The organism is Microbacterium sp. ZW CA_36 (assembly GCF_044987475.1).
Classification (GTDB): Bacteria; Actinomycetota; Actinomycetes; order Actinomycetales; family Microbacteriaceae; genus Microbacterium.
On record NZ_JBJDRL010000007.1, the window covers coordinates 55103 to 100923 of the forward strand.

At 69.8% G+C, this 45821-nt stretch carries 50 protein-coding genes, 1 tRNA gene and 1 pseudogene (1 of these 52 cut by a window edge); 19 read left to right on the top strand and 33 right to left on the bottom strand.

Features of this window, described 5'->3' with window-relative positions; all coding sequences use genetic code 11:
* The 3 genes in view from ACI3KX_RS05440 to ACI3KX_RS05450 are tightly spaced (each overlapping or abutting the next) and all read left to right on the top strand, a layout consistent with a single transcriptional unit that may run on beyond the window.
* Positions 1-193, top strand: partial view of a sulfite oxidase-like oxidoreductase gene (locus ACI3KX_RS05440; RefSeq protein ID WP_404908433.1) — the 3' end only. 401 nt of this gene lie to the left of the window's left edge; 193 of the gene's 594 nt are visible here — the last part of the coding sequence; its start codon lies beyond the left edge, outside the window; its stop codon occupies positions 191-193.
* Positions 190-915: a ferredoxin reductase gene (locus ACI3KX_RS05445; protein ID WP_404908435.1), complete on the top strand. Its 726-nt coding sequence runs from the start codon at positions 190-192 to the stop codon at positions 913-915. Before ACI3KX_RS05440 ends, ACI3KX_RS05445 begins: the two co-directional genes overlap by 4 nt.
* Positions 915-1184, top strand: a complete 270-nt coding sequence (locus ACI3KX_RS05450; RefSeq protein ID WP_349427605.1) for a DUF6510 family protein — start codon at positions 915-917, stop codon at positions 1182-1184. Before ACI3KX_RS05445 ends, ACI3KX_RS05450 begins: the two co-directional genes overlap by 1 nt.
* 40 nt (positions 1185-1224) lie before the next feature.
* On the opposite strand, the gene ACI3KX_RS05455 is transcribed toward ACI3KX_RS05450, so the two are convergent.
* Positions 1225-2145 (bottom strand): AEC family transporter, encoded by a 921-nt coding sequence (locus tag ACI3KX_RS05455; protein ID WP_404908438.1) that lies wholly within the window; start codon positions 2143-2145, stop codon positions 1225-1227.
* Between the two features lie 88 nt (positions 2146-2233).
* Here ACI3KX_RS05455 and ACI3KX_RS05460 point away from each other — a divergent pair, with 88 nt between their 5' ends.
* Entirely contained in the window at positions 2234-2683 is a 450-nt protein-coding gene (locus ACI3KX_RS05460; RefSeq protein WP_404908441.1) for a pyridoxamine 5'-phosphate oxidase family protein, read from the top strand.
* Between the two features lie 46 nt (positions 2684-2729).
* Here ACI3KX_RS05460 and ACI3KX_RS05465 read toward each other — a convergent pair whose 3' ends face one another.
* Together ACI3KX_RS05465 and ACI3KX_RS05470 are read right to left on the bottom strand one after the other, a co-directional pair.
* Positions 2730-3503, bottom strand: coding sequence for a DUF899 family protein (locus ACI3KX_RS05465; protein ID WP_404908444.1), 774 nt, complete (start codon positions 3501-3503; stop codon positions 2730-2732).
* Between the two features lie 407 nt (positions 3504-3910).
* A complete protein-coding gene (locus ACI3KX_RS05470; protein ID WP_404908446.1) occupies positions 3911-4732 on the bottom strand; it encodes a helix-turn-helix domain-containing protein in 822 nt (273 codons plus the stop codon).
* A gap of 133 nt (positions 4733-4865) precedes the next feature.
* On the opposite strand from ACI3KX_RS05470, the gene ACI3KX_RS05475 reads away from it, so the two are divergent.
* On the top strand, positions 4866-5219 hold the full coding sequence (locus ACI3KX_RS05475) for a nuclear transport factor 2 family protein (protein ID WP_404908449.1): 354 nt from the start codon (positions 4866-4868) through the stop codon (positions 5217-5219).
* 49 nt (positions 5220-5268) lie between these two features.
* Here the strand turns inward: ACI3KX_RS05475 and ACI3KX_RS05480 are convergent, their stop codons facing one another.
* Together ACI3KX_RS05480 and ACI3KX_RS05485 are read right to left on the bottom strand one after the other, a co-directional pair.
* On the bottom strand, positions 5269-5898 hold the full coding sequence (locus ACI3KX_RS05480) for an HAD family hydrolase (RefSeq protein ID WP_404908451.1): 630 nt from the start codon (positions 5896-5898) through the stop codon (positions 5269-5271).
* A 144-nt stretch (positions 5899-6042) separates the two neighbouring features.
* Positions 6043-6468 (bottom strand): MarR family winged helix-turn-helix transcriptional regulator, encoded by a 426-nt coding sequence (locus tag ACI3KX_RS05485; protein WP_404908454.1) that lies wholly within the window; start codon positions 6466-6468, stop codon positions 6043-6045.
* A gap of 74 nt (positions 6469-6542) precedes the next feature.
* Here ACI3KX_RS05485 and ACI3KX_RS05490 point away from each other — a divergent pair, with 74 nt between their 5' ends.
* Positions 6543-6950 carry a helix-turn-helix domain-containing protein gene (locus tag ACI3KX_RS05490; RefSeq protein ID WP_404908457.1) on the top strand — a complete coding sequence of 136 codons (408 nt, stop codon included), beginning with the start codon at positions 6543-6545 and terminating at the stop codon, positions 6948-6950.
* A 106-nt stretch (positions 6951-7056) separates the two neighbouring features.
* The gene (locus ACI3KX_RS05495; protein ID WP_404908460.1) at positions 7057-7764 is read left to right on the top strand and encodes a GNAT family N-acetyltransferase; all 708 of its coding nucleotides are present in this window, start codon (positions 7057-7059) and stop codon (positions 7762-7764) included.
* A 39-nt stretch (positions 7765-7803) separates the two neighbouring features.
* Here the strand turns inward: ACI3KX_RS05495 and ACI3KX_RS05500 are convergent, their stop codons facing one another.
* Positions 7804-8067 (bottom strand): DUF6458 family protein, encoded by a 264-nt coding sequence (locus ACI3KX_RS05500; protein ID WP_363357423.1) that lies wholly within the window; start codon positions 8065-8067, stop codon positions 7804-7806.
* 207 nt (positions 8068-8274) lie between these two features.
* Here ACI3KX_RS05500 and ACI3KX_RS05505 point away from each other — a divergent pair, with 207 nt between their 5' ends.
* The 3 genes from ACI3KX_RS05505 (at position 8275) to ACI3KX_RS05515 (ending at position 11469) form a co-directional block, all read left to right on the top strand.
* Positions 8275-9612 (top strand): nitrate/nitrite transporter, encoded by a 1338-nt coding sequence (locus tag ACI3KX_RS05505; protein WP_404908463.1) that lies wholly within the window; start codon positions 8275-8277, stop codon positions 9610-9612.
* 100 nt (positions 9613-9712) lie between these two features.
* Entirely contained in the window at positions 9713-10636 is a 924-nt protein-coding gene (locus ACI3KX_RS05510) for a pseudouridine-5'-phosphate glycosidase (protein WP_404908466.1), read from the top strand.
* The gene (locus tag ACI3KX_RS05515; RefSeq protein ID WP_363357420.1) at positions 10633-11469 is read left to right on the top strand and encodes a PfkB family carbohydrate kinase; all 837 of its coding nucleotides are present in this window, start codon (positions 10633-10635) and stop codon (positions 11467-11469) included. The genes ACI3KX_RS05510 and ACI3KX_RS05515 overlap by 4 nt, the downstream gene beginning before the upstream one ends.
* A gap of 16 nt (positions 11470-11485) precedes the next feature.
* Here ACI3KX_RS05515 and ACI3KX_RS05520 read toward each other — a convergent pair whose 3' ends face one another.
* Both ACI3KX_RS05520 and ACI3KX_RS05525 read right to left on the bottom strand, forming a co-directional pair.
* Positions 11486-11932: an SRPBCC domain-containing protein gene (locus tag ACI3KX_RS05520; RefSeq protein ID WP_349427593.1), complete on the bottom strand. Its 447-nt coding sequence runs from the start codon at positions 11930-11932 to the stop codon at positions 11486-11488.
* Positions 11925-12314 (bottom strand): metalloregulator ArsR/SmtB family transcription factor, encoded by a 390-nt coding sequence (locus ACI3KX_RS05525; RefSeq protein ID WP_363357419.1) that lies wholly within the window; start codon positions 12312-12314, stop codon positions 11925-11927. Before ACI3KX_RS05525 ends, ACI3KX_RS05520 begins: the two co-directional genes overlap by 8 nt.
* A gap of 88 nt (positions 12315-12402) precedes the next feature.
* Here ACI3KX_RS05525 and ACI3KX_RS05530 point away from each other — a divergent pair, with 88 nt between their 5' ends.
* The gene (locus ACI3KX_RS05530) at positions 12403-12972 is read left to right on the top strand and encodes a dihydrofolate reductase family protein (RefSeq protein ID WP_404908471.1); all 570 of its coding nucleotides are present in this window, start codon (positions 12403-12405) and stop codon (positions 12970-12972) included.
* A 49-nt stretch (positions 12973-13021) separates the two neighbouring features.
* On the opposite strand, the gene ACI3KX_RS05535 is transcribed toward ACI3KX_RS05530, so the two are convergent.
* The 3 genes from ACI3KX_RS05535 to ACI3KX_RS05545 are packed head-to-tail and all read right to left on the bottom strand — an operon-like array spanning position 13022 to position 16258.
* Positions 13022-13786: an SGNH/GDSL hydrolase family protein gene (locus ACI3KX_RS05535; protein WP_363357417.1), complete on the bottom strand. Its 765-nt coding sequence runs from the start codon at positions 13784-13786 to the stop codon at positions 13022-13024.
* 42 nt (positions 13787-13828) lie between these two features.
* Positions 13829-15178 (bottom strand): MFS transporter, encoded by a 1350-nt coding sequence (locus tag ACI3KX_RS05540; protein ID WP_363357416.1) that lies wholly within the window; start codon positions 15176-15178, stop codon positions 13829-13831.
* A 36-nt stretch (positions 15179-15214) separates the two neighbouring features.
* On the bottom strand, positions 15215-16258 hold the full coding sequence (locus ACI3KX_RS05545) for an LLM class flavin-dependent oxidoreductase (RefSeq protein WP_404908474.1): 1044 nt from the start codon (positions 16256-16258) through the stop codon (positions 15215-15217).
* Between the two features lie 91 nt (positions 16259-16349).
* On the opposite strand from ACI3KX_RS05545, the gene ACI3KX_RS05550 reads away from it, so the two are divergent.
* A complete protein-coding gene (locus ACI3KX_RS05550) occupies positions 16350-16982 on the top strand; it encodes a phosphoribosyltransferase (RefSeq protein ID WP_404908477.1) in 633 nt (210 codons plus the stop codon).
* A 119-nt stretch (positions 16983-17101) separates the two neighbouring features.
* Here ACI3KX_RS05550 and ACI3KX_RS05555 read toward each other — a convergent pair whose 3' ends face one another.
* Complete coding sequence (locus ACI3KX_RS05555) at positions 17102-18775, bottom strand: DUF885 domain-containing protein (protein ID WP_404908479.1); 1674 nt, start codon at positions 18773-18775, stop codon at positions 17102-17104.
* 79 nt (positions 18776-18854) lie between these two features.
* Positions 18855-21512: a DNA polymerase I gene (gene polA, locus ACI3KX_RS05560; RefSeq protein ID WP_404908481.1), complete on the bottom strand. Its 2658-nt coding sequence runs from the start codon at positions 21510-21512 to the stop codon at positions 18855-18857.
* 80 nt (positions 21513-21592) lie between these two features.
* Between polA and ACI3KX_RS05565 the strand changes: the two genes are divergently transcribed.
* Positions 21593-22027, top strand: coding sequence for a hotdog fold thioesterase (locus tag ACI3KX_RS05565; protein WP_349427585.1), 435 nt, complete (start codon positions 21593-21595; stop codon positions 22025-22027).
* 50 nt (positions 22028-22077) lie between these two features.
* On the opposite strand, the gene ACI3KX_RS05570 is transcribed toward ACI3KX_RS05565, so the two are convergent.
* Positions 22078-22701, bottom strand: a complete 624-nt coding sequence (locus tag ACI3KX_RS05570) for an ANTAR domain-containing response regulator (RefSeq protein ID WP_109209425.1) — start codon at positions 22699-22701, stop codon at positions 22078-22080.
* A 47-nt stretch (positions 22702-22748) separates the two neighbouring features.
* On the opposite strand from ACI3KX_RS05570, the gene ACI3KX_RS05575 reads away from it, so the two are divergent.
* The 5 genes from ACI3KX_RS05575 (at position 22749) to ACI3KX_RS05595 (ending at position 25305) form a co-directional block, all read left to right on the top strand.
* Positions 22749-22831: transfer RNA gene (locus tag ACI3KX_RS05575), tRNA-Leu, on the top strand.
* 161 nt (positions 22832-22992) lie between these two features.
* Positions 22993-23355 (top strand): PadR family transcriptional regulator, encoded by a 363-nt coding sequence (locus tag ACI3KX_RS05580; protein ID WP_349427583.1) that lies wholly within the window; start codon positions 22993-22995, stop codon positions 23353-23355.
* A gap of 2 nt (positions 23356-23357) precedes the next feature.
* Positions 23358-23726, top strand: a complete 369-nt coding sequence (locus tag ACI3KX_RS05585; RefSeq protein ID WP_349427582.1) for a DUF1048 domain-containing protein — start codon at positions 23358-23360, stop codon at positions 23724-23726.
* Complete coding sequence (locus ACI3KX_RS05590) at positions 23723-24538, top strand: ABC transporter ATP-binding protein (protein ID WP_404908485.1); 816 nt, start codon at positions 23723-23725, stop codon at positions 24536-24538. Before ACI3KX_RS05585 ends, ACI3KX_RS05590 begins: the two co-directional genes overlap by 4 nt.
* Positions 24535-25305 (top strand): ABC transporter permease, encoded by a 771-nt coding sequence (locus ACI3KX_RS05595; RefSeq protein WP_349427580.1) that lies wholly within the window; start codon positions 24535-24537, stop codon positions 25303-25305. Before ACI3KX_RS05590 ends, ACI3KX_RS05595 begins: the two co-directional genes overlap by 4 nt.
* A gap of 72 nt (positions 25306-25377) precedes the next feature.
* Here ACI3KX_RS05595 and ACI3KX_RS05600 read toward each other — a convergent pair whose 3' ends face one another.
* From ACI3KX_RS05600 to rpe, 16 genes are all read right to left on the bottom strand, one after another.
* Positions 25378-25767, bottom strand: a complete 390-nt coding sequence (locus ACI3KX_RS05600) for an SHOCT domain-containing protein (protein WP_349427579.1) — start codon at positions 25765-25767, stop codon at positions 25378-25380.
* A 78-nt stretch (positions 25768-25845) separates the two neighbouring features.
* Entirely contained in the window at positions 25846-27294 is a 1449-nt protein-coding gene (gene pyk / locus ACI3KX_RS05605) for a pyruvate kinase (protein WP_308867311.1), read from the bottom strand.
* 47 nt (positions 27295-27341) lie between these two features.
* Positions 27342-28808 (bottom strand): glutamate synthase subunit beta, encoded by a 1467-nt coding sequence (locus ACI3KX_RS05610; RefSeq protein ID WP_363357409.1) that lies wholly within the window; start codon positions 28806-28808, stop codon positions 27342-27344.
* The gene (gene gltB, locus ACI3KX_RS05615; RefSeq protein ID WP_404908488.1) at positions 28801-33408 is read right to left on the bottom strand and encodes a glutamate synthase large subunit; all 4608 of its coding nucleotides are present in this window, start codon (positions 33406-33408) and stop codon (positions 28801-28803) included. Before gltB ends, ACI3KX_RS05610 begins: the two co-directional genes overlap by 8 nt.
* Positions 33409-33485: 77 nt before the next feature.
* On the bottom strand, positions 33486-34457 hold the full coding sequence (gene lgt, locus ACI3KX_RS05620; RefSeq protein WP_404908490.1) for a prolipoprotein diacylglyceryl transferase: 972 nt from the start codon (positions 34455-34457) through the stop codon (positions 33486-33488).
* A gap of 64 nt (positions 34458-34521) precedes the next feature.
* The gene (gene trpA, locus ACI3KX_RS05625; RefSeq protein ID WP_363357407.1) at positions 34522-35316 is read right to left on the bottom strand and encodes a tryptophan synthase subunit alpha; all 795 of its coding nucleotides are present in this window, start codon (positions 35314-35316) and stop codon (positions 34522-34524) included.
* A complete protein-coding gene (gene trpB, locus ACI3KX_RS05630) occupies positions 35313-36587 on the bottom strand; it encodes a tryptophan synthase subunit beta (RefSeq protein WP_404908494.1) in 1275 nt (424 codons plus the stop codon). The genes trpA and trpB overlap by 4 nt, the downstream gene beginning before the upstream one ends.
* The gene (gene trpC, locus ACI3KX_RS05635) at positions 36584-37393 is read right to left on the bottom strand and encodes an indole-3-glycerol phosphate synthase TrpC (protein WP_363357405.1); all 810 of its coding nucleotides are present in this window, start codon (positions 37391-37393) and stop codon (positions 36584-36586) included. The genes trpB and trpC overlap by 4 nt, the downstream gene beginning before the upstream one ends.
* 2 nt (positions 37394-37395) lie before the next feature.
* The gene (locus ACI3KX_RS05640; protein ID WP_349427573.1) at positions 37396-37626 is read right to left on the bottom strand and encodes a DUF6704 family protein; all 231 of its coding nucleotides are present in this window, start codon (positions 37624-37626) and stop codon (positions 37396-37398) included.
* Between the two features lie 51 nt (positions 37627-37677).
* Positions 37678-38310 carry a Trp biosynthesis-associated membrane protein gene (locus ACI3KX_RS05645; RefSeq protein ID WP_404908508.1) on the bottom strand — a complete coding sequence of 211 codons (633 nt, stop codon included), beginning with the start codon at positions 38308-38310 and terminating at the stop codon, positions 37678-37680.
* The gene (gene hisI / locus ACI3KX_RS05650) at positions 38310-38675 is read right to left on the bottom strand and encodes a phosphoribosyl-AMP cyclohydrolase (protein ID WP_404908498.1); all 366 of its coding nucleotides are present in this window, start codon (positions 38673-38675) and stop codon (positions 38310-38312) included. The genes ACI3KX_RS05645 and hisI overlap by 1 nt, the downstream gene beginning before the upstream one ends.
* Positions 38672-39460 (bottom strand): imidazole glycerol phosphate synthase subunit HisF, encoded by a 789-nt coding sequence (gene hisF / locus ACI3KX_RS05655; RefSeq protein WP_349427570.1) that lies wholly within the window; start codon positions 39458-39460, stop codon positions 38672-38674. The genes hisI and hisF overlap by 4 nt, the downstream gene beginning before the upstream one ends.
* A 34-nt stretch (positions 39461-39494) precedes the next feature.
* Entirely contained in the window at positions 39495-40337 is an 843-nt protein-coding gene (gene hisG / locus ACI3KX_RS05660) for an ATP phosphoribosyltransferase (protein ID WP_349427569.1), read from the bottom strand.
* Positions 40338-40380: 43 nt separating this feature from the next.
* Positions 40381-40644, bottom strand: coding sequence for a phosphoribosyl-ATP diphosphatase (locus tag ACI3KX_RS05665; protein WP_045302883.1), 264 nt, complete (start codon positions 40642-40644; stop codon positions 40381-40383).
* Positions 40645-40756: 112 nt separating this feature from the next.
* Positions 40757-41284 (bottom strand): hypothetical protein, encoded by a 528-nt coding sequence (locus ACI3KX_RS05670; RefSeq protein ID WP_349427568.1) that lies wholly within the window; start codon positions 41282-41284, stop codon positions 40757-40759.
* Positions 41285-41322: 38 nt separating this feature from the next.
* The gene (gene rpe / locus ACI3KX_RS05675; RefSeq protein WP_363357402.1) at positions 41323-42015 is read right to left on the bottom strand and encodes a ribulose-phosphate 3-epimerase; all 693 of its coding nucleotides are present in this window, start codon (positions 42013-42015) and stop codon (positions 41323-41325) included.
* A 20-nt stretch (positions 42016-42035) separates the two neighbouring features.
* On the opposite strand from rpe, the gene glsA reads away from it, so the two are divergent.
* Entirely contained in the window at positions 42036-43208 is a 1173-nt protein-coding gene (gene glsA, locus ACI3KX_RS05680; protein WP_349427567.1) for a glutaminase A, read from the top strand.
* Positions 43209-43227: 19 nt separating this feature from the next.
* Here the strand turns inward: glsA and ACI3KX_RS05685 are convergent, their stop codons facing one another.
* The 3 genes and pseudogenes from ACI3KX_RS05685 to ACI3KX_RS05695 all read right to left on the bottom strand — a co-directional run.
* The gene (locus tag ACI3KX_RS05685) at positions 43228-44598 is read right to left on the bottom strand and encodes a transcription antitermination factor NusB (protein WP_363357401.1); all 1371 of its coding nucleotides are present in this window, start codon (positions 44596-44598) and stop codon (positions 43228-43230) included.
* Complete coding sequence (fmt, locus tag ACI3KX_RS05690; RefSeq protein ID WP_404908503.1) at positions 44595-45518, bottom strand: methionyl-tRNA formyltransferase; 924 nt, start codon at positions 45516-45518, stop codon at positions 44595-44597. The genes ACI3KX_RS05685 and fmt overlap by 4 nt, the downstream gene beginning before the upstream one ends.
* Positions 45519-45540: 22 nt before the next feature.
* A pseudogene (locus ACI3KX_RS05695) lies at positions 45541-45821 on the bottom strand (primosomal protein N'); the annotation flags it as partial.

Here is a 45821-nt window from a genome sequence, read left to right on the forward strand (position 1 = left end):
CGAGTTCGACGGCGAACCGCTCGACCCCGAGCACGGCGGACCGGCGCGACTGCTCGTGCCGCACCTCTACTTCTGGAAGAGCGCGAAGTGGGTGCGCGGACTCACGCTGATGGACGACGACGAACCCGGCTTCTGGGAGCAGAACGGCTACAACATGCACGGTGACCCCTGGACCGAGGAGCGATATTGGTGACGGTGGGAGGCTGGCAGCCGGCTCGTGTGGTCGAGGCCGTCGGTGCGACGCCGTCCGCGCGCCTGCTGCATCTCCAGGTTCCCGGTTGGCCCGGGAACGACGCCGGACAGCATGTCGACATCCGGCTCACGGCCGAGGACGGCTATCAGGCCGTGCGGTCGTACTCGATCGGCTCGTACGGACCCGGCGAGACCATCGAGCTCGCCGTGGACGAGATCCCCGACGGAGAGGTGTCGCCCTACCTCGTGCGCGACGTGCTGCCCGGCGACGAGCTCGAGGTCAAGGGTCCGCTCGGCGGTTACTTCGTCTGGCGGCCCGGGGGAGCGGAGCCGGTGCAGCTGATCGCGGGCGGCTCGGGCATCGTGCCGCTGATGGCGATCGTACGGGCGGCGACGGATGCCGGAGCCGCGGCATCCGTCCGGCTGCTGTATTCGGTGCGCACGGCGGAAGACGCGATATATCGCGACGAGCTGGAGCGCCAGGCGAGCAACGGGGGAGTGGCCCTCACCTGGAGGTACACGCGCGGCGCACCTGGCGGCTGGCAGGGACGCGTGGGACGTGTCGACGATGACGTGCTCCGTGCCGCCACGTGGGAGCCGGGTCAGGAGCCGATCGTCTACGTGTGCGGCCCGACGGGTTTCGTCGAGCACGTCGCGGACGCGCTCGTCGGGCTGGGGCATCCGCCTGCCCGGATCAGGACCGAACGTTTCGGAGGTGCGTGATGCGCGCGGAGATCGCGACCAGCACGGTCGACGGCAATGCGGCCGCAGGGCTGCTGTGGGATGTGTTCGAGGCCGACGTCACGGCTCTGATCGCGGTATGCGGCGGATGTCGGGAAGGCGCCCCGGTCGCCGAGGCGATCGTCGAGATCGATGAGGCGGCGGCCATCGTGCGCTGCCGCACATGCACGCACACGCTGTTCACCGTGCTCCGGCACGAGGGCGGGGTGCGGCTCGTGGTGGGAACCCTGCACGAGATCGTCCGACCCTGACCCGGCGATCAGCACGCGCTAACCCGGCGATCAGCACGCGCTAACCCAGCAGCAGCGTCACGAGGATGAGGACGGGGACACAGCCGATCGTCGTCAGGAAGACGGTGTCGCGCGAGATCGTCTCGCCCACGTCGTAGCGCTGCGAGTAGTTGAACACGTTCTGCGCTGTCGGCAGCGCTGCGAGCACCGTGACGACCAGTACGTCGTGCGCGGAGAGGCCGAAGACGAACTCCGCCACTGCCCAGGCGATGACCGGCATCGCCACGAGCTTCAGGATGCTGGCGAGCACGATGTCGCGCCGGCGGCCCGAGGGCGCCAGCACGCGCTGCCCGTGCAGCGAGATGCCGTAGGCGATCAGGAGGATCGGCACGCACGCGTTCGCGATGAGCACCGCGGGCTCCATCACGATCGGCGGCAGCTCGATGCCCGAGACCGAGACGAGGGTGCCGAGCACCGAGCCGAGCACGATCGGGTTCGTGGCCACGCGCGCGATGGCGCGCCACAGCGACGCGCGGGCGGTGGTGACGGCGTCCAGGATCGCCATCGTGATGGGGGTGAACACGAGGAGCTGCATCAGGATCACCGGCGCCGGATATGCGGCGCTGCCGAGCAGGTACAGCGACAGCGGGATGCCGATGTTGTTGGAGTTCACCTGGCCGGCGCTCAGTGCGCCGATCACGGTCTCGCCGACCGAGCGCCGCCAGGCGCTGCGCGCAATGAAGGCGTGCGCGAGGATCACCGCCACGGCGGCGATCGCCGACACGGGCAGCAGCGCCGAGAAGAGGGTCTGCACATCCGCCTGCGCCAGCACGACGAACAGCAGGAAAGGTGAGAGCACGAAGAACGTCAGCCGCGCGAGCACCGGCCGCGCGTGCTCGCCGAGGAGGTCGATGCGGCCCAGGATCCACCCGACGAGGATCGCCACGCCCACCACGACGAACCCGGTGAGCGACTCCAGCATGGTCCGAGCCTAGGAAATCGTTCTCTCGGGTGCCAATCGCGCGTCGCCGTCTGACAGACTGGCACGCGCCGAACCAAGGGAGCCATGGATGCCTGAACCCCGTGACCGCGCGACCCGCAAGGTCGATCTGCTCACCGCGCTGACAGCGCCGGCAGCCGATGTCTGGGTGGCGACCGCGTCGCCCGACGCGGCGGCGCACCTCGTTCCGCTGTCGCTCGCGTGGATCGACGACCGTGCGGTCATCGCGCTCGAGGAGCGTTCGGTGACGGCCCGCAACATCGGGGCATCAGGGATAGCTCGCCTGGCGATCGGACCCACTCGCGACGTCGCGATGATCGACGCCGTACTCGAGCGGTGGGCGGGTGTCGACGACGACGAGTCGCTGGGCGGCGCGTACGCGGCACAGGCCGACTGGGATCCGCGCGGACTCGCCGGATACGTGTTCCTCGTCCTGCGACCGACGCGCATCCAGGCATGGCGCGAGTCGAACGAGCTGGCCGGACGCGTCCTCATGCGGGACGGTGCCTGGGTGGTCTGAGCGGGACCTCGGTGGCGGATGGTCCTCGGGCATCGGCCACCGGATGTCAGTGGTGATGAGCGTGCTCCGGGGAGCTCTCCGACGCCTCGCCGAGATCGTCGCCGTGGCCGGCGCGGATACGGGTCCACTGCGCCGTCGGACGGCCCTTGAGACTCATCTGCTGTCCGCGTGTGTCGAACTGCTTCGGCCAGCCGGCGGGGGAGTCCTCCCAGAACTCCTGCCTGCCGTACACGGTGAGGTCCATCAGCGCGTATGACGGTGCCATGCGCTCGTTGCCGCGACCGGTCGTCCAGTACGTCTCGTAGACGCGGTCGCCGTCGCGCAGGTAGCAGACCAGCATCCCGAAATCCCGGCCGGCGACCAATCGGTCGAGCGACTCCACGGGCACGGCGTACCAGGGCATCGTCCAGCCCATGAAGTCCCGGTAGCGCGAGCTCGCCTCGTAGGGGCCCTCGCAGAATGTCGCGTAAGTGATGTCGCGCGAGTTCAGATACGACAACTCGTTCATGTGGCTGGTCGAGAACGTGCACCCGACGCACTGCCCGGCCGCAGGCTTCCCGTCATGCCACATGTGGAAGTACGCGATCAGCTGGGAACGCCCCTCGAAGACCTCGATGAGCGGGATCGGACCATCGGCACCGATCACCGGCGTCGTCGGATCGACCTCGACCATCGGCAGCCGGCGACGTTCTGCAGCGAGTTCGTCACCGGCGCGCGTGTGCGCCTTTTCTTTTACAAGCAGGTCATCGAGTCGGCTCTGCCACTCGGCGCGGTCGGTGGTCTCCGGCAGCGGCCGGGCGCCGGAAGGGGTTTCTGTCATGGCCTATCTCTAGTGCCGGGCCGGAAGGGGCGCAATGGGCTGGACTTCCTTCATATGCCGATAATGCACATTATGTCAGTTTGAGTTCGTACTACCCGCGAGAACCGCGATCGCTGCAGAAACGGAGGTCGCTCGCACCCTCTCCCTGAAATGGCGTTGACCGGGTCTTCTTCGGGACCGACCGCGCCATCGTGCGTCGCGGCGTCGGGGCAACACCCGCCCAGAGATGCGGTGCGTGCGCTGCGAAGCCGAGGCAGAACCCGTCCGCGGCGGCGCATGCGCCCGCTGCGTCGTCACCGAAGACCTCGAGTCTCTTCGCGAACCGACCACTCCCCCGGCTCCGCACCAGCACCTGCGACCGCCAACACGATCGGCCGAAAACGGCGCGGGATGCGCGCCCGACGGCATCACAAGGGATCCGCGCGCGCTCGTCGCCCTTCGGTCGTCGGGGTGCCACCCTGTTCGAGGTGTCTGGCGGTCGCTTCGTCGGCCGGGTAGAAGGCCTCGATACGAAGTTCGTCGACGGTCACGTCGAGGGCTGATTCGACCGCGGCCGAGATGCTGAAGAAGCTCAGGTCGCCTGGTTGCATTGAAAGTATGAGTGGGATCACCACATCGCCCGCGCCGGGGGTGCCGGTCGCTTCGCCGGGGTACGCAGTCACTTCGTCGGCGAGCGAGCGCAGGCGCGCGTCGCCTGTGCGCTGAGCCCGAGCCGAGACCTGACCGATCAGATGTGCGCGCCATTGACCGAGGTTGCGGATGCGTGGAGCGAGTCCTTCGGGGTGCAGCGAAAGCCGCACGGCGTTGACCGGAGGGTCGAGCAGGTGACCGGAACAGCCTTCGAGCAGAAAGTCGGTGGCGGAGTTGCGATCGACGATGTCCCACCACCTGTCGAGCACGAGGGCGGGGTTCGGCAGATGCGCGTCGAGGATCCGACCGAGCGCCGCGCTCACCGCGAGGAGCTCGGGTGCGTCGAGGGTGCGTTCGGGATGCTGCGGGGCGAAGCCCGCGGACAGCAGCAGATGATTCCGCTCCCGCAGCGGTACGTCGAGGTGCGTCGCGAGTCGGTCGATCATCTCGCGGGTGGGAATGGACTTCCCGGTCTCGACGAAGCTGAGGTGCCGCGTGGAGACCTCTGCTCGCGACGCCAGATCAAGCTGGCTGAGTCGGCGCCGCTCCCGCCATCCGCGGAGCAGGGTTCCCACGTCGGCGTCACGCAAAGCGGTCATGGTTCCCGACTCTAGCGACGCTTGTGGTTGATACCGATGACGTCCGAGGTAATCGACTTGCTGACGTGCGAACGCGGACGATGGGCATCAACGCCGCGGCACGAGGTCGCGCAACGCACCGGAAGGACGCCCGATGAACACCCCAGTCGAACGCTACCTCGCAACCTGGAACGCGGCAGATGATGCCACCCGCTCGCAACTGCTCGGTGAGCACTGGTCGGAGTCTGCTTGGTACATCGACCCCCTCGCGGAGGCCGCGGGCCGCGAAGCCATAGGGGCCACGATCGCGGCTGTGCGCAGTCAGTTTCCTGGCTTCGTCTTCTCGCTTGTCGGTGCACCCGACGCGCATCATCATCAGGTCCGGTTCCAGTGGGGGCTCGGGCCCGTCGATGCCGAGCCTGTGGTCATCGGGTTCGACGTCGTCAAGACCGATGATGCCGGCCGAATCGAGCAGGTGCTCGGCTTCCTTGACCGGGTACCGAGCTAGGGGCCGCCGGGCGGGCCGCCGGCCCGGTGGGCCGCCCGGCGGTCAACATCTAGGCGACGAACCGGAGGATGCCGGCTGCTGCATTCGCTAGTTCGGGAAAGTGCTGGTGCGCGCCGCTCGGAGGGGTTCTGCTGTTCACGCTCCAGACGGTCATTCCCGCGGTCAGGCCGGCAGTGACTCCGGAGAGTGAGTCTTCGATGACGAGGCACCGAGCGGGGCTGACCCGCAGCTCGGCTGCTGCTGCGAGGTACGGCTCAGGGTCGGGCTTCCCGCGCGTCGTGGATTCAGCGTCCACGATCACTGGCGGAATCGGCAGCTGCAACCGCCGGAAACGGCCCTCCACCCGTCGGCGAAGGTTGGACGTCACCAGTGCCCATCGGCCGATCTCGAGCTCCCTCAGCAACCGTTCTGCGCCCACGAACGCTCGGTAGTCCCCCTTGAGAACATCGTCATCCTCGAGTCGCTGGAACTCTTCGAGCGCAGCCGCGCGGTCCCGATGCGGGAGGAATCGGGCGACCGTCTCGGCGGGACGCGTTCGCAGGGCGAGCGCGTAGACCTGTTCGCGGCCCAGACCGAACCGATCGGCCCACTGCGCCCAAATGAGCCGCTGATTGTCAACCGCATCCACGAGCGTACCGTCGACGTCAAAGAGCACTGCGGTGTCGTCCGATTCGGGCATACCGACCAACTGTAACGGGGCGCGAAAGCCTGAGCTGAAGGCGAGCCAGCATCGCGTGAGCGCTTCGAGCTTCCATCACAGCATCGCTTCACGTGGTCACCCCTGTTGCGGGCTCTGCGAGGTCGCCTGCGATCCGGGCGGCGACTACCTCGCAGAGGGCTGCAGCTTCCTGAGCAGCGCGACCAGCCTCTCCCCCTCTTCGCCGGACAGCGGCGCGACGACGTCCCGCTGTGCAGCTGCCAGTGCTTCCTCCAGCCGCGGCAGGAGTTCTCGGCCCGCATCGGTCACGTTGACGATGTTGCGGCGCCCGTCTGCCGGATCCGGCTCACGTCGGACCAGCTGACGGGCCGACAGGTTGTCCAGTGCGACAGCGACGTCCTTGCGGTCGAGATCGAGATGGCGACCGATCTCGACCTGGCTCACTCCCCCATGCTCGTCGAGCACCGCCAGGGTGCGGTAGTGCACGGGCCGCAGCTCGAAGGGCGCGCAGGCGCGCTGCAGTATCTCCTGCGCGCGCGCGTTCGCTCGGCTGAGCAGCCAGGTGGGCAGGTCGACGACTCGAGTCAGCACGCGACCCAGCATAAGAGTTGTTGGGATGGCCAACAATGGATATCGTTGGTCAACCCAACGAAAGAGGATCACTCATGACGCCTTTCGGACCACAGCTGCTGGGCGAGACGGAAAAAGCCCTCGGCGCCGTGCTCGCCCGCGTCCTCGACAGCACCGGCCTCACCGAACAGCAATGGGTCACCCTCCGGCTGGCCGGCCAGAACGACGGGCGGATCGAACTGGTCGGGCTCCTCGTCGATCGGGCGCATCTCGCCGACGCCGAGCCGATCGTGGCTTCGCTCACCGCCCGAGGGCTCATCACCGGCGAGCGTCTCTCCCCGGCTGGGCAGAGCCTGCTCGATGATCTCCGGGCCCGGGTCGACTCGGCCGCGGCGCCGATCTGGCGCGACCTTCCGGCGAGCGACGTGGCGGCGGCAGAGCGGCTGCTCAACACCGTCGCGGGCAGGGCGCGGAGCGTTCTCGCCGATTGGCCGTCCTCGTGACGATCGGCGGACTGCGCCGCGTCGACCCCAAACCTTGGTGGTGACGCTGTGGGCCGACTACGAGCTGACGAGGTCGTCAGTGGGCGCCGTCTGGCAGACTTCCGGGATGCCGCACCCCGACATCCTCACCCGTCTCTGGCCCGCCTCAGCCGTTCGTGTGAGTGCCGGCGACCTCGAGCTGCGCTGGATTTATGACGACCTCCTGCTCGAGCTCGCCAACCTGGCCGGGCGCGGCATCCATGATCCCGAGGCGATGCCGTTCGAGCACCCGTGGTCGCGTGGCTCGGCCGACGAGGTCGCGCGCAGCGTGCTCGCCTACCAATGGGGAATCCGCAATCGGATCTCGCCGGAGGCCTTCGTCCTCGAACTGGCCGTCCTGCACGACGGGGTGCCCGTGGGGATCCAGGGGCTCACCGCTCAGGAGTGGCCGGTGCTGCGGAGCGTCACGACGGGATCGTGGCTCGGCCGCGCCCACCAGGGACGCGGCATCGGCACCCGTATGCGGATGCTGGCGCTGCACCTGGCCTTCGAGGGTCTCGATGCGCGAGAGGCGATGTCGGGGGCGTTCGCCGACAACGGTGCCTCGAACGCGGTCTCCAAGCGTGTGGGTTACGACCGGGATGGCGCGTTCCACGTGGCCCGTGAAGGCGCCGCCGTCGTTCACAATCGCTATGTCATGTCGCGCGAGCGATGGGAGTCCGTTCGGTCGGACCACACCGAGCGCCTGGGCGCCGCTGTCGAGCTTCACGGGATAGAGGGCCTCCGGGCACAGCTGGAGCGCGTCCCACCCGGCGCGGGGGCCGGACAGCACTGACCGCGGGCGCGCCATCGCGCCCGCGGTCAGGCGTGTCCGTCAGAGTCCGGCTGCGTCGTCCGTCGTGCTCGTGCTCTGGCGGGTCACACGCTCGTTGACGGTCGGGTCGACCGCCGTGTGCGTGACGGACTCCGACCGGCGGCGGCGGGCCAGCAGAACGATGCCGACGATGAAGATGACGGCTCCGGCACCCATGAGGATGTAGCCGATCATGTCGAGATTCACCCACTCGACTTCGACGTTCACCGCGAACGCGAGGATCGCGCCGATGGCGAAGAGGGCGATGCCTGCTCCGATACTCATGCGAGGTGTCCTTTCCGGGGCGCGGCGATCAGCCCTCCCCTAGCTCGGGACGCGTTGTCCCACCCCTACGCTGGCGCATCGGCGCGTGACGGAAGAGGGGGTTGACAGACGACGGATGCGTCCCCTGGTGTGACAGCGGTTCCGCGTGCGCTGTCCGAGCCGCTCGGTCTCGATCGTGGCATCCGCGGCGGTGACTACTGTGGAATGGTGCACAGTCTGTCCCGTCCCCGAGCGACGGGGCCGGGACTGCGAGCCTGGGCGATCTGGACGGTCGGGGTCGCCGCGTACGTCCTCGCGATCACCAACCGCTCGTCACTGAGCGCGGTCGGCGTCGACGCGGCCGCGCGCTTCGACGCCGACGCGGCCACCCTGTCACTGTTCGCTGTCGTGCAGCTGGCGGTCTACGGCGGCATGCAGATCCCCGTCGGGGTGCTGCTGGACCGCTATGGCGCGCGCCCGATCATGACGGTGGGGATGCTGCTGATGGCGGTGGGCCAGCTCACCATGGCCATCTCCCCCAGCGTCGGGGTCGCGATCCTCGCGCGCATGCTGCTGGGCGCCGGCGACGCCGCGATCTTCCCCGGTGTGCTGCGTCTCATCGCCACCTGGTTCCCCGCCCAGCGCGGACCCATCATGGTGCAGCTCACCGGCATCGTCGGGCAGTCCGGCCAGCTGGTCGCGCTCATCCCCCTCGCCGCGCTGCTGCACGCCACGTCGTGGACGATCACGTTCGGCAGCATCGCCGGTCTCGGCGTGCTGTTCGCGATCCTCGTGTTCCTCCTCATCCGCAATCACCCACCCGACCGCGACGAGGACGTGTCGGTCGACACCGACACCGGTGCGATACGGGTCGTGACATCGTCCGTCGACACCGGGGTCGGCATCCGTGCCGCCTGGGCTCACCCGGGCACGCGACTCGCGTTCTGGTCGCACTTCACGACTCCGTTCGCCGGCACCGCGTTCGTGCTGCTGTGGGGCATGCCGTTCCTCACCGCGGGCGAAGGGCGCACGACGGCAGAGGCCGCCTCGATCATGTCGCTGTACGTCGTGGTGGGCATGGCGCTGGGGCCGATCATGGGTGAGATCTCGCGGCGAGTGCCGCACCTGCGCTCGCGCGCCCTCGTGCTGCCGACGGTGGCCGTGCAGGCCGTCGCCTGGCTCGCGGTGATCGCGTATCCGGGACCGGCGCCGCTCTGGCTGCTGCTCGCCTTGGCGGTCGCGTTGGCGACCGGCGGACCCGCCTCCATGATCGCGTTCGACCACGCGCGCACCCACAACCCATCGCATCGCCTCAGCACCGCCACAGGTGTGACGAACGCGGGCGGCTTCCTCGCCGCTCTGCTGGCGATCCTGCTCATCGGCCTCGCGCTCGACCTGCAGGGCGCCGGCACGCCGGCGACCTATAACCTCGACGCCTTCCGGATCGCCTTCCTGATGCAGGTGCCGCTGTGGCTCCTCGGCGGCACGTTCATCGTGATCGAGCGCAAGCGCACCCGTATCCGGCTCGGGCTGGAGCCGCCCCGCGCGCCGCGTCGTCGACGCTGACCGCTTCCGGCGGGATGTCGAACAGAACGTCTCGGCGAGTCGCGGCGTCAGATCGGTACTGTGACCTTATCCGGGTCCGCAGCTGGTCCGGATCGAAAGGATGCCCGTGTCCGCTCCCCTCTTCATCGCCGCAGAGGTCCGGGAGGCTATCGCGGCCGGTGAGCCGGTTCTCGCGCTCGAGTCCACGATCTTCACGCACGGGCTTCCCCGCCCGAGGAACCTGGACGTCGCCCTCGAAGCGGAAGCGCGTGTGCGCGCGTTCGGCGTCGTGCCGGCGACCATCGGGGTGGTGGACGGCCGCCCCACCGTGGGGCTGTCCCCCGACGAGATCGAGCAGCTCTCGACCGCGGACGACGTGGTCAAGGCGAGCGTCCGCGACATCCCCGTCGTCGCCGTGAAGGGGCTGAGCGCCGGCACCACGGTTGCGGCGACCGGATACCTCGCGGCTCGCGCCGGTCTGCGCGTCTTCGCGACGGGGGGCCTCGGCGGCGTCCACCGCGGTGCCCCGCAGACCTTCGACGAGTCCGCGGATCTGCTGACCCTGGCTGGCCTGCCGCTCGTGGTCGTCAGCGCAGGCGTCAAGTCGATCCTCGACATCCCGCTCACACTCGAGCGGCTCGAGACGCTCAACCTCGCCGTCGTCGGCTACCGCACCACCGACTATCCCGGCTTCTACATCGCCGACTCGGGGCACGATATCGAGTACTCGGTCGACTCCCCCGCCGAGATCGCGGCCATCGCGCGCGTGCGCGACGGCCTCGGCATCTCGTCCACGCTGCTCGTCGCCAACCCTGTCGCCGCCGAGCGCCAGCTGGATCCGGCCCTGCACGACGATGTGCTCGCGCGCGCGCTCTCCGCCGCGAATGCGAGCGGCGTCTCCGGCCACGACACGACGCCGTTCCTGCTCGACTTCCTCCAGCGCGAGACCGGTGGTCGCAGCCTCGACGTCAACGTGGAGGTGTACCGAGGCAACGTGGGTCTCGGTGCGCGCATCGCAACGGCCCTCGCGGACACCACCGGATGATCGTGGTGATCGGCGACCTCGTCGCCGACCTGATCGTGCTGGGCGGGGCGGCGCTCGAGCGCGGCACCGACAATCCTGCCGAGGTGCGCCTCACGCGAGGAGGCAGCGCCGCCAACGTCGCCGCTGCCGCGGCGCCGCGGCATCAGTCGCGTTTCATCGGCTGCGTGGGAGACGACACGCTCGGGCACGCGCTCGTCGGCGAGCTTGTGGCCGCGGACGTCGACGTCAAGGTGCAGCGCGGGGGCCGCACCGGCTCGATCGTCGTTCTCGTCGACGCCGCCGGCGAGCGCACGATGATCACCGACCGTGGTGCGGCGGCGGAGCTCGGCCCGGTCGATCCCGCGTGGACGGCCGGCGCCGAGTGGGTTCATCTGCCGCTGTACGGCTTCGCATCGCCACGCTCTCGAGACGCGGTGACGGATGCCGCGACGCGCGCCGCTGCCGATGGCGCCCGCGTCAGTCTCGATCTGTCGAGCGTGGCGACGCTGCGGGATCTCGGCAGTGCGGAGCTGAGACGCATTCTCGCGCAGGTCCGCCCCGATGTCGTCTTCGCCAACGAGGATGAGGCACGCCTGACGGCCGGACTCGGTGTCGAGCCGGAGGGTGTGTACGTGGTGAAGCGCGGCGCCCGACCGGTGCTCGTCCGCGTGGACGGGCAGTCGCATTCTGTGGCCGTCGAGCGAGCCGATGACGTGCTGGACTCCACCGGAGCCGGGGATGCCTTCGCGGCAGGCTACATCGTCGCGGCGCTCAGCGGCGCCGACGCATGCGAGAGCGCCCGGGCGGGCAGCGCGCTCGCGATGAGCGCACTGCGCCGTCCGGGCGCACTCTGATCCGGGCGCTGTGGCCTCAGACGCTCTGGAGCTGCGCCAGCACGTCCTCGATGTCGTCGATGAACGCGTTGTAGCCGGCGATGGTGGCAGCGACCTGCTCGTCCGAGAAGTCGCTGCGGTCCTGACGGATGGTCAGCACGGTGCCGTCGCCTGTCTCCTCCAGGTCGAACAGCACGGGCAGTCCGGCGTCGTCGCCCGGCTGGTCGGTGAGCGTCATCGCCAGGTGCGAGGGCGGTTCGACCACCTGGTACTCCCCCGCCCAATCGATCCGGTTGCCGTCCGGCAGCAGCATGACCGCACGGAAGGCGCCGCCCGGGCGCACGTCCATCGTCAAAGTGTCCTGCGGCACCTCGACGGCCGCCGTGCCGAACCATACGGCGAAGTGCTCGGGCTTCGTCAGCGTCTCGAACACGAGCTCGCGCGGCGCCTGCAGTGTGCGCGTGACGGTGAAGTACTCAGTCATTGTCGTTCTCCTTCTCGGTGGGTGCGGCGTCGCCGCCTGTCGGGGTGTCGGTACGGGTGCCCAGCTGCTGCAGGGCGTTGAGATAGTGATCGAGGGCGCCCAGGCTGTCTTCCCAGAACTGCGCGTAGCCGCCGATCCAATCGGATGCCGCCGCCAGCGGACGTGCGTCGAGCCGAGCCGGCCGGTACTGGGCGTTGCGGCCCCGCGTGACCAGCCCCGCTCCCTCCAGCACACGCAGGTGCTTCGACACGGCGGCGAAAGTCATGTCGAACGGTGCGGCGAGCTCCCCCACCGTCGCCTCGCCTTCGCTCAGCCGGGCGAGGATCGCCCGACGGGTCGGATCGGCGAGCGCCGAGAACGTCAGGCTCAGTGCGTCCGTCATCTCGCCTCCTTGTTCAACTAATCAGTACAATACCGAACGGTTGAATACGCGTCAACACTCTGTCCGACGTGGCGAGTACGGTGACGGCATGCCCCGAGTGATCTTCTACACCGCCACTACGCTCAACGGCTTCCTCGCCGACGATCAGGACTCGCTCGAGTGGCTCTTCGCCGCACCGGGCGGCGAAGGCGGTGATGACGACTTCCAGCGCTTCCTCTCGGGCATCGGCGTGCTCGTGCAGGGCTCGTCGACCTACCGCTGGGTGCTGGAGCACGAGGACCTCGTGGCACACCCCGAGAAATGGCCGTCGTACTACGGCAGCCGGCCGACATGGGTGTTCTCCCGCAAGGAGCAGCCGGTGGTGCCGGGCGTCGACATCCGTTTCGCCTCCGGAGAGGTCCGCGACGTCTGGCCGGCGATCCGCGAGGCGGCGGGTGAGCTTGATGTCTGGGTCGTGGGCGGCGGCGATCTCGCCGGCCAGTTCGCCGACGCGGGCCTGCTCGACGAGATCCGGGTCTCCGTCGCGCCGGCGACCCTGTCTTCGGGCAAGCCGCTGTTTCCCCGCAACCTGCGCCCGGACCGCCTCGAATTGACGTCGGTGCGCCAGACCGGTGCCTTCGCCGAGCTGACCTACGCGGTGACCGGCAAGGCGGCCTGAGCAAGGGGCACTGCGCAGAGTCCGCCGCACTGGTGAGTCGCGTTGTCGGTCAGTGCGCGCGGGGTGCGAACTCGGTCCACTGCCCGAACTTCGCCTCGCGGCCATCGCCCGACGACGTGCCGGTCAGGCGACGGCGCACCCAGGGGCCGACGTGCTCGCGATAGTACGCCGCGCCACGGGTGCCACGGGGTGGCAACGGTGGCAGCGACCACCATTCCTGCGGGACGGGCTCCACGCCCAGCGCGTCCAGGACGCGGGCGGCGACGCGATGATGGCCACGCGCGTTCATGTGCAGGCGATCCTCCGACCAGTACGGCGGGGTCGCGAGCTCCTCGTCGAACCAGTTGTACGCCTGAACGACGTCGGTGCGCGATGCGAGGCGCTTCTCGACGGCGTGAGACAGCAGGTCGCCGCGCCGCTGGATGACCCGCCGCAGCGGCAGTTGCCCCGTGGGATTCGCGCCCGACAGGACGATGAGGTGCACGCCCTCCTCATCGCATCGGCGGACCACCGTCTCGAACGCGGCGAGGACGTGCGCGATGCTCGTCCGTGGCCGCAGCATGTCGTTGCCACCGCCGTTGAACGACAGGTGGGTCGGCTTCAGGGCGAGCGCCGGTTCCAGCTGCTGCTCGACGATCGGCCACACGAGCTTGCCCCGGATCGCCAGGTTGGCGTACTCGATCGGCTCGCCTGCGGCGTCGGCCCAGCCCTGTGCCACGAGGTCGGCCCAGCCGCGCACGTGCCCGTCGGGGAGCTCGTCGCCCACACCTTCGGTGAAGGAGTCGCCGATTGCGACGTATCGAACGGATGCCACGGGCTCCAGCCTACGGCCGGCCGAGCGAGCGTCCGGCCACGGTCACCGGTCGTCGAGCGCGACGCCGCGACGATCGACGAGTCCCCACGCGGCTGCGGCCGCGATGGCGAAGAAGACGGCGAACACGACGAAGAGCACGGGGGCACCGCCGGCGAGCAGCAGCGGCGGCACGACGAGCGGCGCGACGATGGACGCGATGCGTCCGACACCCGCAGCCCATCCCGTGCCGGTCGCCCGCAGCGAGGTGGGGTACATCTCCGGTGTCACGGCGTACAGCGCGCCCCAGGCGCCGAGATTGAAGAACGACAGCGCCATACCCGCCGCGATGATCGCCCCCGGCCCCGCGGCGGTGCCGAAGAAGACGGCCGACACCGCCGAGCCGACGAGGAACACCGAGAGCGTGAGCCGCCGCCCCCACACCTCGATCAGCCAGGCGGCCACCGCGTACCCCGGCAGCTGAGCGAGCGTGATCACCAGGGTGAAGCCGAACGATCGCACGAGGTCGTACCCCTGCGCAACCAGGATCGAGGGGATCCAGATGAAGGCGCCGTAGTACGAGAAGTTGACACAGAACCAGACGAGCCACAGGCACGCGGTGCGCACGCGGAACTCGCGGGCCCACAGCGCGCCCAGGCGCTGTCGAAGGGAGGTCGCCGCCGCGGGGGGCACATCGGCGCGTGCCGGCGCTGCCGCCGCGGAGGAGCCCGCCGCCACCTCGAACGTCCGGACCACGGACTCGGCCTCGGCGAAGCGGCCACGACGCTCCAGCCAGCGCGCCGATTCGGGCAGCCCCCAGCGCACGATGAGCGCGTACACCGCCGGGATCGCCCCGAGCGCGAACGCCCAGCGCCACCCGTTCTCGGACGCCGGGATCACGAAGTAGCCGATGAGTGCCGCGAGCGTCCAGCCGACCGCCCAGAACGCCTCGAGGATCACGATGAGCCGGCCGCGCATCCGGGCGGGGGCGAACTCGCTGACGTAGGTGCTCGCGACCGGCAGCTCGGCGCCGAGGCCCAGCCCGACGAGGAAGCGAAGCACCAGGAGCGCCGCGAGACCGCCGACCAGCGCACTCGCGCCCGTCGCGACGCCGTAGACGAGAAGCGTCAGCGCGAACACCTGTCGTCGCCCGAAGCGGTCTGCGAGGAGACCGCCGACACTCGCCCCGATGGCCATGCCGACGAAGCCGATCGACGCGATCCACGCCGTCTCGCTCGGAACCAGGTTCCACTGCGCGGCGAGTGCGGCGATCACGAACGAGATGAGGCCGACGTCCATCGCGTCCAGCGCCCAGCCGATCCCCGAACCGGTGAGCACGCGCAGGTGCACGCGGGTGAACGGCAGTCGGTCGAGCCGCTCCGAGAGCGTCGACGTGCGGGTCCCGGCATCCGTCATAGCGTCATGCTACGGATGCCGGAGCCCGAGCGGGCGCTACGACAGCATGTCGCGGACGCGCGGTGCGACCTCGGTGCCGAACAGCTCGATCGAGCGAAGCATCTTCTCGTGCGACAGCGTTCCCGTCGAGAACTTCATGTCGAAGCGCGACGCGCCCAGCGTCTGCACGGTGTCGGCGATCTTGCGGGCGACCGTCTCCGGTGAGCCGACGTACAGCGCGCCCTCGGGGCCGACGTCGTGCTGGAAGCGAAGGCGGTTATAGGTCGGCCAGCCGCGCTCGCGGCCGATCGAATTGTTCATCGCCTCGAAACCCTCGTATGCCTCGTCCCACGCCTGCTGGTCGGTCTCGGCGATGTGGCCCGGTGAGTGCACCCCGACCGGAAGCTGCGGCTGGTCGAAGGTGTCGAGCGACCGGCGATAGAGGTCGGCGAACGGCCGGAAGCGAGCGGCGGGACCGCCGATGATGGCGAGCATGAGTCCGTATCCGTACCGGGCGGCGCGGACGGCCGACTCGGGCGTGCCACCGACACCGACCCACGCGCGCAGTCCGCTCTCCGTCTTGGGGAACACATCCGCGGCGTCCAGCGAAGCGCGCAAAGTGCCGCTCCACGTGACGGGCTTCTCGGCCAGCAGCTGCGAGAAGAGGTCGAGCTTCTCGTCGAAGAGCGCCTCGTAGTCGCGCAGGTCGTAGCCGAACAGCGGGAACGACTCGATGAACGATCCCCGCCCGAGGATGACCTCGGCTCGGCCGTTCGACACCGCATCGAGCGTCGAGAACCGTTCGAACACGCGCACCGGGTCGTCGCTCGAGAGCACGGTGACGGCTGTGCCGAGATGGATCCGCTCGGTGCGCGCGGCTGCGGCGGCCAGCACGATCTCGGGGCTGGAGACGGCGAACTCGCGGCGGTGGTGCTCCCCCACCCCGAAGAAAGACAGGCCGACGCGATCGGCGAGGACGGCCTGCTCGACGACGTTGCGGATCGTCTGCGCGCCGCTGATGAGCTCGCCGGAGACGTCGCGCGTGACGTCTCCGAAGGTGTCGAGTCCGAGCTCGAGGCTCGCGGGGTCGATGGAGGTCATGGCCCTCTCCTTCTATTCGCTTGCATGAACCTGCGACGCGGCTACGGCATTCCCCGAGACGCACGGCCGCCGCGAGCGTAGCGTGGTGGGCATGGCCCTCTTCGCGGATCGCCGCGCCGCCGGACGAGAGCTCGCCACCGCGCTCGTGGAGTGGCGAGGAACGGATGCCGTGGTCCTGGGCATCCCTCGCGGGGGCGTCGTCGTCGCCGCGGCGGTCGCCGAAGCGCTGGGACTGGAGCTGGATGCCGTCGTCGTGCGCAAGCTCGGAGCGGCCGGGCACGAGGAGTTCGCCGTCGGAGCGATCGCCGAAGGTGTACGGATCGTCACGCCCGACGCCCTGCGCTGGGCCGGCATGTCACCGACGGATCTGGAGCGGGTCGAGGCGGCAGAGCGCGACGAGCTGGCGCGGCGGACGGATGTCTATGGGTCTCGCGTCGTGGACCTGACGGGGCGGACCGCGCTCGTGGTGGACGACGGCGTGGCGACGGGCGCGAGCGCCGTCGCCGCCTGCCGGGCGGTGCGGGCTCGCCATCCGGACCGGGTCGTGCTCGCCGTCCCCGTCGCGCCCGAACGCTTCATCGCACCGGCGGACGCCGTCGACGACTTCGTGTGCCCCCACCGCGAATCCGACTTCTGGGCGGTGGGAGAGTATTACGACCACTTCGGTCAGACGAGCGACCGTGAGGTGCTGCGACTGCTGGGCGCCGCCGGTTCCGGTCGTTGAGCGAGGGAGCGCCACAGCGACCGAGACGAAACGCATCAGGCCGACGGGCTGCGCCGGGTCCGGGGCGAATCGTCTCTGCGTTTCGACTCGCAAGCTCGCTCAACGACCGGGACGCGGACTCAGCGCGAGAGCGCCATGCGCAGCGTGTCGAGTCCTACTCCGCCGAGATCCAGCGCGCGCTTGTGGAACTGCTTGATGGAGAAGTCGGCGCCCTCGCGCTCGGCGACCTCGTCGCGCAGCTGCTCCCAGATGCGCTGGCCGACCTTGTAGGACGGCGCCTGACCCGGCCAGCCGAGGTAGCGGTTCACCTCGAACCGGACGAACTCGTCGGGCATGTTGACGTTGCGCAGCATGAACTCGAGGGCGAAGTCGGCGTCCCACGGTCCCTGACCGTCGGGGCGCTGCTTCTCGAGGTGCACGCCGATGTCGAGCACGACGCGGGCCGCGCGCATGCGCTGGCCGTCGAGCATGCCGAGCCGGTCTGCGGGATCGGAGAGGTAGCCCAGCTGCTCCATGAGCCGCTCCGCGTACAGGGCCCAGCCCTCGGCGTGCCCCGAGGTCCCGGCGAGGAGGCGGCGGTAGGTGTTCAGCTGCGCGCGGTTGTACACGGCCTGCGCGATCTGCAGGTGGTGTCCCGGGACGCCCTCGTGGTACACCGTCGTGAGCTCGCGCCACGTGTCGAACTCCTCGACGCCCTCCGGCACCGACCACCACATGCGGCCGGGGCGCGAGAAGTCGTCGGTCGGGCCGGTGTAGTAGATCCCACCTTCCTTCGTCGGCGCGATCATGCACTCGAGGCTGCGGATCGGCTCGGCGATGTCGAAGTGGGTCTTGCCGAGCTCGGCGATCGCGCGATCGCTGGTCTCCTGCATCCATTTCTGCAGCGCGTCCGTGCCGTAGAGCTTGCGGCTCGCGTCCTCTTCGAGGAATGCGACGGCCTCTTCGACCGTGGCGCCGGCCTTGATCTCGTCGGCGATCGACTCCTGCTCGGCGACCATGCGGGCGAGCTCTTCGACACCCCACTCGTACGTCTCGTCGAGGTCGATCGTCGCCCCGAGGAACCGCCGCGAGTGCAGTGCGTACAGTTCGCGGCCGACCGCGTCCTTCTCCCCCGCCGCCGGTGCCAGCTCACCGCTCAGGAACGACGCGAGCTCGTCGTAGGCGACCCGCGCGGCGTTGGCGTTGTCGGCCAGTTCACGGGCGAGGGATGCCGGGAGCTGACCCTCCTCGGGAGCCGCCTCGGCGGCGAACGTCGCGAAGAATCCGCCGTCGGCGGTGTAGCGGGCGATCTGCGTGGCGACCTCGACCACCTGGCGCCGCGCGGGCACGACGCCCTGGTCGATCCCCTCGCGGAGGGTGGCGATGTATCCGTCGATCGCACCGGAGACCGCGCCGAGACGCGTGGCGATCACCGACCAGTCGTCGGGGGTGGCGGTCGGCATGAGATCGAACGCGGAACGGATGTTCTGCGCGTGCGAGGCGATCACGTTGATGTCGCGCAGATGCCACTTCGCATCGTGCAGGTCGAGCTCCAGCTGGATCTCTCTCGAGAGGTCGTCCTTCGTCACGGCGTCGACGTCGTCGGCGACGGCCGAGGCCTCGAGGGCGGCCAGCGTCTTGCGTCCCTCTTCCACGAGGCGCTCCTGACCGGCCGGGCTGTAGTCGCCGAATCGGTCGTTGTACTCGGACCGGCCGATGTAGGTCGCGAGCGTCGGCTCGAGTTCGGCGAGGGTGTCGACCCACGCATCAGCGATCTTGTCGATCTGCGTGGGCGTGCGGGTTTCGTCTGTCATGGCTCCGAGCCTAGGCATGAGACGCGGTGCCGACAAACGAGAATGCCGGTCCGATCGCGGATCGCACCGCGCCGGCCGATCAGTGGCCGGCGGCGTTCCAGTCGTCGCCGCGGCCGATCTGCACGTCGAGCGGCACCGACAGCTGCGCCGCATCGCCCATGCGCGTGCGGACGATGTGCTCGGCGGCATCCCACTCCCCCGGTGCCACCTCGATCACGAGCTCGTCGTGGATCTGCAGCAGCACCCGGGAACGCAGCTGCTCGACCGCGAAGTCGTCGTGGATGTGGAACAGTGCGATCTTCATGATGTCGGCCGCGCTGCCCTGGATCGGGGCGTTGAGCGCGGCGCGCTCCGCATTCTCGCGCAGCACGCGGTTGGGGCTGGCGAGATCGGGGAACGGGCGCCGCCGTCCGAAGATCGTCTCGGTGTAGCCGTCGATGCGGGCCTGCTCGACCGACGAGCGGAGGTAGTCGCGTACGGCGCCGAAGCGGGCGAAGTACTCCATCATCAGCTGCTTCGCCTCGGCCTGCTCGATGCGCAGCTGCTTCGAGAGCCCGAACGCGGAGAGGCCGTAGACGAGGCCGTACGACATCGCCTTCACCTTTGTGCGCATCGCCGGGGTGACGTCTTCGGGAGCGACCCCGAACACCCGCGAGCCCACGAACCGGTGCGTGTCTTCGCCCGAGTTGAACGCCTCGATCAGGCCCGGATCCTCTGAGAGGTGCGCCATGATGCGCATCTCGATCTGCGAGTAGTCGGCGGTGAGCAGCGTCTCGTACCCCTCGCCCACCATGAACGCGGAGCGGATGCGGCGGCTCTCCTCGGTGCGGATGGGGATGTTCTGGAGATTCGGGTCGGTGCTCGAGAGCCGGCCGGTCTGGCTGCCGGTCTGCACGTACGTGGTGTGGATGCGTCCGTCCGCGCCGGTGGTGCGGTCACCGCCGATCGCACTGTCGAGGGACTCGATGATCTGGCGCAGCTTCGTCGCCTCGCGGTGCTGGAGCAGCAGATCGAGGAACGGGTGCGGGTTGGTCTCCTGCAGGTCGGCCAGGACTGCGGCATCCGTCGAGTACCCGGTCTTGGTCTTGCGCGTCTTCGGCAGCTGCAGCTCGTCGAACAGGACTTCCTGCAGCTGCTTCGGCGAGCCGAGGTTGACCTCGCGGCCGATGGCGGCGTACGCCTGCACGGCGAGGGCGTCCGCACGCGCGCCGAGCTCGCCGGAGAACGCCGACAGCCTCTCGTGCGAGACGGCGACGCCGGCGAGCTCCATGTCGGCGAGCGTGTGCAGGGTCGGCAGTTCGATGTCGGTGAGCACGGCCGCGACGCTGTCGGGCAGTTCGGCCCGCACCGCGTTTACGACGCGCACCAGGTACCACGACAGCTGGCCGGTGGTGGCGCCCTCGGTCTCTGGCACGAGCTGTGCGGGGTCGGCCTCGGGCAGCTTCTCGTCGAGGTAGCGGTCGACCAGATCGGCGAGCGTCTTGTCGGGGAAGCTCGGCCGCAGCAGCCAGCCGGCGATGATCACATCGAAGGCCAGGCCGCCCACGCGCAGGCCGGCGCGGCGGAGCGCCTTCACCTGGGGCTTCGCGTCGGCGAACGCCTTCGGCGCGTCGGACGCGAGCCAGGGCTCGAGCGCAGCGGCGAGCTCCGCGCTCCACGACGCCTCGGCCGCGGCATCCGCCGTCGCCACGCCGATGCGTGCCGGCAGACCGCCCTCGACTGCGATGGTCACGCCGACCTCGCCGTCGCGGTTCGCGAGCCACGCGGCGAAGTCCGCCGGCGCGAGCTCGGTCGCGATCGGCGCGAGCTCGGCCGCGGCCGAGGTGACCGCGGCCATCTGCTGCTCGATGCCGGCGAGCTCGGCGACGCGCGGGATCAGCGTCTTGAACTCGAGCCGCGAGAAGATGTCGCGCACCGCCTGCGCGTCCATCGGCTGGACTTCGAGGTCGTCGGGGCCGAGCGGCAGCTCGACGTCTGTCATGAGGCGGTTGAGACGGCGGTTGCGGCGGACGTCTTCGATGTGGTCTCGCAGATTGCCGCCGACGACGCCCTTGATGGCGTCCGCGCCGTCGAGGAGGGCGTCGAGCGAGCCGAACTGGTTCAGCCACTTCACGGCGGTCTTCTCGCCCACCTTCGGCACGCCCGGCAGGTTGTCGCTGGTCTCGCCGACGAGCGCCGCCACGTCGGGGTACATCTCGGGCGGCACGCCGTAGCGCTCGATGACCGCGTCGCGGTCGTAGCGCTTCAGCTGCGAGACGCCCTGCACGTTCGGGTAGAGCAGGACGACGTCGTCGTTGACGAGCTGGATGGTGTCGCGGTCGCCCGAGCACACGAGCACGCGGAAGCCGTTCGCGACGCCCTGCGTGGCGAGGGTGGCGAGGATGTCGTCGGCCTCGATGTCCTCCTGCTGGAGCACTCGGATGCTCATCGCCGCGAGGCAGTCCTGCAGCAGCGGGATCTGGCCCTTGAACTCGGAGGGCGTCTCGGAGCGATTGGCCTTGTACTCGGTGTACTCGCGGGTGCGGAAGGACTGGCGCGACGTGTCGAAGGCGACCGCGAGGTGCGTCGGCTTCTCGGCCTTGATCAGGTTGATCAGCATCGCGAGGAACCCGTAGATCCCGTTCGTGTGCTGCCCGTCCTTCGTCGAGAAGTTGTCGACCGGGAGTGCGTAGAACGCCCGATATGCCAGCGAATGGCCGTCAACGACGAGAAGGGTAGGCTTTGCGGAGTCCGTCACCCTGCAAGCCTAGTCAGGGCCGACGACAGTCGATTTCCGCGTCGCAGCGCCCCACTGCCGACCCGATCCGAAGGTGAGCCATGCCCGACCACTCCCCCGCCGCGGTCGACGGAGTCGAATGGGCGCTGGGGCGTGGGATCGGCGCTCTCGCCGAGAAGATGGGCTTCGAGTGGCTGGAGTTCACGCCCGAGCGCGCCGTGGCCCGCATGCCGGTCGAGGGCAACACGCAGCCCGTCGGCCTGTTCCACGGCGGCGCCTACGTGGTGCTGGGCGAGTCGCTCGGATCGATGCACGCGAACTTCCATGCCGGTCCGGGACGCCTCGCCGTGGGCGTCGACATCAACGCCACGCACACGCGCTCGGCGACCTCCGGGTACGTCACGGGCGTGTGCACGCCGATCCACCTCGGTCGCAGCCTCACCGTCCACGAGATCGTCATGACCGACGATCAGGGCCGCCGCTGCTCGACCGTGCGCATCACGAACCACATCAAGGCGCTGTCGCCGGCGACATGAGAAGAGCGGATGCCTCGATCGAGGCATCCGCTCTTGCAAGAGGTGTGTGGTCAGCCCTTCTTGGGCGCGAGCTGCTCGATGATCGCCTTGGCGACGTCCTGCATCGTGAGGCGGCGGTCCATCGAGGCCTTCTGGATCCAGCGGAAGGCCTCGGGCTCGCTGAGCCCCATCTTCTCGTTGAGCAGGCCCTTGGCCCGGTCGACGAGCTTGCGGGTCTCGAAGCGCTCGACCATGTCGGCGACCTCGGCCTCGAGCGTGATGATCTGCTCGTAGCGGGCGAGGGCGATCTCGATGGCCGGCAGCAGGTCGTTCGGCGTGAACGGCTTGACGACGTAGGCGAGGGCGCCCGCCTCGCTCGCGCGCTCGACGAGCTCCTTCTGGCTGAAGGCGGTCAGCAGCACGACCGGGGCGATGTGGTTCTTGCTGAGCTTCTCAGCGGCCGAGATGCCGTCGAGCTGCGGCATCTTCACGTCCATGATCACCAGATCGGGGCGCAGTTCGGTGGCCAGCGCCACCGCGGTCTCACCGTCGCCTGCCTCTCCGACCACGTCGAAGCCGTTGTCGCGGAGGATCTCGACGATGTCGAGTCGGATGAGCGACTCGTCCTCGGCGACCACGACGCGGCGGGGGGTGGATGCCGTCGATGCGGCGGTCTGCTCCTGCTCAGTCACCATTGAATCCTACGGTATGGTCGTTCGCGGACGCGCGGCATGCCGCGCGGGCCGGTGTGGCGGAATGGCAGACGCGACCGACTCAAACTCGGTTGCCCGCAAGGGCGTGTGGGTTCGACTCCCACCACCGGCACCTTCAACATCCCGCAGAGCGGATGCCTCGATCGCGAGGCATCCGCTCTTCTGTGTTCGCGGTGCCTTCGAGGAAGTTTGGTATTCGGTGTTGCTAAGTACCGGTACCTAGTGTTACTGTCTACCAGTAGTCAACATCACTGAGTACTGAGGAGGTGCGAGATGGGCAAGCAGGAGACCGAGATGCTCAAGGGCACGCTGGAGGGGATCGTCCTGGCGATCCTGTCCGGCCGGTCCGCTTACGGGTACGAGATCACCTCGTGGCTGCGCGACCAGGGCTTCTCCGACATCGCCGAAGGCACGGTGTACGCCCTGCTGGTCAGGGTCGAGCAGCGCGGCCTCGTCGACGTCGAGAAGGTCCCTTCGGAGAAGGGTCCGCCGCGAAAGGTGTACTCCCTCAACACGCAGGGCCGCGAGCAGCTCGCGGAGTTCTGGAGGACATGGAGCTTCCTCGCAGAACGCATCGAACAGCTCCACCACCAGAACGCAGACAACGAACCCCACAACCTGAAGGAAGAGAACTGATCATGGCCGCCAAGTGGTACGAGATCGTCACCGGCTCGCTCGAGCAGAAGAAGCAGTACCGGCAGTACAAGGCGCGCATCGAGGCTCTCCCCGAGCCCTACCGCGCAGCCGCCAAGGCGCTGGATCGGTACTTCATGTATTCCGGCGGCATGACCGACGGCGACACGATGATGCAGATGCTCAGCGACTCGGCCGACCTCTGGGAGCGCGCCGCAGCCGACGGGACGCCCGTGCGCGACATCGTCGGCGACGAGCCCTCGACGTTCGCCGAGGACTTCACCGCCGCGTATTCCGGCAAGCAGTGGATCGACAAGGAGCGCGCTCGCCTGAACAAGGCGATCGACGAGGCAGAGAAGGGAGAAGGGAAATGACCACCGACACCGCCATCAAGGTCCAGGGGCTCGAGAAGTCGTACAAGGACCTGCACGTGCTGCGCGGCGTCGACTTCGAGGTGGCGCGCGGAAGCATCTTCGCGCTCCTCGGATCGAACGGCGCCGGCAAGACCACGGTCGTGCGGATCCTGGCGACGCTTCTCAAGGCGGATGCCGGCACGGCAGCCGTCGCGGGGTTCGACGTCGTCGCCCAGTCGCAGAAGGTGCGTGAGACCATCAGTCTCACCGGCCAGTTCGCCGCTGTCGACGAGGTCCTGACCGGACGCGAGAACCTGGTGCTCATCGCCCAGCTGCGGCACCTCCCCGACCCCGGCGGGATCGCCGACGGGCTCCTCGCCCGCTTCTCGCTCACCGAGGCCGGCTCCCGCAGGGCGTCGACCTACTCCGGCGGCATGCGCCGCCGGCTCGACATCGCGATGAGCCTCATCGGCAACCCGCCGGTGATCTTCCTGGACGAGCCGACGACCGGCCTCGACCCGGCGGCGCGCATCGAAGTGTGGGACGCCGTCAAGGAGCTCACCCGCGGCGGCACGACCGTGCTGCTGACGACGCAGTATCTGGACGAGGCCGAGCAGCTCGCCGACCGCATCGCGATCCTCCACAAGGGGCGCATCATCGTCAACGGCACCCTGCAGGAGCTCAAGAAGCTGCTGCCACCCGCGAAGGTCGAGTACGTCGAGAAGCAGCCGAGCCTCGAGGACGTGTACTTCGCGCTGACCGGCGAGGAAGAGCCCGCAGAACCCGGAGACGCCGAGGCCGGCGCTCCCACGACACGGAAGGAAGGACGATGACCGCTCACACCATCCGCGACACCGCGGTTCTGACCAGCCGGTCGCTGCGGCACATCCTGCGCAGCCCCGACACCATCATCACCACAGCGGTCACCCCGATCGCCCTGATGCTGCTGTTCGTCTACGTCTTCGGCGGGGCGATCGACACGGGCACCCTCACCACGGGGTCGTACATCGACTACATGCTGCCCGGCATCCTGCTCATCACGATCGCCTCCGGCATCGCGTACACGGCGTACCGGCTGTTCCTCGACATGCAGGGCGGGATCTTCGAGCGCTTCCAGTCGCTGCCCATCGCACGGTCGGGAGTGCTCTGGGCGCATGTGCTGACCTCGCTCGTGTCGATCATGGTCTCCCTGGCCGTCGTGATCGGCGTGGCGCTGCTCATGGGCTTCCGCACGGGCGCCGGCTTCGGCGCCTGGCTGGGGGTCATCGGCATGCTCGTCCTGTTCACGGTGGCGCTCACGTGGCTCGCGGTGATCGCGGGACTGTCGGCGAAGACGGTGGACGGCGCGAGTGCGTTCTCGTATCCGCTCATCTTCCTCCCGTTCATCAGCTCCGCCTTCGTCCCGACCGAGAGCATGCCGGGACCTGTGCAGTGGTTCGCCGAGAACCAGCCGGTGACCTCGATCGTCGACACGATGCGCGCACTGTTCGCGGGTGAGCCCGTCGGCAGCGACATCTGGGTCGCGATGGCGTGGCTGGTCGGCATCCTGGTCGTCGGCTACGTGATCTCGATGTCGATCTATCGCAAGAAGATCAGCTGAGCCTGTACCCGCCGCACACACAGCAGAGCGGATGCCTCGACCTGAGGCATCCGCTCTGCTGAGTGTGCGGGCTTACGCGCCGAAGTACTGGTGGCCGAGCGCCTTGCTCTTGAGGGCGTCGAACTCGCCCTGAGAGATCGTGCCGGCGTCGAGGAGGGCCTTCGCCTTCGCGATGTCCTCCGCCGGGCTCGACGATGCGGCCGGGTGGTAGTCGTCGGACTCGGGCACGACTCCCCCGCGGGCGGCCTGGGCACGGGCGGCCATCCCCTTGCCGCGGGCGATGATGTAGACAATCGCCGTGAGGAACGGCACGAACACGAGGGCGATGATCCACAGCGCCTTGAGCCAGCCGTTGAGGTTCTCGTCGCGGAACAGGTCCGTGATGATCACGATCACCACGTACAGGTAGGCGATGAAGTAGAAGCTCCACAGCAGGAACCACCAGAAGTCACCGAAGAACATCGGCGCCACCTTTCTCGAAGAAATGCCGGGACGGCTGCGACCACAGTAGTGGTCGCAGCCGTCCGGTGGAGGGAGGTGTCAGTCCCGTGTCTTGTAGATCGGCGCCTTGCCGTGCACCGCATCGCCCACCTTGTGGATGCGGATGTCGTTCGTGGAGCCGATGATCCCGGGAGGCGATCCCGAGATCACGACGACCTTGTCGCCGACCTTCGCGAGGTCGTTCGACAGCAGGTAGTCGTCGACCTGGATGAACATCAGGTCGGTGTGCGCGACATGCTCGACGAGCGTCGACTGCACGCCCCAGGTGATCGCCATGCGACGACGGATCGCCGGCTCGGGTGCGAAGCCGATCATGGGGATGCGCGGGCGCAGCCGCGACATGCGACGGGCGGTGTCGCCCGACTCGGTGAAGATGCAGAGGAACTTCGCGTCGACGAACTCCGCGACCTCCATCGCGGCCAGCGTGATGGCGCCGCCCTGGGTGCGCGGCTTCGTCGTGAGCGGCAGGATGCGGTCCAGGCCGTGCTCCTCTGTGGAGTCGACGATGCGCGCCATGGTCTCGACGACGCCGACCGGGTACTTGCCGACGCTGGTCTCGCCCGAGAGCATGACCGCGTCTGCGCCGTCGAGCACGGCGTTGGCGACGTCACTCGTCTCGGCGCGGGTCGGGACGGGGTTCTCGATCATCGACTCGAGCATCTGCGTCGCGACGATGACGGGCTTCGCCATGCGGCGGCAGAGCTCCACCGCGCGCTTCTGCACGATCGGGACGGCCTCGAGCGGCAGCTCGACGCCCAGGTCGCCACGGGCGACCATGATGCCGTCGAACGCGTCGATGATCTCCTCGAGATTGTCGACCGCCTGGGGCTTCTCGATCTTGGCGATGACCGGGACGTGTCGTCCCTCCTCGGCCATGATGACGTGGACGCGCTGGACGTCCTTCGCGTCGCGGACGAACGACAGCGCGATGAGGTCGGCGCCGGCGCGCAGGCCCCAGCGGAGGTCGGCTTCGTCCTTCTCGGACAGCGCCGGCACGTTCACGGCGACGCCGGGGAGGTTGATGCCCTTGTTGTTGGAGACCGGGCCGGCGACGATCACCTTGGTGGTGACGACGGTGTCGTCGGTCTCGACGACCTCGACGCGCACCTTGCCGTCGTCGATCAGGAGGAAGTCGCCCGGCTTGACGTCGTTCGGGAGGCCCTTGAACGTGGTGCTGACGATCTCCTTGGTGCCCAGGATGTCGTCGGTGGTGATCTTGAAGATGTCGCCGACCGCGAGCTCGTGCGGTCCGTTCTCGAACTTGCCGAGGCGAATCTTCGGACCCTGCAGGTCGACGAGGATCGCGACCGCTCGTCCCGCGTCGTCGGCGGCCTTGCGCACGTTGGCGAAGTTGTTGTCGTGGACCGAGTAGTCCCCGTGGCTCAGATTGAAGCGGGCGACGTCGACGCCGGCATCGATGATCGCGCGGACCATCTCATATGTCGACGTGGCGGGCCCAAGGGTGGCGACGATCTTGGCGCGTCTCATCCGTGGTATCTCCGGGTGGGTTGAAGGTGGCGAGTGCCTCGGCAAGCCTACGCGGGCTGCAAGCCGATGGCGACATCGGTCGGGCGGACCGGAGCAGGCAGCTCCGTCTCCCCCATGAGGAAGCGGTCGACGCTGGCTGCGGCGGCACGTCCCTCGGCGATCGCCCACACGATGAGCGACTGCCCGCGGCCGGCGTCGCCGGCCACGAACACGCCCGGGGCGGTCGTCTGGTAGTCGTCCTCGCGGCGCACGTTGCCCCGCTCGGTGAAGCGGGCGCCGAGCTGCTCCTCGAGGAGCGCGCGCTCGGGACCGGTGAAGCCCATCGCGATGAGCACCAGGTCGGCGGGGATCTCGCGCTCGGTGCCGCTCTTGGGCACGCGGCGGCCGTCGACGAACTCGGTCTCGGCCACGCGCAGGGCGCGCACCTCGCCCGCGCCGTTCGCGAGGAACTCGACGGTCGAGGCGAGGTAGGTGCGCTCGCCGCCCTCTTCGTGAGCCGACTGCATCTCGAACACGAGGGGGTCCATCGGCCACGGCTGGTGCTCGGGACGCTCGCCGGGAGGGCGGCGGCCGATCGCGAGGTTCGTCACGCTCAGCGCGCCGTGACGGTGGGCCGTGCCGATGCAGTCGGCGCCCGTGTCACCGCCGCCGATCACGACGACGTGCTTGCCCTCGGCCGTGATCTGGTTCGGCACGGCATCGCCGGCGACGGCCTTGTTCGACTCGACGAGGTACTCCATGGCGAAGTGCACGCCGGCGAGGTCACGCCCGGGGATGGCCAGCTCGCGCGGCACCGTCGAGCCGGTCGCGATGACGACCGCGTCGTAGCGGGCACGGAGGTCGGCCCACGAGATGTCGCGGCCGATCTCGACACCGGCGCGGAACCGCGTGCCCTCGTCCTGCATCTGGCGAAGACGCGACTCGAGGTGCTTCTTCTCCATCTTGAAGTCCGGGATGCCGTAGCGCAGGAGTCCGCCGATGCGGTCGTCGCGCTCGAACACGGCCACGGTGTGACCGGCGCGGGTGAGCTGCTGCGCGGCGGCGAGTCCGGCGGGACCGGATCCGACGACCGCGACCGTCTTGCCGGTCAGGCGCCCCGGCGGCTCGGGCTCGATCCAGCCGTTCGCGAACGCCTCGTCGGCGATCGACACCTCGACCTGCTTGATCGTCACGGCCGGCTGGTTGATGCCCAGGACGCACGAGCTCTCGCAGGGCGCCGGGCACAGGCGTCCCGTGAACTCCGGGAAGTTGTTCGTCGCGTGCAGACGCTCGCTGGCGGCACGGCCCTCGCCGCGCCACGTGAGGTCGTTCCACTCCGGGATCAGGTTGCCGAGCGGGCAGCCCTTGTGGCAGAACGGCACGCCGCAGTCCATGCAGCGCCCGGCCTGGCGCCGGAGCACCGCACCGTCGCCCGGCTCATAGACCTCTTTCCAGTCCATGATGCGCACCGGCACCGGCCGCCGCGGGGGCAGCTCGCGCTCGGTAACCTTGAGAAAGCCTTTCGGGTCAGCCACCCGTCACCTCCAGAATGCGGTTCCAGACGACGTCGCCGTCGGGGTCGAGCCCCTCCGCGACGGCCGCCTGACGGGTCTCGAGCACCGCGGCGTAGTCGCGCGGCATGACCCTGACGAAGTTCGCCAGCTCGGCCTCGAAGTCGTCGAGGAGAGCCTGCGCGAGAGTCGATTCGGTCTCGGCGACGTGCTGCTCGAGCAGGTCGCGGAGGATCTCCGCGTCTCCCGAGCCGAGCTCGCCGAGCTCCAGCTCGCCCGAGGCGAGCGCCTCGCGGTTGACGAGCTTGCTGTCGAGCCGGTACACGTAGGCGGTGCCGCCCGACATCCCCGCGCCCAGGTTGCGTCCTGTCGCGCCGAGGATGACGGCGAGGCCGCCCGTCATGTACTCGAGGGCGTGGTCTCCGACGCCCTCCACGACCGCGGTGGCACCGGAGTTGCGGACGAAGAAGCGCTCGCCCACCACACCGCGCAGGAACATCGTGCCCAGGGTCGCGCCGTAGCCGATCACGTTGCCCGCGATGACGTTCTTCGACGCGTCGAAGGTGGCGCCGCGCGGCGGCCGCACGACGATCTGACCGCCCGAGAGGCCCTTGCCGACGTAGTCGTTGGAGTCGCCCTCGAGACGCAGCGTGATGCCCGAGGGCATGAATGCGCCGAACGACTGGCCCGCCGACCCGGTGAGGTTCACGACGATGCTGCCCGACCGGAGGCCGTTCTCGCCGCGCTCCTTCGTCACGTGGTGACCGAGGAGCGTGCCGACGGCGCGCTCGGTGTTGCGGATCGGCAGGTCGATGGTCATCTCGCCGCCGTTCGCGATGACGTCCTGAGCGCGCTCGATGAGCGCGACGTCGAAGTGCTCGTCGAGCTCGTGCAGCTGCGCGGTGGTGTTGCGGCGCGGCTCGTCCTCGGCGAAGACGGGGCCCTCGAGCACCGGGGCGAGGTCGAGGCCGTTCGCCTTCCAGTGGTTGACCGCGCCGTTGACGTCGAGCAGGTCGCTGCGACCGATCGCCTCGTCGAGAGAGCGGAAGCCGAGCTCGGCGAGGTACTCCCGCACCTCTTCGGCGATGAACTCCATGAAGTTCACGACGAACTCGGGCTTGCCGTTGAAGCGCTGGCGCAGGACCGGGTTCTGCGTCGCGACGCCCACGGGACAGGTGTCGAGGTGGCAGACCCGCATCATGATGCAGCCCGACACCACGAGGGGCGCCGTCGCGAAGCCGAACTCCTCGGCGCCGAGCAGGGCGCCGATGATGACGTCGCGGCCGGTCTTGAGCTGGCCGTCGACCTGCACGACGACACGGTCGCGCATGCCGTTGAGCATGAGCGTCTGCTGCGTCTCGGCGAGCCCGAGCTCCCACGGGGTCCCGGCGTGCTTGAGCGAGTTGAGCGGGCTCGCGCCGGTGCCGCCGTCGTGGCCCGACACCAGGATGACGTCGGCCAGCGCCTTGGCGGTGCCGGCCGCGACCGCGCCGATGCCCGACTGGCTCACGAGCTTCACGTGCACCCGCGCACCGGGGTTGGCGCGCTTCAGGTCGAAGATCAGCTGCTTGAGGTCTTCGATCGAGTAGATGTCGTGGTGCGGCGGCGGCGAGATGAGGCCGACGCCGGCGGTCGCGTGGCGGGTGCGCGCGACCCACGGGTACACCTTGGTCGGCGGCAGCTGCCCGCCCTCGCCGGGCTTGGCGCCCTGCGCGAGCTTGATCTGGATGTCGTCGGCCTGGGTGAGGTACAGGCTCGTGACGCCGAAGCGGCCCGAGGCGACCTGCTTGATGGAACTCCGGCGCTCCGGGTCGAGCAGGCGGTCGGTGTCTTCGCCACCCTCGCCGGTGTTGGACTTGCCGCCGATGCGGTTCATCGCGATCGCCAGGGTCTCGTGCGCCTCGCGCGAGATCGACCCGTAGCTCATGGCCCCGGTCGAGAAGCGCTTGACGATCGACGAGACCGACTCGACCTCGTCGATCGGCACCGGCGTACGGCCCTCGGTCTTGAGGGCGAACAGCCCGCGCAGCGTCTTGAGCTCGCTCGCCTGGTCGTCCACCAGCTTCGTGTACTCGCGGAAGATGTCGTACCGGCGGGTGCGCGTCGAGTGCTGCAGCCGGAACACCGTGTCGGGGTTGAACAGGTGCGGCGAGCCGTCGCGCCGCCACTGGTACTCGCCGCCGGTCCACAGGCGCTCGTGCGCGCGGACGGCCGCATCCTCGGGGTAGGCGTACGTGTGGCGCGCAGCGTTCTCCGCCGCGACGACGTCGAGCCCGACGCCGCCGAGCTTGGACTCGGTGCCGGTGAAGTACGTGTCGACGAAGTCCTGCGACAGGCCGACGGCCTCGAAGACCTGCGCGCCCGCGTACGACGACACGGTCGAGATGCCCATCTTCGACATGATCTTCAGGACGCCCTTGCCGAGCGCGTAGATGAGGTTCTTGACGGCCTTCTCGGGCGAGATCCCGGTGATGAAGCCCGCGCGCACCAGGTACTCGACGGTCTCCATGGCGAGGTACGGGTTGACGGCGGATGCGCCGTATCCGATCAGCGTCGCCACGTGGTGCACCTCGCGCACGTCGCCGGCCTCGACCACGAGGCCGCACTTCATGCGCGTCTCCTTGCGGATGAGGTGGTGGTGCACGGCGGCCAGCATGAGCAGCGACGGGATGGGCGCGAGGTCCTTGTTGGAGTCGCGGTCGGAGAGCACGATGAACTCCGCGCCGTCCTCGATCGCCTGGTCGACCTCCTGGCACATCTGCTCGAGGCGCTTCTTCATGCCCTTGTGACCGGCCTCGACGCGGTACAGGCCGCGGATCGTGACCGATGTCCGGCCGGGAAGGGCGGTGTCGATGTGCTGGATCTTGGCGAGCTCGTCGTTGTCGATCACCGGGAAGTCGAGCGTCACGACCCGCGTGTGCTCGGCGCCCCACTCGAGGAGGTTGCGCTCGGGACCGAGCCCGAGGCCCAGCGACGTGACGACCTCCTCGCGGATCGAGTCCAGCGGCGGGTTCGTGACCTGCGCGAACTGCTGCGTGAAGTAGTCGAACAGCAGGCGGGGGCGCTCGCTGAGCACGGCGACGGGGGTGTCGGAACCCATCGCGCCGAGCGGCTCGGCACCGTTCTGACCCATCGGGGTCAGGAGGATCTTGACCTCTTCCTCGGTGTAGCCGAAGGTGCGCTGACGGCGCGTGATCGAGGCGATCGGGTGCACGATGTGCTCGCGCTCCGGGAGCTCGGCGAGGCGCACCCGCCCGGCGTCGAGCCACTCCTGCCACGGCTCCTGCTCGGCGAGCTGCGCCTTGATCTCGTCGTCCTCGATGATGCGGCGCTGCGCCGTGTCGACGAGGAACATGCGGCCGGGGCGCAGACGCCCGCGACGCTTGATGCGCTCGGGCTCGAAGTCCAGCACGCCGGTCTCGCTGCCGATGACGATGAGGCCGTCGGTCGTCTCCGTCCAGCGCCCGGGACGCAGGCCGTTGCGGTCGAGCGTGGCGCCGACGAGCGTGCCGTCGGTGAAGATCAGCGCGGCGGGGCCGTCCCACGGCTCCATCTGCATGGAGTGGAACTCGTAGAACGCCCGCAGCTTCGGGTCGATGTCGGCCTGCTTCTCGTACGCCTCCGGCACCATCATCATGATGGCGTGCGGCAGGCTGCGGCCGGTCAGCGTGAGGAGCTCCAGCACCTCGTCGAACGACGCGGAGTCGCTGGCGCCGGTGGTGCAGATCGGCAGCAGCGGGCGGATGTCGCCGATCAGCTCGGACTGGAGCTGGGACTGCCGCGCGCGCATCCAGTTGCGGTTGCCGTTGACGGTGTTGATCTCGCCGTTGTGCGCGAGCATGCGCAGCGGCTGTGCGAGGGGCCACGACGGGAACGTGTTGGTCGAGTAACGGGAGTGCACGACGGCGAGCTCCGACGCGAAGCGCTCGTCCTGCAGGTCGGGGTAGAACGGCTCCAGCTGCAGCGTCGTGACCATGCCCTTGTACCCGAGCGTGCGCGCCGACAGCGACACGAAGTACGCGTCCAGTTCGGTGCGCGCACGGGTGCGCAGGCGATAGGCGCGCCGGTCCAGCGCGATGCCCGACAGGGCCGGCTGGTCGCCCGAGGCCGGGTGCGACACGAAGACCTGCTCGAAGACCGGGCGCGCCGCGAAGGCGAGCTTGCCCAGGTGATCGTCGGAGGTCGGCACCTCGCGCCAGCCCAGGACGGTCATGCCCTCGGACGCCGCGATCCGCTCGATGCCCGTCTTCTGGGCCGCGCGCGCGTCGGCGTCGCGGGGCAGGAACACCATGCCCGCGGCGTACTCGCCCACCGGCGGCAGCTCGAAGCCGGCCACCGCGCGCAGGAACGCGTCGGGCATCTGCGTGAGGATGCCCGCACCGTCGCCGGTGCCGGCGTCCGAGCCGATCGCGCCCCGGTGCTCGAGGTTGCGAAGGGCCGTCAGGGCCAGATCGATGATGTCGTGGCCGGCCTCGCCGCGCAGCGTCGCGACCATGGCCAGTCCGCAGGCGTCCTTCTCGAAGGCAGGGTTGTACATCCCCTGCTTCTGCGGGAAGCCGGCGCGGCCGGACGAAGCGGGGAAGTTCGTCTCCGAAGAGACGACGTGACGGGGGCTCGAAGCCATACCTACCGTCCTCACGTTGATAGTCAAGATGGGACGACGTCGGCCCTGGGCGCACGCTCCTCGGGAACTGAGCGGCGTTATTTGGTGGCAGGAGTGCTTGTGGCGCTGACCTCTTCGACCTCGGACGTCGGGGGTTCGCTGACGTCGACGAAGCCGTCGGTGTTCTGCGATTGTACAGCCTGTCCGGCGTTCCACTCGCGGCCGGACACATAGGGCGACGGCTCGAGACCCAGGTGACGGCGCTTCTGCACGAAGAAGATCACCAGACCGACGACGACGCCCAGGATGGCCGCCCAGACGTTGGTGCGCAGGCCCAGGAAGATGTCGCTCGGGTCGATGCGGATCGACTCCCACACGATGCGTCCGGCGCTGTACCACATGAGGTACACGGCGAACAGGCGACCCCACTGCAGGCGAAAGCGGCGGCCGACCCACACGATGACCAGGACGCCCAGGGCGTTCCAGAGCACCTCGTAGAGGAAGGTGGGGTGGAAGAGCGTCCCCTCCGGAAGGCCGATCGGCCACGCGGGGTTCGGGTAGTCGATCTCGAGGCCCCACGGCACATCGGTCGGCAGGCCGTACAGCTCCTGGTTGAACCAGTTGCCGAACCGGCCGATCGCCTGGGCCAGGAGAAGGCCGGGCGCGAGTGCGTCGGCGAAGGTCCAGAAGCGGATGCCGGTCCACCGGCAGCCGAGCCACGCGCCGACGGCGCCGCCGATGAGGGCGCCGTAGATCGCGATGCCGCCCTCCCAGATGTACAGCGCCGACAGCGGGTTCGCGCCTTCGCCGAAGTAGAAGCTCCAGTGCGTGAGCACGTGGTAGATCCGGGCGGTGATGATCGCGAGCGGCACGGCGAGGAGGGCGATGTCGATGACGACCCACGGCTCGGCGCCGCGCTTGGTGAGGCGGGCGTTCGTCCACAGCACGGCGATGATGATGCCCGTGATGATGCACAGCGCGTAGATGTGGACCCGCAGGGGGCCGATGTCGAAGTAGCTGATCGACGGGCTCGGGATGCTGGCGACGACGCTCGCGGCGGCGGTGATCATGGGAGAACCGTGTCCTTGCTGGATCCGTGCGGGAGGGGCCGGCGCACGCGCCGACCTGAGAAGTCTAGTTCGCGCTGCGCGCGGTGCCGGCGGCGAGGCTGCGCGCGGTCGCGGCGAGGCCGTCGATTCCGCCCTCGCGCAGCGCGCGGACGAGCGCGGTGCCGACGATCGCGCCGTCGGCGTACTCGAGCACACCCGCCACCTGATCGGCGTTCGAGATGCCGATGCCGACGCACGCGTGCTCGACCCCGTGCTCGCGCAGCCGGGCGACGAGCGTGCGGGCGGCGGCGTCCAGCTGCGCTCGTTCGCCGGTGATGCCCATGGTCGACACCGTGTAGACGAACCCGGTGGACTGCCGGACGATCAGCTCGAGGCGCTCGTCGGTCGATGTCGGCGCGGCGAGGAACACGCGGTCCAGCCCCGTGCGCTCGCTCGCGGCGATCCACTCGGGAGCGGCTTCGGGTGTGATGTCCGGGGTGATGAGTCCCGCTCCCCCGGCGGCGAGGAGATCGTCGGCGTACCGGTCGACCCCGTACTGCAGCACGGGGTTCCAGTACGTCATCACGAGCACCGGAACGTCCACGCGGCGCGTGATCTCGCGCACCGCCGTGAACGTGTCGCGCAGACGGAAGCCGCCGGCGAGGGCCGCCTGCGTGGCCTCCTGGATGACGGTGCCGTCCATCACCGGGTCGGAGTAGGGCGGACCGAGCTCGAGGACGTCGGCGCCGTTCTCGGCAAGGGCGACGGCTGCGTCGATGCTCGTGCGCAGGTCGGGGAAGCCGATCGGCAGGTAGCCGACGAAAGCGCCCCGGCCTGCGGCGTGGGCGGCGTCGATCGCCGCGGCGACGCGGGAGCTCATAGCTTGGTGCCCTCTCCCTTGGCGGCGTCGTCGGACGGTGCGGTCTCGACCGGCCCGGCGCCCTCCGCCGCAGCGGCGGCAGCGTCGTACAGGTGGAAGTAGCGCGCGGCGGTGTCCATGTCCTTGTCGCCGCGGCCCGAGAGGCAGACCGCGAGGATCGCGTCCGGGCCGAGTTCCCGCCCGATGCGCAGCGCTCCGGCGAGGGCGTGCGCCGACTCGATCGCCGGAATGATGCCTTCGGTCTCGGAGAGCAGCCGCAGCGCCTGCATCGCCTGGTCGTCGGTCGCGGGGATGTACTCGGCACGCCCGATCGAGGCGAGCCAGGCGTGCTCGGGTCCGACGCCCGGGTAGTCGAGTCCCGCCGAGATGGAGTGCGACTCGACCGTCTGGCCGTCCTCGTCCTGCAGCACGTAGGTCTTCGCGCCGTGCAGCACTCCCGGGCGTCCGCGCTCGATCGATGCGGCGTGGCGAGGAGTGTCCACGCCGTCGCCGGCGGCCTCCACCCCGTAGAGCTTCACGTCGTCGTCGAGGAAGGCGTCGAACATGCCGATGGCGTTCGAGCCACCGCCGACGCAGGCGATGACGGCATCCGGAAGCCGCCCGGCCTCTTCGAGCAGCTGGGCGCGCGCCTCTTCGGAGATCACCTTCTGGAAGTCGCGCACCATCGCCGGGAACGGATGCGGTCCCGCGGCGGTGCCGAAGATGTAGTTCGTCGTCTCGACGCTGGCGACCCAGTCGCGGTAGGCGTCGTTGATGGCGTCCTTCAGCGTGCGCGAGCCGGTCTTCACCGGCACCACCTCGGCGCCCAAGAGGCGCATGCGGGCGACGTTGAGCGCCTGGCGCTCGGTGTCGACCTCGCCCATGTAGATCGTGCACTCGAAGCCGAACAGCGCCGCGGCGGTCGCGGTCGCGACGCCGTGCTGGCCGGCGCCCGTCTCGGCGATCACGCGGGTCTTGCCGAGGCGCTGGGTGAGCAGCGCCTGGCCGAGCACGTTGTTGATCTTGTGCGAGCCGGTGTGGTTCAGGTCCTCGCGCTTGAGGAACACGCGCGCTCCCCCGGCGTGCTCGGCGAACCGCGCCACCTCGGTGATCGGCGACGGGCGGCCCGCGTACGAGTGGAGCAGGCGGACGAACTCGGCCTGGAATGCGGGATCGACCTTGGCGGCCTCGTACTCGGCCGCCAGCTCATCGATGGCGGCGATGAGGGATTCGGGCATGTAGCGCCCGCCGAACTCGCCGAACAGCGGCCCGGGGGCCTCGCGAAGACTCACTGCGTCGCCCTTCCTTCGCTCAGTGCATCGCCCGCGCCTGCCTGCAGGAAGGCGCGCAGGGTGGATACGGGATCGTTGGTGACCAGGGCCTCGCCGACGAGGACGACGTCCGCCCCCGCCGCCCGGTAGTGGGCGACGTCCTCGGGGACGAGCACAGCCGACTCGGCGATCCTCACCGCGCCGGCGGGGATGCGCTCCGCCAGCCGCCCGAACAGGTCGCGGTCGAGCTGGAACGTCGACAGGTCGCGCGCATTGACGCCGATGAGCTGCGCGTCGAGCTCTGCCGCACGGTCGACCTCTGCGGCCGAGTGCGTCTCGACGAGCGCGGTCATGCCCAGCTCGCGGGTGAACGCGTGCAGGCGGGCGAGCACATCCTGCTCGAGCGCGGCGACGATGAGCAGCACGAGGTCCGCACCGGCGGCGCGGGCCTCGAGCACCTGGTACTCGGTGGCGATGAAGTCCTTGCGCAGCACCGGCAGGGTGACCGCGGCCTTCACCGCCTCGAGGTCGGCGAGGCTTCCCTTGAAGCGCCGCCCCTCGGTGAGGACGGAGATCGCGGACGCGCCGCCCTCCTCGTAGCGACGAGCCTGCAGAGCGGGATCGGGGATCGCCGCGAGGTCGCCGCGCGAGGGGCTCGCCCGCTTGACCTCCGCGATGATCTTGACGCGGTCGGACGGAGCGAGGGCGGCGACGGCGTCGATCGCGGGACGCTGCGCCAGCGCTGCGGCCTCGACCGCTGCCACTGGCCGCACCGAGGCGCGTGCCTCGGCATCCTCAACCGCGCCGGCCGTCAGGTCGGCGAGCACGATCAGTGCTCTTTCGCCACGTACTTCGAGCCGTTCACGCCGTAACCGGCGCGCGACATCGCCCAGCCGACGATCGCGCCGACGACGAGGAGACCGGCGGATGCCCACACGAGGGCGGGCATGTCGAGGAAGTAGAAGAGGGTTCCGAGTGCGACCGCCACGAGCATGATCACGACGGCCGTCCAGGCGGCGGGCGAGTGTCCGTGGCCGGGGTCGCCGATGTTGTTGCTCATGGATATCTCCTCGTGAAGCCTGGGAAGCGCGGGATGACGCCAGTCTAGCGGTCAGGCGGTGGGATCCTCGCCACGCGACAGGTCGTCCCAGTCGTCGATGGCCCGGGATCCGGCGGCGTCGTGGGGGCGCGAACCGTCGCCGCCGGGACGGCGGGAACCGGCCCGCAGAGCCGGCTGTGCGGCGTCGTCCGTGCGGTACCGCCGCCCGGTGCGCGACCAGCCGTGTGCGGTGGCGAGGACGAACCCCCCGGCTGCGATGAGCACCACCCAGACGGCGAGGGTCACCGCCGGCCAGAGCGTCGCGTCGATCGACGCGACGAGCGTCGCGACGGACGACTCGCCCGCGATGCCGGTGGACTCGGTGACGACGGAGGCTACGGCCGAGACGGGATGCTCCAGCACGATGCGGGCGGTCAGCCAGGCCAGCACGCCACCGATGAGGACGGCCAGTGCGCCGAAGATGTACCGCAGCGCGAGCCCGACGATCGAGAGGGCCGCGCCGAGAGCGAGTACGGCGAGGCTGAGCGGGGCAAGTACCGGCAGCGCCGAGGCGCCGGGCACCTCGAGCACGTGGCGGGCGGCGTCCTCGAGCACGACGGTGAGCCACGTCTGCGTCGACGAGATCACCCCGATCGCCCCGCACAGCACCGTGACGACGACGGCGAGCAGTCGCGCCCTGCGGATCACGCGACGGCCTCCGGGCCGCGGACGGCCTCGAGGTCGTCCGCGTCGAAGCAGGTGCGGGTGCCGGTGTGGCAGGCGGGCCCGATCTGCTCGACCTCGACCAGCACGGCGTCGCCGTCGCAGTCCAGGCGCGCCTCGCGCACCAGCTGGATGTTGCCGGACGTGTCGCCCTTGCGCCAGTACTCCTGGCGGGAGCGCGACCAGAAGGTCACGCGGCCCTCGGTGAGGGTGCGGCGGAGGGCCTCGGCATCCATCCAGCCGAGCATGAGGACCTCGCGCGTGTCCCATTGCTGGATGATCGCCGCGACCAGGCCGTCGGGGTTGAACGTCACGCGTGCGATGCGCTCGTCGACACTCTCGCTCATGCCGCCACCTCCCGCACCGCGATGCCGTCGGCGGCCATCGCGGCCTTGACGTCGCCGATGGTGAGCTGGCCGGAGTGGAAGACGGATGCCGCGAGCACGGCGTCGGCGCCCGCGGCGATGGCGGGACCGAAGTCGGCGGCCGAGCCCGCGCCTCCCGAGGCGATCACCGGCACGCTGGCGACCTCGCGCATGAGGGCCACGAGCTCGAGGTCGAACCCCTGCTTCGTGCCGTCGGCGTCGATCGAGTTGACCAGCAGCTCGCCTGCGCCGCGCTCGACGGCTTCGCGCGCCCATTCCAGCGCGTCGAGCTCCGTCTCGGTGCGCCCGCCGTGCGTCGTGACGACGAAGCCGGACGGCACCCGGTCGAGCAGGTCGGGCGAGGCGCGCTTCACGTCGAGCGAGAGCACGAGCACCTGGGCGCCGAACCGGTCGGCGATCTCGTCGAGGAGCGCGGGGCGGGCGATGGCGGCGGAGTTCACGCCGATCTTGTCGGCGCCCACGGCCAGCAGCCGGCCGACGTCGTCGGCCGAGCGGACTCCGCCGCCGACGGTGAGCGGGATGAAGACCTCTTCGGCGGTGCGCCGGACGACGTCGTAGGTCGTGGACCGCTCGTCGACCGTCGCCGTCACGTCGAGGAAGGTGATCTCGTCGGCGCCCTGGTGGAAGTACTCCCGCGCGAGCTCGACGGGATCGCCCATGTCGCGCAGGTTCTGGAAGTTGACGCCCTTCACGACGCGACCCGCGGCGACGTCGAGGCACGGGATGACGCGGCAGACCAGGCTCATGACACGGCTCCGTTCGTCGGTGCTGTCCCGTCCATCAGAGCCTCGCGTTGTGGATCGCTGTCACGAGGATCGCGCGGGCGCCGATCGCGTACAGCGCGTCCATGACCTGGTTGACGCCCTTGCGGGCGACCATCACCCGCACCGCCACCCACGCCGCATCCCGCAGCGGGGAGATGGTCGGCGACTCGATGCCGGGAGCGATCTGGACGGCGGTGTCGACGAGATCCGCCGGCAGGTCGTAGTCGACCATGACGTAGCGCTGAGCCACCATGACGCCCCGCAGGCGCCGGAGCAGCGTCTCGACGCCCTCCGCCTCGGTCGGCGCGCCGATGAGCACGGCCTCGGACTTGAGGATCACCGGCCCGAAGACGTCCAGGCCCGCCTGGCGCAGCGTGGTGCCGGTCTCCACGACGTCGGCGATCGCGTCCGCGACGCCCAGCTCGACGGCCGACTCGACGGCGCCGTCGAGCGGCACGAGGTCGGCGGCGACGCCGTGCTCGTCGAGGAAGCCGTCGACGAGCCCCGGGTACGAGGTCGCGATGCGCGCGCCCTCGAGGTCGGTCACCTCGGAGAAGCGCCCGGCGGGCGCCGCGAAGCGGAAGGTGGAGGCCGCGAACCCGAGCTGCTCGATCTCGCGGGCGCCGGGCATCCGCGCGTCGAGCAGCAGGTCACGGCCGGTGATGCCGACGTCGAGCGCGCCCGAGCCGACGTAGGTGGCGATGTCCTTGGGGCGGAGATAGAAGAACTCGACCTCGTTCTGAGGGTCGATGACGTGGAGGTCCTTCGGGTCGCGGCGCCCGATGTAACCCGCCTCGTGGAGCATCTCGGAGGCGGTCTCGGCGAGCGATCCCTTGTTCGGCACGGCGATTCGCAGCATGGCAGCGTGGCTTTCGGGTTCGAGGACGGATGAGGATCGCGGCTCAGAGATGTCGGTAGACATCCTCGAGGCTCAGCCCCTTCGCGAGCATCAGCACCTGCAGGTGGTACAGCAGCTGAGAGATCTCCTCGGCTGCGGCATCCGTCGACTCGTACTCGGCCGCCATCCACACCTCGGCGGCCTCTTCCACGATCTTCTTGCCGATCGCGTGCACGCCCGCGTCCAGCTGTGCGACGGTTCCCGAACCCTCGGGGCGCTCGGCCGCTTTCGCGGCGAGCTCGGCGTACAGCGTGTCGAACGTCTTCACCATGCCAGGGTATCGCCCTTCGATACACGCGCAGCGCGCGTTACCCGGACCCACCGGACGGATGCCGCGGCGCCGCGTGACGCGAGCCGGGCGGCCCGGCCCGGCGTGGGCTTCAGTGCGCGAGGATGCTCAGCCCGATCACCAGCATGCCGAGCAGTGTCGTCGCCAGGAGGCCGGCGATCCGCCAGGGCCAGGAGCTCCCGTTGCGGGCGGCGTTCGCATAGCCGATCACCGCGAGCAGCACGATGCCGCTGCCGAGCGCCAGGAAGTACGCGGTGTACTCCTCGACCAGGCCGAGCGCGCCCAGCAGCAGCAGCGCAGCCGGAACGAGCATCGCGATCAGCATCCCCGAGGAGTGACGGGCGCCGTCGCCGATCGCCGTCATCAGCGGTTTCGCGGGGCGGACGGCGCGGCTGGCGACCACCGCGGCGTAGATGTGCGCGAGCCAGAAGATGACAACGGTGCCGAAGACGAACAGCAGCACCTCGAAGTCGGTGTCCTCCTCCCAGCCGACGGCGACGAGAGCCGTCACGAGGACGAGGCCGTAGACCGCGTGCTCGCCGCTGTACGCGTCGAGGAGGCGATGGAGGTGACGGCGATGCGCGGGCTGCGGAGGGGACGCCTCGTCGTCGGTGGCCATGCGCTCCCTCTCGAATCGATGACGCGCGGTCCGCGGCGTCAGTGGGCGTGGGCGCGGGCGGATGCCCGGAGCCCGGTGATGGCGTTCGCGGGATCGTCGGCGCCGAAGACGGCGGATCCGGCGACGAACGTGTCGGCGCCCGCCTCCGCCGCCTCCGCGATGGTCGACTCGCCGATGCCGCCGTCGACCTGCAGCCAGACCGACGACCCGCGGCGGCGAGCCTCGTCCGCCAGGCGTCGCAGCTTCGGCATCGTCTCGGGCATGAACGACTGACCGCCGAAGCCGGGCTCCACGGTCATCACGAGGATCTGGTCGAAGTCGTCGAGGAGGTCGAAGAGACCCTCCACGGGCGTCGCAGGCTTCACCGCGACACCGGCGCGCGCGCCGATCGCGCGGAGGCGGCGCGCGAGAGCGACCGGCTCCTTCGCCGCCTCGAGATGGAACGTGACCGAGGCGGCGCCGAGCTCCGCATAGCCGGGTGCCCAGCGGTCGGGGTTCGTGATCATGAGGTGGACGTCCAGCGGCACGGGGCTCGTCGCCTGGATGCGCTCGACCATCTGCGGCCCGAACGTCAGGTTCGGCACGAAGTGGTTGTCCATGACGTCGACGTGGACGAAGTCCGCCGTGGCGATGCGCGCGAGCTCCGTCTGCATGTTGACGAAGTCGGCGGCCAGGACGCTGGGATTGATGCGGATGCCGACCTGGCGGCCGCTGTCGTCGATCGGAAGCACGCGTCCATTATGGTCGACCCGTGGATCCCATCACGGCGCTGCTGCACGAGGTTCTCGAAGACATCCGGCCCCACGACGACGGCGCCCCCGCGGGATACATCCCCGAACTCGCCGCCGCCGACCCGGAGCGGCTGGCGCTCGCGGTGGTGGGTCCGCGCGGGCGCGTGCGGGCGGTCGGTGACGTCACTCACGAGTTCACGATCCAGTCGATCTCGAAGCCGTTCGTGCTGGCCCTCGCCCTGGCCGACCGGGGGCGCGACGCGGTCCTGCGCAAGGTCGGGGCCGAGCCGAGCGGCGAACCCTTCAACGCGATCAGTCTCGAACCCCTCACCGGGCGACCGGCCAATCCGATGGTCAACGCGGGGGCGATCGCGACCTCGTCGCTGATCCCCGGCGATGTCGTCGACGACCGCACGTCCCGCATCGTCGAGGGTCTCTCCGCCTTCGCGGGACGCTCGCTGTGGGTCGACGAGCAGGTCTACGCCTCGGAGTCGGCGACCGGCGACCGCAACCGCGCGCTGGCACACCTCCTGCACTCGTACGGCATCATCGACGGCTCGGTCGAGATCGCCGTCGAGACCTACTTCCGCCAGTGCTCGCTGCTCGTGACCGTTCGCGACCTCGCCGTGATGTCGGCGACCCTCGCCTTCGGCGGCCTCAATCCGGTCACGGGCGAACGGGTCGTCGCCGAGGCGGTGGCCCGTGACGTGCTGTCGATCATGACGAGCTGCGGCATGTACGACTATTCGGGCGAATGGCTGCTGCGCGTCGGCCTGCCGGCGAAGAGCGGGGTCAGCGGCGGTCTTCTCGCCGTCGCGCCGTCGCAGTTCGGCGTCGCCGCATTCAGTCCCCGCCTCGACGAGCACGGCAACTCCGTACGCGGCATCGCTCTCCTCGAGACGCTCGGCGAGCGGTTCGGCATGCACATGCTCGAGCCGCACGAAAGCGTCGCGGTTCCGGCCTTCACGGTCGAGGACACGGACACGGGACGCGTGCTCCGCCTGGCGGGCGAGCTCGGACTGGCGGGCACAGAGCGTGTCGTCGCCGTGCTGCGCGAGCTCGCCGAGGCGCTGCCGGAGGGCGCCGAAGTCACGGTCGACGCCCGCGACCTGGGCCGCACGCACAGCGCGGCGCTCGTCGCGCTGCGCACGGAGTTCGAGCAGATGCCCCACGGCATTCATCTGCGCGAGTGAGCGCGGCGCCTGAGGCAGCTCAGACGCGGCGCAGGAGCGTCACAGACATCGCATCGGTGTTGTGGCGGTGCGGCCACAGCTGGGCGCGCCCGCTGCCGTCGGCCTGCGGCGGAAGGCCGGGGTCGGCATCCGACAGCGACGTGATGACGTCGCGCGCGGAGAGCTCTTCGATCGCCCCGTCCCATTCGCGGCGGATGTCGGCCACGACGCCCGCCGTCTCGGCGAGATGGGGCGAGCAGGTCACGTACGCCACCACGCCGCCGGGCTTGAGCGCGCTCACCGCCTCGGTGAGCAGCTCGCGCTGCAGCTGCGTGAGCGCCGGGACGTCGCTCGGCGCCTTGCGCCAGCGCGCTTCGGGCCGGCGGCGCAGCGCGCCGAGTCCGGTGCAGGGCGCGTCGACGAGGATGCGGTCGTAGGTCTCGGGGGCGTCCTGCGCACGCAGCCGGCCGTCCTCCTCCGACACCGGCACTTCGAGGGGCACGCCGGCGAGCGCCTGGCGCACGAGCCCCGCGCGCGCGGGCGAGATCTCGTTGGCCTCGAGGGACGCGCCGTGTGCGAGCGCCTCCGCCGCGAGCACCGCGGTCTTGCCTCCGGGGCCCGCGCACAGGTCGAGCCACAGCTCCCCCGGCGTCACAGGAAGGGCGCGCGTCAGTGCCAGAGCCGCGAGCTGTGAACCCTCGTCCTGCACCCGGATGCGGCCGCCCGAACCGCGCACGGTCGAATCCGGGTCGCCGCCGCCGAGACGGAAGCCGATCGGCGAGAACGGGGTGCGGCGCGCGTCCTCGGGCACGTCGGCGAGGTCGGGAAGGGCCGCCATCGTGACGCGCGGCGACGCGTTGTCGGCGGTGAGCAGCGCCTCGAGCTCCTCGGCCCGGCCCTCGGCCGCCAGCGCACGGCGGAAGGCCCGCACCACCCACACCGGATGCGAGAACAGCAGCCCGAGCTGCTCGTCGTCGGAGCGCGCGCTCTCGGCGACGTGCGTCATCCAGTCCCCCGGGGTGTCACGAGAGACCCGGCGCAGCACGGCGTTGGTGAATCCGGCCGCTCCCCGGCCGCCGGCCGCGCGGGCGAGCTCCACGGACTCGTTGACGGCCGCGTGCGAGGCCACCCGTGTCGACAGCAGCTGGTGGACGCCCAGCCGGAGCGCGTCGAGCACGGCGGGATCGATGTCGGCGACGGGCCGGTCGGCGGCGATCTCGATGACCGCGTCGTACGTGCCCTGGCGACGCAGGGTTCCGTAAGTGAGCTCGGTGGCCAGTGCCGCGTCCTGCGTCGCGAGACCGGCGCGTGCGATGGCGGTCGGCAGGAGCAGGTTCGCGTAGGCGTCCGACTCGTGCACCGCCCGCAGGGTCTCGTAGGCGACGCGTCGCGCCGCGATCGTGCGACTCACGATCCCGCCACCGGGGTCGCATCGCGCAGGCCCCGCCACCAGTCGGCGGCGCGCATGGCGCCCTTGCCCGCCGGCTGGACCGTGTCGAGCACGATCGGCGCGGACGTGGTGCCGGCGACGACCTTGCCGCCGTGCAGCGCGAGGGCGCCTGGCTGCAGGTGCGGAGCGTCCGCCGGCGCAGACGCGACGGCGAGCACCTTGAGCCGCACGCCCGAGATCGTCGTGTGGGCGCCCGGTTCGGGTGTGACGCCGCGGATGCGCCCGAGCACGGCGTCCGCGGGCTCGTCCCAGCGCACGCGGCCGTCGTCGTCGCCGAGCTTCGAGGCGTAGGTCGGCTCGCCCACCTGCGGGCGGGAGACCGCGGAGCCTTCGGCGATCGCATCGACGACGTCGGTGAGCAGCCCGGCGCCGTCTTCGGCGAGCGCCGAGAGCAGCGACCCCGCGGTGGCGTCCGCGGGCACGTCGATGGAGAGCTCGCCGAAGACGTCGCCGGCGTCGAGCGCGGGGACCAGCTGGAACACGCTCGCGCCGGTGCGCGCATCGCCCGCGATGAGGGCGTGCTGCACGGGCGCCGCGCCGCGCCAGCGCGGGAGCAGGGAGAAGTGCAGGTTGATCCACCCGTGGGCGGGCGTCGACAGCAGCGGCTCGCGTACCAGGCCGCCGTAGGCGACGATCACCCCGAGATCGGGCTGGAGGGCCGCGATCTCGGCCGTGACGGTCGCATCGAGCCGGTCGGCGCGGATCACGGGGATCCCGAGCTCCTCGGCGGCGGTGGCGACGGGAGAGGGCGTGAGCACGCGCTTGCGCCCGAGCGGAGCATCCTGGCGGGTGACGACCGCGACGACGTCGTGAGCGGTGGCCGCGAGCCGCCGCAATGACGGCACAGCCGGCTCGGGCGTGCCGGCGAAGACGAGGCGCATGACGGTCCTGAACGATCGAGGGTCAGAGGTCGAGATCGGGCACGTCGACCCGAACCTTCAGTGTATTGGCGGCGCCCGGTGTGCGTCCCTTCGCGGGACGGCGGCCCTTCACGGCCTGGCTCACGACCGAGGCGCGCAGGCTCTCGGTCGCGCGGGCGCCCAGACCGTACTCGAACCTCACCAGCGCGCGGACCGACTCGCCGTGGGCGAGCGGCCCGAGGACCGCCTCGGCGTCGAGCTCGGGCACTGCCTGCCGGAGCTCCGCCAGAGCGGTGTCGACGGCCCGCCGCGGTCCCTCGCCCT

Coding starts and splice junctions, on each gene's coding strand:
- ACI3KX_RS05450 (WP_349427605.1), top strand. CDS start 915: ATGCGCGCGGAGATCGCGACCAGCACGGTCGACGGCAATGCGGCCGCA.
- ACI3KX_RS05455 (WP_404908438.1), bottom strand. CDS start 2,145: ATGCTGGAGTCGCTCACCGGGTTCGTCGTGGTGGGCGTGGCGATCCTC.
- ACI3KX_RS05460 (WP_404908441.1), top strand. CDS start 2,234: ATGCCTGAACCCCGTGACCGCGCGACCCGCAAGGTCGATCTGCTCACC.
- ACI3KX_RS05465 (WP_404908444.1), bottom strand. CDS start 3,503: ATGACAGAAACCCCTTCCGGCGCCCGGCCGCTGCCGGAGACCACCGAC.
- ACI3KX_RS05470 (WP_404908446.1), bottom strand. CDS start 4,732: ATGACCGCTTTGCGTGACGCCGACGTGGGAACCCTGCTCCGCGGATGG.
- ACI3KX_RS05475 (WP_404908449.1), top strand. CDS start 4,866: ATGAACACCCCAGTCGAACGCTACCTCGCAACCTGGAACGCGGCAGAT.
- ACI3KX_RS05480 (WP_404908451.1), bottom strand. CDS start 5,898: ATGCCCGAATCGGACGACACCGCAGTGCTCTTTGACGTCGACGGTACG.
- ACI3KX_RS05490 (WP_404908457.1), top strand. CDS start 6,543: ATGACGCCTTTCGGACCACAGCTGCTGGGCGAGACGGAAAAAGCCCTC.
- ACI3KX_RS05495 (WP_404908460.1), top strand. CDS start 7,057: ATGCCGCACCCCGACATCCTCACCCGTCTCTGGCCCGCCTCAGCCGTT.
- ACI3KX_RS05500 (WP_363357423.1), bottom strand. CDS start 8,067: ATGAGTATCGGAGCAGGCATCGCCCTCTTCGCCATCGGCGCGATCCTC.
- ACI3KX_RS05510 (WP_404908466.1), top strand. CDS start 9,713: ATGCCCGTGTCCGCTCCCCTCTTCATCGCCGCAGAGGTCCGGGAGGCT.
- ACI3KX_RS05515 (WP_363357420.1), top strand. CDS start 10,633: ATGATCGTGGTGATCGGCGACCTCGTCGCCGACCTGATCGTGCTGGGC.
- ACI3KX_RS05520 (WP_349427593.1), bottom strand. CDS start 11,932: ATGACTGAGTACTTCACCGTCACGCGCACACTGCAGGCGCCGCGCGAG.
- ACI3KX_RS05525 (WP_363357419.1), bottom strand. CDS start 12,314: ATGACGGACGCACTGAGCCTGACGTTCTCGGCGCTCGCCGATCCGACC.
- ACI3KX_RS05530 (WP_404908471.1), top strand. CDS start 12,403: ATGCCCCGAGTGATCTTCTACACCGCCACTACGCTCAACGGCTTCCTC.
- ACI3KX_RS05540 (WP_363357416.1), bottom strand. CDS start 15,178: ATGACGGATGCCGGGACCCGCACGTCGACGCTCTCGGAGCGGCTCGAC.
- ACI3KX_RS05545 (WP_404908474.1), bottom strand. CDS start 16,258: ATGACCTCCATCGACCCCGCGAGCCTCGAGCTCGGACTCGACACCTTC.
- ACI3KX_RS05550 (WP_404908477.1), top strand. CDS start 16,350: ATGGCCCTCTTCGCGGATCGCCGCGCCGCCGGACGAGAGCTCGCCACC.
- ACI3KX_RS05555 (WP_404908479.1), bottom strand. CDS start 18,775: ATGACAGACGAAACCCGCACGCCCACGCAGATCGACAAGATCGCTGAT.
- ACI3KX_RS05565 (WP_349427585.1), top strand. CDS start 21,593: ATGCCCGACCACTCCCCCGCCGCGGTCGACGGAGTCGAATGGGCGCTG.
- ACI3KX_RS05570 (WP_109209425.1), bottom strand. CDS start 22,701: ATGGTGACTGAGCAGGAGCAGACCGCCGCATCGACGGCATCCACCCCC.
- ACI3KX_RS05580 (WP_349427583.1), top strand. CDS start 22,993: ATGGGCAAGCAGGAGACCGAGATGCTCAAGGGCACGCTGGAGGGGATC.
- ACI3KX_RS05585 (WP_349427582.1), top strand. CDS start 23,358: ATGGCCGCCAAGTGGTACGAGATCGTCACCGGCTCGCTCGAGCAGAAG.
- ACI3KX_RS05590 (WP_404908485.1), top strand. CDS start 23,723: ATGACCACCGACACCGCCATCAAGGTCCAGGGGCTCGAGAAGTCGTAC.
- ACI3KX_RS05595 (WP_349427580.1), top strand. CDS start 24,535: ATGACCGCTCACACCATCCGCGACACCGCGGTTCTGACCAGCCGGTCG.
- ACI3KX_RS05600 (WP_349427579.1), bottom strand. CDS start 25,767: ATGTTCTTCGGTGACTTCTGGTGGTTCCTGCTGTGGAGCTTCTACTTC.
- pyk (WP_308867311.1), bottom strand. CDS start 27,294: ATGAGACGCGCCAAGATCGTCGCCACCCTTGGGCCCGCCACGTCGACA.
- gltB (WP_404908488.1), bottom strand. CDS start 33,408: ATGGCTTCGAGCCCCCGTCACGTCGTCTCTTCGGAGACGAACTTCCCC.
- lgt (WP_404908490.1), bottom strand. CDS start 34,457: ATGATCACCGCCGCCGCGAGCGTCGTCGCCAGCATCCCGAGCCCGTCG.
- trpA (WP_363357407.1), bottom strand. CDS start 35,316: ATGAGCTCCCGCGTCGCCGCGGCGATCGACGCCGCCCACGCCGCAGGC.
- ACI3KX_RS05640 (WP_349427573.1), bottom strand. CDS start 37,626: ATGAGCAACAACATCGGCGACCCCGGCCACGGACACTCGCCCGCCGCC.
- hisI (WP_404908498.1), bottom strand. CDS start 38,675: ATGAGCGAGAGTGTCGACGAGCGCATCGCACGCGTGACGTTCAACCCC.
- hisF (WP_349427570.1), bottom strand. CDS start 39,460: ATGAGCCTGGTCTGCCGCGTCATCCCGTGCCTCGACGTCGCCGCGGGT.
- hisG (WP_349427569.1), bottom strand. CDS start 40,337: ATGCTGCGAATCGCCGTGCCGAACAAGGGATCGCTCGCCGAGACCGCC.
- ACI3KX_RS05670 (WP_349427568.1), bottom strand. CDS start 41,284: ATGGCCACCGACGACGAGGCGTCCCCTCCGCAGCCCGCGCATCGCCGT.
- fmt (WP_404908503.1), bottom strand. CDS start 45,518: ATGCGCCTCGTCTTCGCCGGCACGCCCGAGCCGGCTGTGCCGTCATTG.